A 55089-nucleotide genomic window follows, 5' to 3' on the forward strand; every position below is an offset into this window, starting at 1 on the left:
CTTCGCGACGGCGCGAACCGTCTCGGCAAGGTCGGCGCCACGCTTGGGACTTGGGGGAAACCCGCGACCCGCGCGCCCGGCAAGGAAGTAGTCGCCTCTTCAGTGACCCCGGCCTTTGGAGAGCCGGCAGAGACCAAAAAAGCCCTCTACGTCGTTGCTTCACGTCGCGTCCGCCGCCGGAGAGGCGACTTAGAGCCGGTTGGGATTTCCGGCCATCGGGTTGCCCGGCGGGGAGTTCCCGCCAACCCGACACACGACACAGGCACGCGTTCATTGGGCAGCGCCGGAGATAAGGGCGTTCGCCGTCGCATTCAAGAAAAACTTTTGGCTCGCGACGGCGAATATTTTTGAGGGATCTTGGTTTCGCCCGAAACCGCTTCCGCGGGGAGGGCGCGCCGGTTCAGTGCCGGTTGTTCAGCGCCTCGAAAGTGGCTGCCATCTCGCCGCGTTCCGCCGCGAAGCGCAGCGGCTTGCAGCGCTCCACCACGATCTCCGTCGCGCCGGGCTGCGCGAGCAGGCTCATGGTCTCCGCGAGGAAGGCGTCGAGCGGCATGGCGTTCGGATCGGAGGCCTGGGCCTCGCTCATGAGCGAGGTCTGCACGTAGGGCGGCGCGATCTCGATGACCTCGACCGGCGTGTCCCGCAACTGGCGGCGCAGCGCGACCGAGTAGGAGTGGATCGCCGCTTTCGTCGCCGAATAGGTCGGGGTCAGCGCGAGCGGCACGAAGGCGAGGCCCGACGACACGGTCAGCACCGTGGCGCGCGGGCGGGTCAGAAGATGCGGCAGCAGCGCCGCCGTCAGCCGGATCGGCCCCAGCAGATTGGTCGCGACCGTCTGCTCCGCCGTCTCCAGATGGCCGCCGGCGGGCACGTTCTCCGGGACCATGATCCCGGCGTTGTTCAGCACGGCGTCGAGGGCGGGATGTTCGGCGATCAGCCGCTCGGCGAAGGCCGGAATCGCGGCGGCGTCGGCCACGTCGAGGACCATCGACGCCATGCCGGGGTTGGCCGCCGTGACGGCGGCCAGCGCGGCCTGCCGGCGCCCGGTGATGATGACCTTGGCGCCCGCGGCGTGGAAGGCTTCCGCGAGACCCCGGCCGATGCCGGAGCCGCCGCCAGTGATCAGGATGGTGGCGTTGCCGATGTCCATGGTCGTCGCTCCTTGTTGTTCAACGACCAGGAAGATAAATTGACGCTCCCCAATGGGAAGTAGGCTCCGGAAAGTTCCATAGTTACCAAAAGGAGAGCGTGGGAATGAAGCGGTTCTCCGAAGACCCTGTGATCGAGGCCAAGCGGGGTCGCCCGCCGCCCCAAGCCGCCGATCCCGCGATCGAGGCGCTGGTGAACGACGTCATCGGGCAGGTCGCGGACAAGTGGACCATGCTGGTGCTTGAGGCGCTGGAGGAGGGCGGGGTGCTGCGCTTCACCGAGATCGCCCGGGCCGTCGGCGGCATCAGCCAGAAGATGCTGACCAAGACGGTGCGCCAGATGGAGCGCGACGGCCTGCTGACCCGGACCGTGCATCCCGTCGTGCCGCCGCACGTGGACTACGCCCTCACCGAGCTCGGCCGCAGTCTCGGCGCGGCGTTCTGCGGGGTTTGGATCTGGGCGGAAGCGCATTACGCTCAGGTCGAGAGCGCCCGTCGCGCCTTCCGCGAGCGCGAGGCGGCGGGGAGCGGCTAGCGCGCCATCTTGCAGACGCCGCGCGATCGTCCTACGGCTCGATCGAGCTCCCCGCCTCAATCTGTTTGCAGCGTACGATGACCGATCGCCTTGCCTTCACGCGCCGCGGCGCGCTCGTTCTCGGCGGCGCGGCGGCCGCCTTCGCGACCACCGTCGCGGTCGCTCAGCAGCCGACGCCGCAGCCCGCCTTCGCCTACGAGGACGTCGTCCGCCGGGCGCGGGATCTGGCGCGCCAGCCCTACGATCCGTCCGCGCGCGAGCTGCCCGAAGGCTTGCGCAACCTCACCTTCGACCAATACCGCGACATCCGTTTCCGGCCCGACCGCGCCCTGCTCGCCTCTGGCGGCGGCCCGTTCCGCATGCAGTTCTTCCACCCCGGCTTCCTCTACCGCCGTCCCGTGGTGGTGAACGTGGTGCGCGACGGCATCGCGACGCCGGCGCCCTATTCCGGCTCCCTGTTCGACTACGGCGGCAACAAGTTCGACCGCCCGCTGCCGGTCGACCTCGGCTTCGCGGGCTTCCGCCTGCACTACCCGCTGAACGACCCCCGGGTGTTCGACGAGCTGATTTCCTTCATCGGCGCGAGCTACTTCCGGGTGCTCGGCCGCAATCAGGTCTACGGCATCTCGGCGCGCGGGATCGCGGTCGACAGCGGCGGCCCGAACGCCGAGGAGTTCCCGGACTTCCGCGAGTTCTGGATCGAGATGCCGGGCGCCAACGCCGACCACGCGACGATCTACGCCCTGCTCGACGGCCCGTCGCTCGCCGGCGCCTACCGCTTCGTCGTCTACCCCGACGTCGACACCGTGGTGGACGTCACGGCGACGCTGATCGCCCGCAAGCCGATCGCCAAGCTCGGGATCGCGCCGCTGACCTCGATGTTCTTCTACGGCGAGAACCAGCGCCGCCACTTCAACGACTTCCGTCCCGAGCTGCACGATTCGGACGGCCTGCTGCTGCAGACAGGCGGCGGCGAATGGGTGTGGCGCCCGCTGCGGAACCCGAAGACGCCGCAGATCTCGTCCTTCCTCGACACCAATCCGCGCGGCTTCGGGCTGATGCAGCGCGACCGGTTGTTCGAGCACTATCAGGACCTCGACCTCGCCTATCAGCTTCGCCCGAGCTACTGGGTGGAGCCGCGCGAGGGCTGGGGCGCCGGCCGTGTCGAGCTGCTGGAACTGCCGACCGACGACGAGACCAACGACAACATCGTCGCCTTCTGGGTCTCGAACGAGCCGGTCGAGGCGGGCCAGGAGCGGGTCTACGGATACAGGCTGAAGTCGCTGTCCTCGGACGGGCGGATGCATCCGGGCGGGCGCGCCGTGAACACCTATCCGACGCGCGCCGCGGCTCTCGGCTCGGCCGAGCCGGTCCCGCCGGGGGCCCAGCGCTTCATCATCGACTTCGCCGGCGGCGATCTTCCCTACTACCTGAACGACCCGTCGCGGGTGCAGGTGGCGCCCTCGTCCTCCTCGGGCCGCATCGGCGGCGCCTTCGTGACGCCGAACCCGCGCATCGGCGGCTTCCGCGTCGGCATCGACGTGCAGGCGGACACCGGCCGCGCGATGGAGCTGCGCGCCTTCCTGAAGGCGGGCGAGCGCGCCCTGACCGAGACCTGGACCTTCACCTACGCGCCGGAAAACGCCTGACGCCGCAGGCGTTCAGTCCTTCAGCCGCTCCATGACGCCCGCGAGCGGGGCGTCTGGGGGCCGGTCGTTCCCGTCGGGCTGAGCGTGAAAACGAAAACGCCCGGCCGAGGCCGGGCGTTCGTGAGGTGATGGCGGTCGACGATCAGTCGTCGAGTTCGCCGATGTGGTGCTGGGCGTAGAGCTGCTCGCCGAGCTTCGCCACGAGATCGAGCTGGGTCTCGAGGAAGTCGATGTGGCCTTCCTCGTCCGTCATCAGCTCCTCGAACAGGTTCTTGCTCGGCAGGTCGCCGATCTCCTGGCAGTAGAGCGCCGCCTCGCGGTAGAGCGCGCGGGCCTCGGTTTCGGCCGCGAGGTCGCACTCCAGCACTTCCTTGACGGTCTGCCCGATCCTGAGCGGGTCGAGCACCTGCATGTTCGGGAAGCCCTCGAGGAAGATGATGCGCGTGACGAACTTGTCCGCGTGCTGCATCTCCTCGATCGACTCGGCGCGCCACTTTTTCGCCAGCGCCTGGTAGCCCCAATCGTCGAGCAGCCGGTAGTGCACCCAGTACTGGTTGATCGCCGTCATCTCCGACCGCAGGCCGCGGTTGAGATAATCGATGACCTTCGCGTCGCCCTTCATGGCGTCCCTCCTGCGGCGTCAGCCGGAAGCGTTAAATCCTAGAACGCTTCTAAACTAGGGGGCGCGACATCGCAAGCGCGAACGCTCCGCGCTCAAAGGCCGAACAGGCAGGGAAAATACGCCGTCAGCGGTGGCGGCGGTCGATGGTGGCGACTTCCACGACGTCGCCTGCGAAGCCCAGCACCTCGCCGGCGCCGTGGGTGATCGACGGGCAGGCCGCGGGGCATGCGCCGCAGGCCGCGGCTTCCTCGCGCGGCTTGAGGCCGCGGATGTCGTCGAGCATCGCTTTGATGGTGCGCGCGCAGCGGCCGCATTGCGGGCTGCAGCCGAGGCAGCGGTAGACTTGGCCCGGCGTGCGAGGGCTGGCGGATTCGTCCCGGATCGTCGTTTTGATCTGCGAGTCGCTCAGCACATTGCAGGAGCAGACGATCATGCGGCGTCCGTCGATCGTGGCCGATGGGTGACGAAGCTTACCGGAAGATTACAGTTTGGAATTCATCTAAACTGTTGATCTACCTCGCTTTTCACTTAAGGGTCGCAGGCCCGCGCGTCAACGGCTGAATCGTTTCTGCGGCCGGTGGGGTCAGCTCGCGGCGCGCGTGAGCGAAGAAAACGTCACCTCGACCAGCGTGCCTTCGCCGACCGCGCTCTGCAGCGAGAACACGGCGTTGTTCGCCTCGGCCAGCGCCTTGGTCAGCGGTAGGCCGAGGCCGGCCCCCTCCCGCCCCGAGACGGGGAGCTGCCGGAACGGCTCCAGCGCGAGCGCTTGCTCCTTGCGCGACATGCCGACGCCGGTGTCGCGCACCCGGATCACCGGCTCGCCGAGATCGTTCAGCGCGGTCGCCACGATGACCTGGCCGCCGGCGGGCGTGAACTTCACCGCGTTCGACGCGAGGTTCAGCACGATCTGGCGGATCGAGCGCTGGTCGGCGCGCACCCGCGGCAGGCTGCGGGCGAGCGAGGTGCGGATGATGATGTGCTCGCGGTTCGCCTGCGGCTGCAGCAGCGCCACCGCCTGGGTCGCGGCCTCGTTCAGGTCCACGTCGGCGAAGTCGAGCTCCAGCTTGCCGGCCTCGATCTTGGACAGGTCGAGCAGGTCGTTCACCAGGCTGATGAGGTGCCCGCCGGACAGATGAATGTCGCGGAGGTACTCCTTGTAGCGCTCGTTGCCGACGGCGCCGAAGCGCTCCTCCATCATCACCTCGGCGAAGCCGATGATGGCGTTGAGCGGCGTGCGGATCTCGTGGCTGACCTTGGCGAGGAAGTCCGATTTCTGGGCGTTGGCGCGCTCCGCCTGCCGCTTGGCGGCGATGAGTTCCTCCTCGGCCTTCTTCCAGTGGGTGATGTCGCGCAGCACGGCGCAGAAGCGGCCGTCCTCCGGGCGGCCCACGCGCCCGAGGGTGAGGTAGAGCGGGATCGCGCCGCCCTGCCGCACCAGCCCCAGAACCTCGCGGCCGTCATTGAGCAGGCTCGCCACCGGGTTCGCGCGCAGCCCGTCGAGATACTCGAAGGCGACGCGGCGGCTCTCGGGCGCGAGCGCAAGCGAGAACAGGCTGCCGACCAGTTCGCGCGCCTCGTAACCGAGCAGCGCCTCGGCGCTGCGGTTGATCGACAGCACGCGGCCGGCGGAGTCGAGCGTCAGCACGCCGTCGGTCGCGGTGTCGAGGATCGCCGAGAGCTCATTCTCGCGCTGCCTGGCCGTCGCGAGCGCCGCGGCCCCGCCTTCGCCGCGGCGGAGCAGCACGACGGTGGCCGGCGCGTCGCCCCACATGGTGGCGGACAGCTTGGCGCCGACGTCGATCTCGGCCCCGTCCTTCGCGACGAGGCGGATGGAGCCCGGTGCGGCCTCGTCATGTGACAGGGGCTCGGCGAACAGCGCGCCTGCGCCACGCGCGGCGAGCTCCGCCACGTCGGCGTGGCCGGTCATGTCCAGCGCGGCGCGGTTGGCGTAGAGCGCGTCGTCGCCGCGCAGCACCAGCGCGCCGAGCGGCATCCGGTCGAGCAGGCGCAGCAGGTCGGCGGCGGCGGGCGTCGTCTGTGCGTCGCCGCCCGGTCCGAGCGGAAGCTCGGCGTCCGCGGCGATGTCCTCCCAGATGTCGCGGGGGGACGGAGCGGTCGCCGGCTCGCGCAGCCGGCGCGCGATCTCGTCGAAGGCGCTGGCCTCGTGGCTCGAGAGTCCGGCGCGCGGCGGCATGACCTGCGTGTCGCGCAGCGGAACGACGTTGTCGCTGAAGCCTTCCGCATCCTCGGCCGGTTCTTCGACCGGGGAGGGCTCCGCCGCGGACAAGTCCGCCAGCGGCAGTTCGGCCGGGGGCTCCTCGGTCGCGGCGTCCGCGGCGACCGGGAGTTCGGCGGAGGCAGGAGCCGGGGAGGGCTCCTCGGCGGCCGAGGACGGCACGGCTTCGGGCGGCGGAGCTTCCGCCGCCGGCGACGTCTCTTCGGCGGAAGCCGGTTCGGTGACAGGCTCGACCGAGATCCCGAGGCCGCGGAAGCCCGCGAAGGTGCGGCCGCGGTCGAACACCGGCAACGCCGAGAGCGTCAGCGCAAGGCGTCCGCCCGCCGCCATCGGCCAGGACACGGGCAGGTCCCGCCACGGCCGGCGCGCGGCGATCGCTTCGGCGACGGCGCCTTCGGGATCGAGCGCGAGGTCGTCGGCGAGCGCGCGCCAGCTCCACCCGATCGCCGCCGCCGCGCTGTCGCCGACGGCTTCGCCGAGGTCGGGCGACAGGAACGACAGGCGGTCGTCCGCGTCGAGCTCGAACACGAAGCGGAGGTCGCGCGCGGGCGTCGCCGCCGCGGCGGGCTCGATCGCGGGAGGGACGGCTTCCGGGGCAGGAGAGGGCGGATCGACGCGCGGGTCTGGAGGCGGATCGTCGAACGGCGCGGACAGCGCTTCCGGCGCCGCTTCGGCGTCGCTCGCGATGGCGGCCGGTTCGGCCACGGCTTCGACGACGTCATCCGGCGCGCTTTCGGCGAGCGGCTCCTGTCCTTTCACAACCGGCGCGGGCGCCGGCACCGACCAGGGCGAACGCGCCAGCGGGGCGAGCGCGGCGAGGAGCGTGAAGGCCCGGTCCCCGATCGCAAGCGGCTCGGCGCGCAGCGCGATCGGGGCGAAACGGCCGGCGCCGCCGAGGCGCAGCCTGAGCAGGCCCTCGGCGCCGACAGCCGCGCGCGCGCTCGCGGGGTCGAGCCGTTCGCCGAGGCGGAGCGCGCCGGCGGCGGCGTTCGCCCACACGATCTCGCCCTCGCCGCCCACCAGCAGCGCCGGAGCAGGCGCGTCGGCGAGTGCCGCGAGCCGGGGCTCGTCTGAAATCGTCGACGGGGCGGGGGTAGAGTCCATGCGCTCCTCGAGCGCCGGGGGAGCGGCGCCTACGTTAACAAAGGCTTAAATTACAGAGCCGGGGAAATCGCGTCCATGCGCCTCGGGGCCTCGTCCAACGGAACCGCGCGGCAGGGTTAACCGGCGTTAGGGATTGGGGTCCCGAGTGGCGCCAATGGACGTTTGCGTGGCCTGAATCCCGCTGCTACGAGAGCGTGTGGCCGGTCTTCCGCGGCGAGACGTCGCAGTTCGTCCGGCCCTCGGCACCGTGCAAAGGGAGCGATCGTCATGGCGAGCGGCGGATACGAAATTCCGAACGAAATGCGCGACTTGGCCGAGCAGAGCGTGGAGCAGGCGCGCAAGGCGTTCGACGGCTTCATGGAAGCTGCGCACAAGGCCGCCGCAACCGCCGAGCAGCACGCCGCCGACGCCGAGCGCAACGTCCGCGCCACCGCCGATTCCGCGGTCTCCTACGCCGAGGCCAATGTGGCGGCGAGCTTCGCCTTCGCCCAGAAGCTGGTGCGGGCCAAGAGCATCGAGGAGATGATGGCCATCCAGGCGGAGTTCGCCCGCGGCCAGGTCGAGGCGCTGTCCCGGCAGGTCGAGACTCTCACGAAAACTCGGAAGGCCTGAGCGCCCCCACCGGAACGTCAGCGCGCCGTCATGCCCGAGCCTGGACTTCGGGCGTGACGGCGATCCCGGACCGCGCGCTCGCGCCGTCCGCGCCCCGCCGTCCAAATCGCCGGGCGCCTACGGCGGCTCAATTCCGCGCCATTTCGGCCTTGAAGCCGAGCCTCCATGCCTTTATGTTGCGCTGCACAAGAGTTTTCGCGGCGCTGCGGTCGTTGGTCATCGCGTGGCGCTGCGGGCGTAAGGGTCCGTGCGCCATACGGCGGAGCGTCGGTCCTCACCCGGTTGTCGCGTTCCGCCGGAAACAAGCACAAGGAAGGCTGACATGGCTACGAGCCCCAAGGCGGTCGCCGCCAAGACCGAAGAGACGATCCAGCAGACTGCCGCCGCGGTCGAGACCGCAGCGAACGAAATCGCCGCTCCCGTACGGGAGCTGGCCGAGAAGGGCGTCGCGCAGGCGAAGCAGACCTACAGCCGCTTCAAGAGCGCGGCCGAGGAGACCACCGACGCCCTCGAGGACGCCTATGCGACCCTCAGCAAGGGCTACAAGGAGCTTGGCCGCAAGTCGGTCGAGGCCACCCGCAGCAACGTCAACGCCCATTTCGACTTCCTGAGCGCGCTCCTCGGCGCCAAGTCGGTGAGCCAGGCGGTCGAGCTCCACACCTCCTATGCGCGCAAGCAGTTCGACGTTTATGGCGCGCAGGTGAAGGAGCTTTCGGCGCTCGCGCAGAAGACCGCGACCGACGGCGCCAAGCCGTTCCAGGAGATCGCCTCCAAGGGCGTGAAGTTCGCGCAGGCGAGCTGACGACCGCGTCGCCTCGGGCCTTCGGGCCCCCAAGCCACCTCTCGACGAACGCCCGGGCCTCGATCGCGGTCCGGGCGTTCGCGTGAACGGGCCCTGACGGCGGAGGCGACGGCCGGAGCAAAACCGCACTCTCCCTGCTTGCCTGAGCGATCGGTTTCGCCTAGGTTCCGCCCCGCAAAACGACCCGTGCCGCCATAGCTCAGTTGGTTAGAGCGCTTGATTGTGGATCAAGAGGTCCCTGGTTCGAGCCCAGGTGGTGGTACCAACCTTCCCTTGCGGAAATCGCACTAGCCGACGAAGCCGGTTGGAGGTTCACGCTCCGACGTTGGCTTGTAGTCGCGCGACCTCCGACGTTTTGGCCAGCGTCCCGCGCAGTAGTGGGAGCTGAGGCGCCGTCTCGTCGATGATCATCGGCCCCATGCGCCGGTCGGCGGGCATGCGCGCGATCTCCTTGGACGCCAGAGGGAAGGGCGCGAGCTAAGGCCGCCTCTTCTCCCGTTCGGCTTGGACGCCGCCATGACGCCGGCGGCGTCGACGCGCCCGCTCCCGTGTTGTCGCCTGCGGCTTCTTGCTTTAGCTAAATCGGGCGGCGGGGAGGCCATTTGGTGGCGGCAGGTCGGAAAGCGGGCGACATGATACGGGGGCTTCTGCTCGCGTATCTGCTCGTGATCCAGGCGGCGCTCGGCGGGGTTGCGATCGGTTCGCTGCCTGTGGCCGCGGCCGAAGCCGCTCTCGTCGACTGCATCTCCGCGCATTCTTCGAACCACGCTCCGGCGAAAGGCCATGGCGCCCTGCCGGGCTGTTGCGTCGCCGCCTGCCAGCTCCATGGCGGGAGTTCGGCGCCGCCGCCGTCGTTCGCGACCGCGCCCGTCTCGGGCGACGTCCAGCTCGTTCGGACGCCCGCCGAGGCTCGCGCCGCGGCGCCCGTCATCCTCGAACGATCCCCCCGCAGCACGCGAGGCCCGCCGGCGCTGGCCTGACGCGCGCGGTTTCGGCCGCCCGTCTCCTGCCAAGCCGTCAGTCCAGCCGCGCGACAAAACCGTCCGCGGCCTCGTGTTCGCGTGGAGCTTCCCGTGCCTCGTTTTCCGTCCCCGTCGGCGCCTCTCGGCGCCCGGCGGCCCGCCTTCATGTCGTCGACCGCCTGGCGCGCGGTCTTGCTCGTAACCCTCGGCGCGGCCTCGGTCTCCATCGCCTCCGCCGATGACGGCGGCACGATCGCCCTCGACGAAATCAGCGTTGAGGGCCAAGGCGCCGCCGCCGTCGAGGGCGCGCCGATCAAGATCCTCAACCGCACGACGGAGGCGGCGAGCCGGCTGGGGCTGACTGTGCGCGAGACGCCCGCGACCGTGAACGTGCTCACACAGGAGCGCCTGCAGGAGCAGGGCAGCCGCTCGCTGATCGAGGCCTACCAGTCCGCCCCCGGCGTCGTCGCCGGCAACCTGCCGGGCGAGCCCGGGGTCACCGCCATCCGCGGCTTCTCCCGCGGCGCGGTGGGCTACTCCGTCGACGGCGTCCGCGCGATCGACCCGCTGATCGCCTCGCGCAACTACGACGCCTACAGCTTCGACCGCATCGAGATTCTGAAGGGGCCGGCCTCGGTGGTGAGCGGCTCTGGGGCGCTGGCGGGCACGATCAACCTCGTCACCCGCAAGCCGGAACTGGGCGTGACCAAGGCCGACGCGCTGCTGAGCTACGGCTCGTTCGACACCTTCCGCGCCGGCGCCTCGTTCAATACGCCGATTTCCGAGAACGCGGCCGCGAGCGCGAGCGTGCTCTACGGCCGCTCCGGCGGCTACGTGAACGACACCGACAGCGAAAACGTGCAGGTCACCACCGGCCTCACGCTGAAGCCGACCGACCGCCTGACGATCACCGCCGCCTTCGACTACTTTCGCGACGACTTCTCGACCGCCTATTTCGGCACGCCGCTGGTGCCGCGGGACGACGCCAAGAATCCGAGCGGCGTGGTCTCCAGCGGAGACCAGGGTCTCGTGCTCGACAAGTCGATCTGGAAAAAGAACTACAACGTCGACGACGGCGTGATGAAGTCCGACGCGATCTGGGCTCGGACCAGCGCCGCGTTCCAGCTCACCGACCAGTGGACGCTGAAGAATGATTTCGCCTTCTACAACGCGAACCGGCTGTGGCGAAACTCGGAGGACTATCTTTACAATGCGGGCACGAAGCAGATTGACCGCGGCCTGACGCTGATCAGCCACGACCAGCAATCCTGGACCAACCGCACATCCGCGAACTTCGACGGAGAGATCGGCGGCCGACGCAACCGCTTCGTCGCGGGCCTCGAATACATGCGCACCGATTTCGGCTCCCGCCGCCGCTTCGGCTCGACGACTTCGGTTGACCCCTACGATCCGGACCGCGGCGACTTCCCCGACAGCACGGCCGGCTTCGGCACGCGTCAGAACTTCGACAGCACCGTCGACAACACGGCGGTGTTCCTGGAGAACGCGCTGAACGTCACGCCGGAATGGATCGTCGTCGGCGGCCTGCGGCACGACTGGATCAATCTCGACCGGACGGTCGACGACCTGAAGGCGGGGACCACCACGCGCTTCGGCAACGACTACTCGACGACCACCTGGCGGCTCGGCACGGTCTACGATCTGACACCGGAGGTGAGCTTGTTCGGCCAGTACACCACCGCAATCGCGCCGGTCTCCGGCCTCCTGCTGAGCAACTCGACCCGCGCTGGCCTTGATCTCACGACCGGCAAGTCGATCGAGGCGGGCGTGAAGACCTCGCTGTTTAACGGCCGGCTGGTCGCGACGGCGTCGGTCTACCAGATCGAGCAGCACGACATCATTCGGACCTACGCCGGCGGACGAACCGAGCAGGGCGGCGACCAGCGCTCCCGCGGCGTCGAATTCGACGTCTCCTTCGCCGTGACCGAGCAGTGGAGGGTCAACGCCAACGCCTCGATCCTGCAGGCCGAGTTCACCAAGCTTGAAGAGGGCGGCGCTGACCGCAAGGGCAACCGTCCGCTCAACGTGCCGGAGCAGACATTCAACCTCTGGACGACCTACCGACTGGCCTCGATCCCGGTCACCTTCGGCGCCGGGGTGCGGCATGTCGGCGATTTCTACACCGACAACGCCAACACGATCCGCGTGGACGGCCGCACGCTGCTGGACGCCTCGATCGCCTACGACGTGCCCGTCGGCGGCACGCTCACCCTGCGCGGCCGCAACCTGACCAACAGGTTCTACGCGGAGTGGTCAGGGTACAGCTCCACTCAGGTCTACGTCGGCGCCCCGCGCAGCTTCGACGTCACCTACAGCGTGAAGTTCTGAGCGAGGCGACGATGGGCTGGCTCTCGCACCCCGCGACCTACCGCGCCGTCTGGCGCTGGCATTTCTACGCCGGGCTTATCGTCGCGCCGTTCCTGCTGATCCTCAGCGTGACGGGCGCGATTTACCTCTTCAACGACGAGATCAACGACGTCCTTCACGCCGAAAAACGCATCGTCGCGCCTTACGAGGCCGCGCTGCCGCTGAGCCGCCTGATCGCCGCCGCGGAAGCGAGCGTCCACGGAGGGAAGGCGACGCGCATCGACACCTGGAGCGCGCCGGACCGCAGCGCCCAGGTGTTCGTGACCGCCGGCGACGGGACGGCTCTGCGTGTCTTCGTCGATCCCGGGACGGGAGCGGCGCTCGGGTCCTACGTCTACGAGCGCACGCTCGTCGGCTTCGCCGACCGCTTCCACGGCTCGCTGATGCTCGGCGCCTTCGGCGATGCGATCGTCGAGCTCGCCGCGTGCTGGGGCGTGGTGCTGCTCGTGACCGGGCTGTATCTGTGGTGGCCCCGCGGCGCGCGAGGATTCGCCGACGCCCTGACGCCGCGCCTGCGCGCGACCGGGCGGCCGTTCTGGAAAAGCCTCCACGCCGTGACCGGCGTCTGGACCGCCGGGCTGATCCTGTTCCTGATCCTGACAGGCCTGCCATGGGCGAATGTCTGGGGCTCGCTGCTGCGTGCGGGCGCGGACGTCGCCGGAATCGGCTATCCCGTCAGCCACCGCAATCACGGCGCGGCGCCGGCCTCCGCGCCGACGATGAAGCAGGCTGCGGGCGAGGCGCCGTGGGCTCTCGAGAACGCGCCGATGCCGGCCTCCGAAGATCATTCGGCGCATCACGGCATGCATGAGAGCGCTCCGGCCGATGCGGCGGCCAAGCCGATCGGCGTGGACCGCGTAGCCGGGATTCTCGCTACGGCCGGCATGGAGCATCCCTATCGGCTGTCGCTGCCCGCAGGCCCAAGCGGGGTCTATTCCGCCTACACTTATCCGGATCGCCCCCAGGGGCAGCGCACGGTTCAGCTCGACCAGTATTCCGGGCGCGTCGCAAACGATGTCGGCTTCGACGATTACGGGCCCGTCGCCAAGGCGGTGGAACTGGGCGTCCAGCTCCACATGGGCAACTACTTCGGCTGGGCGAACCAGATCGTCATGCTGTTCGCCTGCGTCGGGGCGGCGGCGCTTTCGATCACGGGCCCCGTGATGTGGTGGCGCCGCCGGCCGAAAGGCGCACTGGGCGCGCCGCGTCCGCTGGCGCCCGCCCGGGTGCGGACCGTCGCGCTGATCACCATGGCGATCGCGGCGTTGTTTCCGCTGGTGGGCGTCTCGCTCATCATTGCGTACGGCGCGGACCGCGTTCTTTCACGCCGGCTGTCGGAAGCGAGTTGAGGCGCGGCCGCCGGCCGAGCGTCAGATCTCGGTCGGGGGCGCCAGCATTCCTTAGAGAAGGCGCCCTTAAAATACGGCAGGGCGCGCGAAGGTCGCCGGCTGGCGGTGAGCCGCTACTCCTTAGGATCGTCTGGCGCGGTCGGGGCGGACGCGCGCCTGGCGGCCACCTGCTCGGCCGCGATCCCCGCCGCTTCACGGGAGGGATAGGTTTCGCCCGATGGTTCGTCGCCGAAGCGGTAGCTCCAGCGGCCCGGTTCGATCTCGAAAAGCTCGTATGCGTTCGTCGGCATGTCGGTCTCCCTCGTCTCGGGAGCCAACGACGCATCCGGCGGCCGGTTCCTCAGCTCAGGGCGCTGACGTCGTCCGCCGTCAGGTCATGCCTTCGAGGCGTCGCACAATCTCCGCCCGCGCCGCGGCCGCAGTCTCGCCGGTGAGTTTGAGGCTCGACAGCGCCTGCAGCGCCGCCCGGAGAGCCCGCGGCTGGTCGGCGGGTCCGAACTGGGCGAGGTAGGCGTCCAGGGCTTGAATGGACTGATCGTAGTCGGACGGGGACCCGACGCCTGAATCGACCGCGACCGACGCGGTGAAGTCGGCGATGCTGCCCATGCTTTCCTCCCTGCGGAAAGAAAGGGCCCCCGCCGCCGCGGGGGCCGAAGCTCACTGACGGACGAGCTCCTCCAGCTCGTCGAGGCTCATGTACCAACCGTTCTCGGTGGCGATGGTCACCTCGCATCTCTTTGATCGAGCTTCATGCTGGGCGAGGTTCAGAGCGTTCAGAGCGCCATCAACGACCGTCGCCGAGGGATCGTTGTCACCCTCGAAAATGACCGTGTACAGCACCGTTCTCCTCCTTGGCTCCTGTTGAAGGCGAGGAAGATTTCGGTAGCGGTCCCCTCACCGTCAAGGTCCCCGAAGCGCGCCTGTGCGAGGCGGCCTTTTCTCCGCGGCTCCCGGCCGCTTGCCCCCTTGCTCTACGGTTCAGTCGCCGTCCTTCTTCTCTTGGGGAACATCCCGCTTTGGCGGGGTTTTCTCCGTGTCGGCCTCTTCGCGCGCCTTCCTCTGGGTGGCGGCGGCGGCCTTCTCGCCGCCGCCGACTTCGACTCCTCCGCCGATGTCCGGCTTCGTGACGGTCGTCCCGTAGGGCGGCTTCTTCGTCTCGCTCATGCTTAGCCTCCTGTGCGTCGGAGCACCTCGTGCGCCGCGCGAGCGAGGCAACCCCTTCCTTCCGATCGTGACGGTCGGCGCCTGCGCGGCTCCGACCGGGCGTGGCGCCTTCCTGTCCTGTCGCGGGCGCAGCCTAGGATCGAGGGCGATAGGAGAGGCCGCGCCAGATCGTGCGCTCGTCGCGGTGCTTGCCGCACAGTACGGCGCCGATGAAGGCCGCCGCGCCTGCGACGAGCGCGGAGGCTGCGAGCAGGAACGCCGTCAGGACGGCCGCGACCCGCGCCTTCTCCGCGGCCTCAAGCGCCTCGTCCTTGGCCTGCTGCGCGCGAGCCTCGGCTTCGGAACGAAGCCGTTCCGCCTGGGCCTTCACGTCGTCGAGCTTCTTCTGCGCCTCGGCGCGCAACGCCTTGGCCTTTTCGACGCCTTCGTTGACGCGGGCGTCCACCTGCTCAGGGGGCAGGCCTGTCCGCGCCACCGCGACGTCGCGGATCGCGGCGCGATCGGCGTCCGAAATCTCGCCCGTCCGCACGACGTTCGCCAGAATCCCTGCGATCCGGCGTTCAGCGGCGGCTGGATCCTGCGGCTGGCCGTTTCCCGCCCCACCATCGGCGCGAAGAAGGCTCTCCGTAAGGTAATCGATCGGGTTGGCCCGCAGCCCTTGCGGCAGCATTTCCTCCAGGCTCGGGCCGGCCGCCTGCGCGGCGCCGCCCGCCGCCTGGCCGACGCCGCTGATCGCGCCGCCTGCGACCTGTCCGGCCCCTTGCGCCACGCCGCCGATGACGGACCCCGCGGCCTGAACGCCGGTCGCGGCGGCGCCCGCCGCGAGCCGCGCCGTTCCGCTCGCCGCGGACAGAGCGAACGCGCCGGCGACGATGATCCCGACTCCCCAGACGACCAGCCCGTGGAGGCCGTCACGCGTGCCGGCCTCTTCGGCCGTGACGCCGGGATCATTGGCGCGAAGCCGTCCCGCCACGTAGCCCCCGAGCATGTACACCGCCACGGTCGAGAGCGCGGTGAAGAGGCCCGTCAGGATGAGGCCGACAAAGCTGACGCTCTCGCCTTGTTCGGCCGATATCGAACTGAGGCCCAAGGCGCCGGCGAAGGTGGTGAGCACGATCGATAGCCCGGCCGCGATCACCGTGCCTGCGAATATTGCGGCCCAGTCGACGTGCGATCGGGCCGCTGCGGCGGCGACCTCCACGGATCGGGCCGTGTCGACGTTTGACATTGTCTTAAGCCTCGGAAACCTGGGATTTGCGAAAGCGGCGCGACCGGTTCAGATCATTGGTTTCATCTCATGATCTGCTTCATCGCCCGCCGCGAAGATCTGCTCGAAGCGCGGACATAAAAAAGGGAGCCGGGTCTCCCCGGCTCCTGCAGTCTCAATGGCGGCGGTCGTAGTCGGAGAACCACGTGTCGACTTCGGCTTTCGCCTTGGCTTTCTCGACGCCGTAGCGCTCCTGAATCTTGCCTTCGAGCTGCTCGCGCTTTCCATTGATGACGTCGAGGTCGTCATCGGTGAGCTTGCCCCACTTCTCCTTGATCGTACCTTTGACCTGCTTCCAGTTGCCTTCCACGCGATCCCAAGCCATGCGAACCTCCATAATGAATGTGCGAAGAAAACGCTCATTCGTCGGGAAAGTTGCACAACGAATAAACAGATCGGGCGCTTTCAAACGCTCCGTTCAGCCCCGGACCTGCTTCCCGCGGTGACGCGGACGAGCTGACGCTCAGGTCGATCCTTCCTTGGGAGCGCCGGGGCGGGTCGTCTGCGGCCGTCGCGGCGAGGAATGGTCGTCCGGCTTGCGCGTGGCGTCGCGGTCCCCGGTCGGGTTGGCGCTGTCCATGCCGTTGTTCCGGCTGTCGCCTTGCGAGGGGGCCATGGCGCCCTTCGCGTCGTCCTTGACCGTCTTCTTCGAGGGAGCTTCCGTCATGTGGCCTCCGGTCCAATGGGTCGTGCAGGTGAGGTCGCTCTAGGACATCGGCGGCGACCGCGAGATCCGGAATTCGATCTCGCGAACCAGCGCCTCGTTCGTGGAGCCGTCGAGCTGAATGCTCGCCAGGCCCTCCCTGGCGGACGTCAGCGCGTTCCTGCGCGCTCCGTCCTCAAAGCCGCCGACGAACGCGTCGAGCGTGGCCAACGCTGGCCCGAGATCATCGGAACTCGTCCCGGCGATAACCGCGGCCGCTGTGACAAACTGCTGAAGCGTGCTCATAGAGCTCTCCCGCAAGATTATGAGCGGGAGCGTTTCGCGTCTCTCAGCCGTCGACGCTCGAAAATGCCTGATGTCGACGATAGACGGCACGTAAGATGCGGACTGTGATAGTTCAACGGACGAAATCGTACAGTATCGAATGATCGGAAAGATCAGACGGACTTTTGCTCAAGGCTCAAACTATCCACGCTGGCCAGATAGTGGAAATTATCGCTGGAAATTCAGTAACAAGGCGCCAACGACAGAGACCACGCTGCTCTCGCCTGCAACCGCGGGGAAGCGCCGTGGAAGACGCCATGACCGCCTTCAATCGCCGCCGAGCGATCGCGCGATGTCTTGTCTACGATCTCGATCTCGAACGCGAGCGCACGCGCCAGGGTTTTGTCGTTCGCGACCTCCAGCGGAGCGGGAAGGACACAGCCGCGGCGCAGGACGCGCTCGCGACGATCGGCGAACGCCTGCAACTCGCGCGCGCGCCGCGGTCGCGGAGATCGAGAGCCGGGGCGCCGAGAATATCTGGGCCTCCCGAGGGGCCGCGGAAGGTCCCTCTCGGTCGCCGCTGCGTCGTGCAGGAGAGCTGGCCAACTCTCTCCGCCTAATCAATTAGTTGAAAATTTCTCGAGACGATGCAACCAGAGGTGCATTCAGGGTGTCATGCGTTCATCGGTTGATCGTCCAAGGGATTGGCCCATGCGCTTCTATGTCGTGCAGCTCAACGCCCAGCGGCCCACATCGTGGGCCGTGCTTCTGAAAAGCACAGGCGAAGTTGTGGAGCATGAAAATCGCCTGCTGCTCGGACTGACGAGAACGCTCGCAGAGGAATGGAGGGGAATTCTGGAGGATGGCCCTCCGACAACTTGCGAGATCAGACAGAGAAAATGGAGGCGGAGGTAAATGTTTTTCTTGGCGGGCGCATAGGGTCGCACCGACCAGCCGCGCGTCGCAGGTTCGCGGCTTGCCCTGTTCCGGTAACGTTTCGGCGCGTTTTACGATAGAGGCAAGGTAAAATGAAACCGAAACTTTACGGCCGGCCGGCAGCCTGATCCTGCGGCCTTGGAACAGGTTCAACCGCAAGGACAGCCGCCATGCGGCTTGAAAGGCGGCGAGGGATGAATGACGAGCTCCACGAGCCGAGCTCAGGGACGGCTTCCGAAGTCGAAGCCCTGACCGAGCGGATACGCAGGCTCACCGAGTCGGAACAGCGCCTCCGCCTTGCGCTCGAAGGTTCGGGGATGGTCGGGATCTGGACTCTCGACGTCCAGAGTCGCACGACCATCGCCGACGCCAACGTCGCGCGGACTTACGGCCTCTCGCCCGAGGCATGCGAGGCCGGCATCTCCGACAGCCATTTCATGGCCGCGATCCATCCCGAAGACCTGCAGCGCGTAAGCGACGCCTTGAACAAGGCGATCGAAACACGGGCTGTCTACCGCTGCCGATATCGCGTGGTGGCCGACGGCGCGCACCTTCGCTGGGTGATCACGTCGGCTCGGCCGGTGTGTGACGAGACTGGCGCGGTGTCGCGGCTCCTCGGCGTCGTGATCGACGTCACGGATCAAATGGAGACGGCGTCGGCGCTCGCCGAAAGCCGTTTCCAGTTCCAGACCTTGACCGAGACGCTGCCGCAGATCGTATGGAGCTGTGACGCGGAAGGTCGCCACGACTATTTTTCTGCGCGATGGAGCGAGTTTACAGGAGTTCAGCCACAGGACATCACTGAAGATACCTGGAAAACGCTCGTGTACAGCGACCACTGGCCGATGGTCTCCGAGGCTTGGGACTATGCGAGGCGCACCGGCGTTCCCTATGACATCGATTACCGTTTCCGCCACCGCTCCGGCGAGTACCGTTGGTTGCGCGTCATGGCGCTCCCAATGCGCGATGAGCACGGGCGGATCACGCGCTGGTTTGGCACAAGCACCGACGTGCACGAAACGTACCTTCTGGGGGAAGAGCGGGAACGTCTGGCGCGGGAACTGGAGCGCGTCGCCACCGAGGATTATCTGACCCGCGCGCTCACCCGGCGCGCGTTCTTCGAAAGGTCAGCCGCCTTGCAGGGCGGAGAGCCCGGGCCCGCCAAGCCGGCAAGCCTGCTGATGCTGGATATCGATCATTTCAAGGCGATCAACGACACCTATGGCCATCCGGTGGGCGACAAGGTCCTGGCGACTGTCGCTGATCTGATAAAAGAAGCCGTGCGAAGCCAGGACATTGTGGGCAGGCTGGGCGGCGAGGAGTTCGCGGTCTTCCTGCCCCAGTGTTCGAAGCGGGAGGCTCTCGCCGTGGCCGAGCGCATCCGATCGCTGATCGAAACGAACGTGATCCACATCGACAGCCATGTTCAGGTGCAGGCGACGGTCAGCATCGGCTCGGCGACGTCTCCGCATAAGAGAAATTCCGTCGAAGATCTGCTGAAATCCGCCGATTCGGCCCTGTATCAGGCGAAGGCCGAGGGGCGCAACAGGACGGTCCTGGCGCGAAGATACTTGTGAGGACGGCGCATCTGTTTTGCGCGCTCCTTGACTCATCATGGCGGGATTCGGCCGCCGGCCCGTCCCGCCGCACGCGCAACACCGCTTCTCAGGGCGGATCGGGGATCAGGAGGTCCCTGGACGCGGGCCAGGGCGCTTGCGCCCGTCACGCGTTCTCGATGCTGTTCAGATACGCCTCGTCCTGGCGGAACATGTCGGCGACCCGCTTGGTCACGGCGCGCACGCGCGCGGTGTATTCCAGATCTTCATGCACGCTCAGATAGACGTCGCGGCTGACCACCACCTCGTCAACGAGCAGCGGCACCAGATCGGTCCGGGTCTTCGCGCAGAACAGCGGCAGGAGGCCGATCCCGGCCCCGGCCGCCACCGCATATTGCTGCCCGTGCAGCGAGGTCGAACGGAAGGCGACGGTGCTCGGCTCCAGCACGTCGGCCAGCCAGTGCACCGGGCCGATCGCCACCAGATCCTCGACGAAATCCACGAAGGCGTGGTCGTTCAGCTCGGCGCGCGTCTTCGGCGCGCCATGGCGCTCGATGTAGCTGCGCGCGGCGTAGAGCGCGAGGCGGAACGTTCCGACCTTGCGCACGGTCAAACGCTGGCCGGCGAGCGGCACGAACGAGACGGAGACGTCGGCCTCCCGCTTGGTGAGATTGATCAGGTGGCGCTCGGTGACGAGCTCCACCAGCAGCCCCGGCTCGTCGATGGCGAGCTGCGCGAAACGTTCCGCCAGATAGAACGCGCCGATGCCCTCCATGGTCGCGACGCGCACGCGGCCGGTCGGCGCGCTCGGCGCGGCGCTCACCGTCTCGTTGATCGCGAGCGTGTCCTGCTCGATCCGCTCGGCGATCGCGAACAGCTGGTGGCCCTTCTCGGTTAGCAGGAAGCCGTTCGGCTTGCGGTCGAACAGCTTGACCGAAAGGCTCTTTTCGAGCTCGAAGATGCGCCGGCTAACGGTGGTGTGGTCGACCTTGAGCCGGCGAGCGGCGGGCATCAGGCGACCGCGGCGGGCGAGTTCGAGGAAGTAGACGAGGTCGTTCCAGTTGAACACGCGCGGCGTCCGTGGCGGCTCCGGGCCGGAGCGTCATCGCCGCCGATGATAGCGGCGCGGGACAGGCTTGTCGCGCGCCGGGGCGGGGATCGCCGCACACGCCTTTGCAGCGTTTCCGCGTTTCCTGCGCGCCCGCGCCCCCGCAGCATCGGCGCGATGCTTGGCGGCGAACCGGGAGTTTTCGCGCAGATGACCTCATATCCGAAGTTCAAGGCGGCCGCGGCCCACCTCGCTCCGGTGTTTCACGACACGGCGAAGTCCGTCGACAAGGCCTGCTCGGTCATCGCCGAGGCCGCGCGAGACGGCGTGGCCCTGATCGCCTTCCCCGAAAGCTACGTGCCGGGCTTCCCGCTCTGGGCCGGGGTCGTCGCGCCGACCGACAGCAACGGCTTCTTCTGCGAGCTCGCCGCCCAGGCGATCCGCCTCGACGGCCCGGAGATGGCCCGCCTGCGCGCCGCCGCGCGGGACAATGGCGTCTACGTCTCGATCGGCTTCACCGAGGGGACCTCGGCGAGCGTCGGGTGCATGTGGAACTCGAACGTGCTGATCGGCCCCGACGGCGCCATCCTGAACCACCACCGCAAGCTGATGCCGACCTTCTACGAGAAGCTTGTCTGGGCCCATGGCGACGGTTCGGGCCTGCGCGTCTCCGAGACGGAACTCGGCCGAATCGGCATGCTGATCTGCGGCGAGAACACCAATCCGCTGGCCCGGTTCTCGCTGATGGCGCAGGGCGAGCAGGTCCACATCTCGACCTATCCGCCGGTGTTCCCCACCAAGCCGCTCGGCTCCAACGCCAATTACGATCTGGAACAGGCCATCCGCATCCGCGCCGGGGCCCATTCCTTCGAGGCGAAGGCCTTCAACATCGTGTCCTCGGGCTTCTACGACGCAAGCGCGCGCAAGGCGTTCGAACCGCTGGGGCAGAAGGCGCTTGCGGCGCTCGAGGAGGCGGCGCCCTCGGTCTCGCTAATCCTCGACCCGAACGGCGTCGTCATCAGCGAGACGCTGTCGCAGGAGGAGGGGCTCGTGACCGCGGAGATCGACACCGCGGTCGCGGTCGAGCCGAAGCGCCTCCACGACCTCGTGGGCTACTACAACCGCTTCGACGTGTTCGGATTCACGCTCGACCGCACCGCAAACCGGCCGATCTCCTTCCAGGGGCCGGAGCAGGTCGTCGAGGCGCCGCCGCTCGACGCCTGAAAGCCCAAGCTCCTCCACGTCCGCGTCCGAAAGGCCGCCGCGTTCCGCGGCGGCCTTTTTGCTTCGGGCCGCCTTCGCATGCGCAAAAATGCACAGCCGATTGACGTTTTGGACTGTTGTGCCGGGAGAGCTTTTCCGGTCCCCTGACGAAACAAGAGGCAGAAAATTTTCTGCCCATTTGATGAGCATCGGCTGATCAAGCCTGAGGCTCCGTCGGAGAGGTGCAGTCATCGTGTACGATCTGATCGGCGTTCTGCTGCTGAACGGGCTCGCATGGGGCTTGATCATCGCTCTGATCGCGCTCGGGCTGTCGATCATCTTCGGTCTTCTGGACTTCATCAACGTCGCCCATGGCGATCTGTTCATGATCGGGGCGGTGCTGGCGTGGACCACGGTCGACGTCACCGGGAACTTCTGGATCGCCTTCGTGCTGGTGCCGCTGATCGGCTTCGCCGCCGGCTGCCTGATCGAGCGCGGGATCATGCGCCCGGTCGAGAATTCGCCGGCGCTGTCGATCGTGGCGTCCTTCGGCCTCTCGCTCATCCTTCAGGAAGGCGTGCGCGCCACCTTCGGCACCACGCCCAAGCGGCTGATGGACCCGCTCGGAGTGACGATCGAGATCTTCGGCTTCCAGTACGAGGCCTATCGCCTGCTGGCGGCGCTGATCGCCGCGCTCGCCATCGCCGGCTTCTTCCTGTTCCTCAAGCGCACCAAGCTCGGCACCTGGATGCGGGCGGTGCGGCAGGACCGCGAGATGGCGATCGCCATGGGCGTGCCGGCGGACCGCATCTTCATGTTCACCTTCGGCATCGGCGCGGCCCTCGCCATGCTGGGCGGCGTGGTCGCGGCGCCGATCACCTCGGTCGAGTTCCGGCTCGGCCTCGACGTGCTGCCGCTCTGCTTCATCGCGGTGATCATCGGCGGCCTCGGCAACCTGCCGGGCACGGCCGCCGCCGCCGTGCTGCTCGCGGTCATGGAGGGGCTGATCACCTCGGTCGCCGAGCCCACCACCGCCCGCATCGTGTCGCTGGTCGCCATGAGCGTCGTGCTGCTGGTGCGGCCGAACGGCATCTTCGCCCCGGCGCGTCGTTGAGCGGCGGGCGGGAAGCGGCGATGGCGCAGGCTCCGTTCACCTCCACGGCCTGGGCCTTCGGCGGCCTCGCCGCGGCCTTCCTCGGGGTCGTCGCCTACGGCGTGTGGCTCGAGGACTTCCAGCGCACCTTCCTGGCGGAGATCCTGGTCTGGGGCGTGTTCGCGCTGTCGGTCTCGCTGGTGTTCGGCGTCGGCGGCATGCTCTCCTTCGCGCAGGCGCTCTATTTCGGCGCAGGCTGCTGGGGCTACAATCTCGCCGTCTTCGGCTACGGGCTGACGGGCTGGGCGCCGGTCGCGGCCGGCGTCGCCGCCGCGCTCGCCTTCGCCGCGCCGACCGGCTTCGTCGCGACCCGGGTGCGGCAGCACCACACGCTGATCGTGACCGTCATCCTGTCGGTGCTGGTCTCGACCGTGCTCGCCTCCGGCCACTGGCGCTGGATCGCCGGCCCTTACGTCACCCGCTCGCTGCCGGAGGCGCCGGCGCTGCCGCTCGGCGCGGCGACGATCGACTACGCCGACGAGATGTCGGCCTTTCTCGCCACCACGGCCCTGGTGTTCGCGGCCTGCCTGCTGGCGCTGCTGCTGATCCGCTCGCCCTTCGGCCTCGCCATGAAGGCGGTGCGCGAGAACGAGGCCAAGGCCGCGCTGCTCGGCTACGACGTGCGGCTGCTGCGCTGGCTGATGTTCGTGGCGTCGGCGGGCTTCGCCGGGTTCGCCGGCGTGCTCTACCTGATGCTGTCCCGCTACAGCAATCTCGAGTTCTTCGACTGGACCTATTCCGCCCGCGCCATGGTCATGGCCGCTCTCGGCGGGCTCGGGACGCTGGTCGGGCCGTTCGTGGGCGCCGCCGTCTACTATCTCGCGGCGGAACATCTTTCCCGTTTCTTCGAGCAGTTCATGATCCTGGTCGGGGTTCTGCTGCTCGTGCTCGTCCGCTTCATGCCCGAAGGGCTGTGGGGCGGCGCCGTCCGCATGATACGCAACAGGGCCCTACGATGAGTTCGGACCGTCTCTCCGCCCGCAGGATCGCGCTGCTCGCGCTCGTCCTGCTCGCGACCGCCGCCGTGCCGTTCTGGCTGCCGCTGATGGTCGAGGACTACTGGGTCGACATCGCCGCCGAGATCCTGATCTGGAGCCTGTTCGCCGCCAGCGTGAACCTGCTCTACGGCTATGGCGGCCTGCTGTCGTTCGGCCAGGCGCTCTATTTCGGCGTCGGGGCCTATGGCGTCGCCTTCGGCCTGCAGCATTTCGGGCTCGGCTTCTGGGGCTCGATGAGCCTCGGGGTGGTCGCTGCGACGGCGATGGCGGCGGTGGCGGGCGTGTTCGCGGTCCGCCTCACCTGGCACTACTTCAGCATCATCACGATCGTCTTCGGTCTGATCCTCTATCTGCTGACGATCGGCGCCAAGGACCTGACCGGCGGCGACGACGGCCTGTCGCTCAGCCTGCCGCCGTTCTTCGCCATGGGCGGCCTCGAGCTCGATCTGTTCGACTCGACGGTCCAGTACCTGTTCATCCTGTTCTTCGTGGGCCTGTGCTACCTCGCGATGTGGGTCGTGCTCCGCAGCCCCTTCGGCTACGGCCTGAAGGCGGTGCGCGAGAACGCCGGCCGGGCGGGGCTGATCGGGCTCGACGCCTTCTGGCTGCGCTACGCCGCCTTCGTCATGGCCGGCTTCCTCGCCGGGATGGGCGGCGCGCTGTTCGCCCTGTTCTCCCGCTACGCCTCCGCTCAGTACATGTACTGGACCGTGTCCGGCGAGGGCGTGATCTGGACCATCGTCGGCGGCGCCGGGACCCTGTTCGGGCCCCTGCTCGGGACCGCCGCGCTGATCGTGCTGCGCGAAGAGATTTCGTCGATCTGGGAACACTATCTGATGGCGCTCGGCGTGATCGTCATCCTGATGGTCACCTTCGCCCCCCGCGGCTTCGCCGGGCTGATGGAGAGCGCCGCGCGGCGGCTCCGCCGGCCCTCTTCCGCCCCTGCGCAGAGCGAGTGAGGCCGATGCCCCCTGTGATGGAAATCTCCGGCCTGACCAAGTCCTTCGGGGGCCTCGTCGCGGTCAACGGCGTCGACCTCGTGCTGCCCGGCGGCGAACTGCACGCGATCATCGGCCCGAACGGCGCGGGCAAGACCACCTTCTTCAACCTGATCTCGGGCTTCCTCCGGGCGGACAAGGGCTCGGTCCGGTTCCTCGGCCACGACATCGCGGGCCTGCCGACCCACCGGATCAGCCGGCTCGGCATGGCGCGCACGCTGCAGGTCAAGAGCGTCTTCAACGGGCTTTCGGTCTACGAGAACGTCTGGATCGCGGCGCAGAGCCGGTCCCGCTTCCTCAATCCTTTCCGCCCCGCCCACAGCTACGCCGCCACCGCGCGGAAGGTCGACGAGGTCATGGAGCGCGCGGGCGTCGCCCGGCACCGCGACGCGCTCGCCGGCAACCTGTCCTATGGCGATCAGGCCCTGCTGGAGATCGCGATCGCGCTCGCGACCGAGCCGCGCCTGCTGCTGCTGGACGAGCCGGTCGCCGGCATGAGCCCGGAGGAGACCGACCGCACGGTCGCGACCGTGCGGGAGCTGTCGAAGACCGTCGACGTGGTGCTGATCGAGCACGACATGGAAGTCGTCTTCGACATCGCCGACACGATCACCGTGATGAACCAGGGCGCGGTTCTGCGCCAGGGCACGCCGGCCGAGATCGCGGCCGACCCGCGCGTGCAGGACGTCTATCTGGGCGTGCCGGAGGACGAAGATGCTGAAGGTTGAGGGCCTCCACGCCCATTACGGCAAGAGCCACGTGTTGCGGGGGGTGAACCTCCATGTGAAGCCCGGCGAGGCCGTCGGGCTTCTCGGCCGCAACGGCGTCGGCAAGACCACGACGATGCGCGCGATCATGCGGCTGATGCCCTCGGCGACGGGCTCCGTCACCTTCGACGGCAAGCCGCTCGACGGCGTGGAGCCGTTCAAGGTCGCGCCGCTCGGTCTCGGCATCGTCCCGCAGGGGCGGCGGCTGTTTCCGAAGCTGACGGTCTACGAGAACCTCTGCCTCGGCCTCGCCAAGGATCCGAGCGTCACCGAGCTCGGCGACATCTTCGAGCGCTTCCCGCGCCTGAAGGAGCGCCTGACGCAGCTCGCTGGAACGCTGTCGGGAGGCGAGCAGCAGCAGCTCGCCATCGCCCGCTGCCTGGTGATGAACCCGAAGATGATCCTCTTCGACGAGCCGACGGAAGGCATCATGCCGAAGCTCGTCGCCCAAATCCGCCGTCAGATCAAAGACATCAACAAGAGCGGCATCTCCATCCTTCTCGTGGAGCAGAACATCAAGAGCGCGATCGAGATTTGCGATCGCATCTACATCATGGAGAAGGGCGAGATCTGCTTCGAGGGGCCGGCGGAGGCCCTGAAGAACGATCAGGACATCGTGCATCGCTATCTCGGCGTGGCCCTGCGCTGAGAGCGGTTTCCGGAGACGAAGGACACAAGCCATGACCACGTCGCGTCGCAGTTTTCTCCAGCTCGCGCTCGCCGGCGGCGCGTCGGTTCCGACGCTCCACCTGATGAGCGGGATCGCGTCCGCCGCCTCGAGCTCGGACCCGATCGTCATCGGCCATCAGGCTGACCTCACGGGCGGCATCTCCTCCTGGGGCTACTGGCTCGACAAGTCGGCCAAGGCCGCGGTGGACCACATCAACGCCAATGGCGGGATCGCCGGGCGCGAGATCAAGTATGTGGTCGAGGACTCCGAGAGCAATCCGCCCAGCGGCGCCCGCAAGTTCCGCTCGCTGGTGCAGCGCTCCAAGGCCGATTTCGTGATCGGCGCGGTGCAGTCGGGCGTGAACCTCGCCACCTGCCCGATCGCGAAGGAGCTGAAGACGCTCTACATCCCGAACGGCATGGCCGAGGAGATGACCGGCTCGGCCGGCAACCGCTACGTCTTCCGCACCGGCTCCGACACCTATTCGCAGGCCGCGGCGGGCGCGAAATGGGCCGCCGAGCAGCTCGGAAAGACCTGGACTTTCGTCTTCGCCGACTACGGCTGGGGCTGGAGCCACTTCAACGAGCACAAGAAGGTGCTGGAGAGCATTGGCGCGACCGTGAACCCGCCGATCGCGGTGCCGCTCGACGCCAAGGACATGCTGCCGTACCTCGCCAAGATCCCGGACAACACCGAGGTTCTGTACTCGCTGTTCTTCGGCTCGCAGTCGGTGGCGTTCTACACCCAGGCCAACTCGATGGGCGTGAACAAGCGCACGAAGCTCTACTCTGTCGTCTGCGGCCATGAGGCGATCTCGCCGGCCGACCTCGGCGGCGCCTCGGAAGGCGCGCATCTGCTCGAGTACCTGCCGCGCCAGCTCAAGCACCAGGACACCGAATACAATCGCAAGATTCGTGAGCTGATGAAGGTCGACCCGGTGAACGGCCAGGAGGAGGGCTCGAGCCGCATCATCGCCGGCAGCCACTACTGGGCGACCTGGGAGGCCGTGTTCTTCATCAAGGAGGCGGTCGAGAAAAGCGGCTGGAAGACCAAGAAGGACACGCCAGAGGTCATCCTCGCGCTCGAAGGCATGAGCGTCGAGGAATCGCTCGCCCACCCCCAAGGCGCGAAGACCATCCGCGCCCAGGACCACAAGGCGATCATCGACTTCAAGATGAGCAAGGTCCAGGACGGCAAGATCGAGATGCTGCACGCCATCCCCGCCAAGGACATCGTGCAGTTCTTCCCGCCGCGGGTCGACTTCACCCAGGAGAAGGTCTGATCCGGAGGGCCGCCGCCGGTCAGGCGGCGGCGCTCCCTCATCGCGGAGGAAGCTGATCATGCGGCATGTCGCTGCTGGAGTCGTCGTCGCCTTCGCGGCGCTTGCGCTGCCCTACCTCGTCTACGCAGCGCTGGCGTTCAAGACCTTCGGGATGTTCGCGCCGTCGGGATATCTGCCGACCGAGGCGCTCTCGGTCGCGGCCGCCGGCGGCGACCTCGGCGCGCTCTGGCGGGCGCCGGCGCTCAGCCTCAACGTCACCAGCGGGGAGCTGATCGCGGCCATGTACGAGGTCACGGTCGGGGCCGTCATGCTGGCGATGGCCCTCGGCGCGGCCTTCGCGTTCAACCGCAGTCGGCGGACGGCCTGCGCCCGGCCGACCGCCGCGGGCGTCGGCGGCGGCGGCGTGCTGGCCTCGATCATCGGCGCCCACACCGCGCTGCTCGGCTGCTGCGGCGGCGCGGGGGCGGGGGGCATCCTGTCGCTCGCGGGCGCGGGCGCCTTCGCGGGCGGACTGGCGGCGCTCGGTCAGCCGCTGCAGCTGCTGTTCGCCGTGGCGCTCGTGGCCGACGCGCTGCGTGGTCCGCGCGGGCGCGCCGCCCCGCCGTCGCAGGCGCAAGACCCGATCGCGGCGGCGCGGTCGGCGACGACAGGGACGGTCGGGCTGGGCGCCTGAGGCCCCGCCCGGCGCGTCATGGTTCGGACTCCGGAGACGAAGCGAAGGCCGGGCCGCTTCGTCCGCGTCGCCGCTATAGCTGGTTCACGGTTTGGCGCCGGGTCGTCAGCAATGGACCGAGACATTGTGGTAGAGGTCGACCGGCGTCGCCGTTCCGCCGGACAACGACCATGTCGAGACATAGACGCTCGATCCCGAAGGATACGCCGATGCATAGTAGTAGCCGCCATCAATATTGACGTGAACTGAACAGAGCTGAAGATTGCGGTCGACGTCGATCTTGTAGCTTCCTGTTGCGATTTTGGAGGTGGCGAGAATACGGGTGGTTCCGGCGTAGGCGGTGCCATCGTAATTCATGTACACCTGAATTTGCGGCGCATAGTAGCCGGTGACGTCGCCGACAACCTTGGTGGCTGCGCTCGCATAGATTGACAACTGGCCGGTGGCGCCGAGCGCCACGGTCGCGGCGCCGGTGATGCTGGCTCCGGATCGGTAGTTGAGGACCGCCGTGGCCGGCCGCGGCGTGTCGGAGGCGAACGCCCGGAGGAAGCCGGTGCCCGTCGGTCCGTTTGCGGTGAGGTTGATCGCCACAGCCTTGGCCGAAGCGGGGATGCCGCATCCGACGGCGGGGCCTCCTTGCGTGCTGAAATCGCTCGCCCCCGCGATCTGGTAAGACTTGGTCTGAGTCGCCGTCATAGTGGCGGCGTTCGAGAACGCGCGGCATGGTGTGATCGGCGTGTAGACCAGCTCAGTCGGATTGGGCTGAGGGGCCGATATCGCCGCGATCTCCGAGGACCGAGGCTTAGACGTCTCCGTTCCTAAGGCGCCTTTGTTGACCGGCCGGTCGCGTTCGGCGGACAGGGCGATCGAATTCGCCGAGAGTAGGAATGCTGCAGTCGCGCACAAAAATGAAAGCATAATACGCATGGTCGCCTCCCTCTATTTTTGACAAGGGAGCGTGCGCCTTAATAAAGGAAAGAAAATCCGCATTACCACCTATTCAGTCAGCAGATGTCAGGACGGCGCTCAAGCCGATCGAGAGGCCTGCTCGCTTGTGGCGCGCCGTCACCGCGGACGCGCGGAGCGGACGGCGCGGGGCGTCTCGCAGGGCAGCGGCGGCCGGATCTCCATCCAGAGCATCTGCATCTGGGCGTCCTTGTGGCTCATGCGCATGAGCAGGCGGTCGTCGAACTCGACGATCGCGCCGGAGCGGCGGCTGATCACGGCCCAGGACGTCTCCCGTCCCGCCACGAGCTGCACCAGCTGGAAGCGTTCGCTCCGGTCCGGCTGGATCGTGGGAGCGGGCGACCGATTCGTTTGCGTGTAGTCGGCTCTCTTGTCCTGCACTGTCGTCTCCTGCCTCTGTCGTCGATGCGGGAAGTCGGAAGGAACTGCTGCTAGTAGGTCGCGGCCCAGTGCTTGCCGGCGCGCTTGTAGCGCGCCGACCGGGCGGCGTAGACGACGCGCCGGAACGCCGGGAGATCCCAGATGCGGACGTCGGCCGCGAAGTCGCCGTCGGCGCGCCGGGCGATGTGGCTCGCCACGTGTCGGGTCAGCAGGCCAGGTCCGGTCGCGAGCCAGAGCGACTCGCCGGCGCCCTGCAGCGTCGCCGCGGTCGCCTCCTCGAGCGCCTGCGTCACGACCGGGTGGCCCGGCGACGCGGCGACGAAGTTGTTGCCGACCGTGCCGAGGAACTCCTGGTAGCTGACAAGGCCGTCGGCGCCTTCGATCAACGTCGACAACGGGGCGGCGCAATAGTCGTCGGCGTCGAGATAGACGCCGCCCTCCGAGCTGAGCAGCGCGAGGCGCAGGATGTCGGCGCGCATGGCGGCGTGCCGTGCGACCGAATAGGCCTTCAACGGCTCAGGGTTCGAAAGCGTCCCGAGAAAGGCGCGCGCGGACTGGTCGTCCCAGCTTTTGTACTCGAGGTCGCGATTGACCGAGGCGGCGCGGTCCATCAGGTAGCGGATTTCCGGCGGGGGGTCCCGGTCCCAGTACTGGTGCAGCGTCCGCGGGATGCGGCTTGTCCCGGAGGAGCAGCGGCGCGCCCGCGCGAGCCTTCCGGTGCGCGAGAGCGCGAGCAGGAGGCCGACGGCGGGCCCGAGGCCGGAGGCGTCGGCGGCCGCGCGCCCGGCGGCGGCGCGGAGCAGCGCTTCGTCGCCTTCCCGCAGGGCGGCGGCGAGCGCGCGGGTGTCCTCCGGATTGAGCCGCAGTTCGTTGACGATCTGCCCGAACAGATGGCGGAAGCGGTGTCCGTCGAGCCGCGGCGCGCCGCCGGCCGGGTTCGACGGGACGAGCAGCAGGGTCTCCCACGCCAGCGCGTCGTCGAACATGTTGGCGGCGGCGAGCGCGAGCCAGGCCGCGCTCTTGGCGTCGTTGGGCGCCGTCTCCAGCGCCGCGCGCGCGAGCCGCATCGCGAGGGGATAATCCTGCCGCAGGAAGGCCAGGGTCATCTCGAACCGCAGCCGGACCGCGTCGCTCTGGCGGCCGCCGGGCGGCCACACTTCGAGAACCTGCTCGGCCTCGGCCCAACGGCCGCAGTCCAGCAGGCATTCGACCAGAAGCTGCTCGTCCGCGACGGAGCGTGAGGGGATGGCGCGGAGAACGTCGATCGCCGTCTCGATCTTCCCGGCGTTGCGCAGGCTGCGAAGCCAGCGGAGCCGCCGTGACGGATCGTCGGGAAACCGCTCGGCGTCGCGGCGGAAGGCCTCGCTCGCGCCGTCGAGGTCGCCCGAAAGCGTCGCCTGCCGGGCGCGCATGCCGGCAAGCTTGCTGGTGTAGGGGTGGGCCGCCTCAAGCCGGTCGATCGCCCGCGCGGCCGCGACGGCGTCGTCGCCGGAAAGCAGCGCTTCGCACTGCTCGATCAGCAGCTCCTCGGCGTCTGGCCGACGCTCCAGCGCGGCGGCCAGAACCTCCGCCGCCTCGGCGTCGCGGCCCTGCCTGCCAAGGGCGCGCGCCCAGCGGATCTGGGCGCCGGGGTCGAGCGGGTTCTCGGCCGCGCTTGCGGCGTAGAGGCGCTCCGCCTCGGCGGGATCGTTCATGGCGCTGGCGAGGTCGGCGCGCAGCGTGACGAGCCGTCGGTCGCCCGGCCGTCGGGCTTCGAGCGCGGCGAGCTCTTCGCGGGCCTTGCCCCAGAAGCCGGCGACCCGGAACTGGATGGCGCGTTCGACCGCGAGCTCGAACGTGTCCGTCTGGGGATCGACCGTAAGGCAGGCGAGCGCCTCACGGCGGCGACCCAGCCTGCCAAGCGCCCTCGACCAGCGGATGCGACGCGCGGAATCGCCGGGATGCTCGCGCGCGTCGCGAGCGTAGATCGCTTCGGCGGCGGCGTAATCCAACGCCGCCTCCGCGAGCCCGGCCCGCAACGCCGGCAGGCGGCTGTGCCCGGGCTGAAGGCGCATGACGGCGTCGACGTCGGCCTGCGCGTCGTCGATCCGACCGACGCTTTTCAGAAGCGCGGCCCGCTCGATCAGCAGCCCGACCGCGTCCGGGTTGAGTTCGAGCCCGTCGGACAGCACGGCGATGGCCTGATCCGGCCGCGACAGCCGGCCCAGCACCCGAATCCAGCGCATGCGCCGGGTGGGGTCCGCGGGATGCGCCTCGACGTCACGCGCATAGACCGCCTCGGCCTCGACGAACTGCCCCGTCGCCTCCGCGAGTTCGCCGGTCAGGATCGGAATGCGGAAATGGCCCGGAGAAACCCGGCTCAAGGTTTCGATGTCGCCGCGGGCCGCTTCGAAGCGGCCGTCCTGCCGCAGCAGCGCCGCGCGCTCGACCAGCAGCCCTACGGCTTCGGGCGAGAAGCTCAGGCCGGCGTCGAGCGCGTCGATCGCCTCGCGCTGCCGGCCGAGCTTGATCAGCGCCTTCGCCCAGCGCAGCGTCCGCGTCGGATCGCCGGGATAGGCGGCGGAGTCCGCGGCGAAGATCGCTTCCGCCTCGCGCAGATCGCCGGCGGCGTCCGCGAGCTCTCCCTTGAGAATGGGGAGGCGGGAATGGCCGGGCGCCAGGCGCTCGGCGTCGCGCAGGGTCGCGGCGGCGGCTGCGAAGTCCTTCGTCCGGGTCTGGCAGATGGCGAGTTCGAGCAGCAGGTCGGGCGACCTCGCCACCTTCAGGCCGTCGCGCAGCACATCGAGCGCGTCGTCGTGACGGGATTGCTTGATCAGCAGCCGCGCCAGCTGCGCCCGGGCCGCGACATTAGCCGGCTTTTTGGCGCATTCGTTGAAGAGCCACGTCTCGTCACGCTGGGCCAATGCGCTCAACTGGGGGCTCCCCGATGTCGAACAGGAATCGGTCGAATGCGGAAGACGAGAGGGAGGGTTTGTCTGGCCTAACGGCGGCCAGTCGCTCGCGCGGGCGGAGGGGCTGGGAGCCTCCCCGCCCGCGCAGGCTGTCTCAGGCGGCTGCGGCCGGCCGCAGGGCGCGTGCGGCCTCCGCGATGCGGGCGCGGACTGAGAGCGGCGTCTGCCGGGCGCTCATCGCGCGCGGCATGCTGGACTCCGGGATCGGATCCGGCTGCGAGCCGTACAGCGCCAGGAACTCGTCGTAGTTGTCGAAGCGCTTGCGCGTGACGTTGTCGACGAAGGTCTCGGCGGCGGAGCCTTCCGCGAGCACGATCTCGTGGTTCTCGGTCTCGATGTGGTGCACCGTGAAGAAGCGCCCGAGCTCGGCGTCCGTCATGCGCAGGATCGTGTCGCCGTTCACGAGCGCGCCGGCGGCGACGAGCGCGCCGTCGAGCACCAGGGCGTGGTCGGCCGTCACGCGGAGGTCGCGCCGCGGCAGGCCGTCGCCCAGCGCCCCGGCGAGGATGCGCACCGGACGCCGGCCCTCCGGCATGCCGAACACGGACGACAGCGTCTGGCGGCCCATCCACTTCACGGGGACGGCGCGGCCGTCAGACGTCGTCACAAGCTGGCCGATCACCAGCTTCTCAACGGCGACCGGGCCGTCCGGAGTCTGGATCAGCGTGCCGGAGAGGAAGCAGACCGGCGCCGCGTCGTCGATGTTCCACTGCGATTCCGGAACGGTGGTGTCGTCGTCGAGCAGGGTGAGCGTCAGCAAGCTCGGATCGGTCCCGGCGGGAACGAACGTCGTGTAGACGAGGCTGCCCAAAGGCCCGGTCGTTCCTACGAAACCTACCGGGCTGCCGTCGCCGTCATAGACCACGCCGGCGTAGGTGTAGGTGACGTTCGCTCCGAACAGTCCGGTCGGCGCGGTGAAGGTGTCGGGGGTGACGTCGCCGAGGATTCCGGGGTTGTCCGGCGGCGTGCCGACATCCGTGACCTCGAAATCGGAGGCCGTGTTCAGGCCCAGCGTGAGCAGGCCGCCGACGTTCACAGTAGTATATGCGTCGTATTCCGCCATTTCGGTCGCTCCAAAAAGCCGTAGGTCGTTGATGTCGGTGAATTCAAGCCTTCAGAAAACGCAAAACCGTCCCTTCGCCGCTTCGATTATGAAGTTGCGCAAAATTTTAATGGCAATTTGCGTGCATCCACACAGAACATGCGAAGGCGAATGCTTCGTCACTTTAATAACGCATATGTGGCGAGCAATTGAGATAGCGATAGCAAAATGTTGCACTGCAACAGAAAGGAGGTATGCGTCGATAAATACAGAGTTTATTCAACATCACGAATTCGTGATCAGACTAATGGTAGCGATATCGCTTTGCGCTGATAGCGATATCAAAGCAATAGTTTGTTCAAACTGTAGTAATAGAGTGGTGCCGCATTTGTTTTGCGGGCTTTGAGATTCGCGGGCGGAGGGTTTCGCAGGGCGAGGGAGGAAGGGCGCCGACGCTGCCGGAAAAGCCTGCGCGCGACGGTCCGCCGGCGCCTCGACGCGCGGAGGCGCGCCTCCGGGCGCGACGGATAGCCGGCGGCATATGGTCCCGTGACGGAAAGGGGCGAAGGTCTGGGTGAGGCGGCCGCGCCGGTTCGGCGCGACCGCCTCGGCTTGCGCCGCGCAGGCCTCTTGCCTGATCCGGATGACGGGGGTGCGACGGGCGGAACGCCCGGTTCGGGCGGGCGTTCCAAAAGGGTCGAGCTGCGGGCGACGCTTGGGGGGACGCTGACGCCGTCGCCCGCAGCTCTTTCCCCCGGCGGCCTTCAGGCGGTTCGGAGCCTGAAGGTCGACGGAGTGGGCGCGCGGCGGATCGGGTCGCCGCGCGTAATCGAAGTCACGCCGGCGCGGGGTCGCTCGAAAGCGCCGCGACGAAAGCCTGCACGATGGCGCAGCCGCGCGTCGTCAGGTCCATTTCCTCCGGCAGCTCCAGCCACCGCCGCATCAGACCGAACACGAGCGCGCGGAACGCGCCCTGCGCGAGTTCGGGCGTAAAGGCGCGGTTGAGCTGTCCGCGGTCGCGGGCGGTCTGGAACAGCTCGGCGATCCGGGCGTCCAGGCTGCACTTCGCCTCGTGCTGGCGGCGGATGACGTCCACCATGTCGTCGGTGTACTCGCAGCGCAGCAGCAGGATCGCCATCACCCGCGTCTGCCGTTCGTCGGCGGCGATGGTGCGGAACAGCTCGCACACGGTGTCGCCGATGCTCGGCAGAGGATCGCGGTCGGGCTGCAGGGCGAAGCGGGCGCACAACTCCTCCTCCGGCAGCGACGCGCGCTCCTGCACCGCCATGAACAGGTCGACCTTGTTCTCGAAATGCCAGTAGACGGCGCCGCGCGTGACCCCGGCCGCGCGGGCGATGTCGTCGAGCGAGGAGCGGGCGACGCCGTTCTCGAAGAACGACATCTCGGCCGCGTCCAGGATCAGGTCCCGGGTCTTCTCCGCCTCCGCCTTCGTCTTCCGCATGGATGATCCCGCGCCGCCTGCGGCAATTAACGTGCATACGTGTATGTATGTAAAATCACGGGAACGTGATCCTGGCGGAGCAGCGGCCGGAGCAGACGCGTCTCGGGGGTCGCAGGCTTGTCCGGTGGTCGGACGACGTCCGTTGACAGGGAAACGCGGCGCATGGTTCGGCGAACCAACCGTCCCTCTCCGACGCCGGGGGGGGGATGGTCGGGATGAGACGGTCGGGGATAGGTTCGCCGGCTCCGCCGGTCGCCGCCCTGACGAGGGATAAGGCGCTATTCCGCCGCGTCGGCCATGCCCTCGAAGCCGTGGCCTTCGAGGGCCGCGGGCAGGGGGCCGCCGGTCGCCCAGTCCACCAGCTCGACGGTGTGGACGGCGGGAAGCGCCGTCCCTGAGCGGATCTGCGTCAGGCAGCCGATGTTGCCGGCCGCGACGACCTCGCCGCCGACGCGCTCGATGTTCGCGACCTTGCGGTCGCGCAGCCGCGTCGCGATCTCGGGCTGGAGGATGTTGTAGGTTCCGGCCGAGCCGCAGCAGAGGTGTCCCTCCGCCGGCTCCTTGACCTGGAAGCCGACCGCCTTGAGGGCGGCCTTCGGCTCCTCCCGGATCTGCTGGCCGTGCTGGATCGAGCAGGCGGCGTGGTAGGCGACGGTCTGGCCGGTCGGGCGCGCGGGCTTCAGCGGCAGCGTCGCCAGCACCTCGGAGACGTCCTTGGCGAGCGCGGAGACGCGCGCGGCTTTGGCCGCATAGGCCGGGTCGTCGCGCAGCATGAAGCCGTAGTCCTTGATCGTCGTGCCGCAGCCCGACGTCGTCACCACGATGGCGTCGAGTCCGCCGTCCTCGATCACGCGCGTCCAGGCGTCGACGTTGCGGCGGGCTCCCGCGAGGCTTTCCTCCTCGCGGCCCATGTGGTGGACGAGCGAGCCGCAGCAGCCTTCGCCGGCGGCGTGGACCACCTCGACGCCGAAGCGGGTCAGCAGCCGGATGGTCGCGTCGTTGATCGAAGGCTCCAGCACCTTCTGGGCGCAGCCCTGCAGCAGCGCGACGCGGGCCTTGCGCTCGCCCGCCGCCTTGAACGTGCGGGCGCCGTCGTTGGCGGAGGCTGCGGGCAGGGCGGCCGGAGCGAGCGCCAGCATGGCGGCGATCCGCGGCCCGCCCGGCAGCTTCGCAAGCAGGCCGGCGAACGGGCGCGCCAGCCGCGCGGCGGTCAGCGCCAGCCGGAACCGGCCGGGATGCGGCAGCACGAAGGCGAGCGTCGCGCGCATCAGCCGGTCGAGCGGCGGCCGGCGGTAGGTCTTCTCGATGTGCGCGCGGGCGTGGTCGACCAAGTGCATGTAATGCACGCCGGAGGGACAGGTCGTCATGCAGGACAGACACGACAGGCAGCGGTCCACATGGCGCACGACCTCGGTCGTCGCGGGCCTGTCCTGCTCCAGCATGTCCTTGATCAGGTAGATGCGGCCGCGTGGGGAATCGAGTTCGTCGCCCAGCAGCACATAGGTCGGGCAGGTCGCGGTGCAGAAGCCGCAATGCACGCAGGTGCGCAGGATCTTCTCGGAAGATGCGAGCTGCGGATCGGCCTCGAGGCGCTCGGGGGCGAATGTGGTCTGCATGTCGGGTCTCAGGCGCCGCGCATCGCCTGCCAGTCCCGGATGACGTCGAGCGGGTGCAGGATCATGATGACGTTCAGGGTGAGGTTGTCGCGGATGACGTAGAGCGCGACGAGCTCCATCACGATCGCCGCGGCGACGATCGTCCAGGTGGGCGACAGGCGCGCCACGGTGAAGCCGAGAATCATGAAGCCGATGTCGGCGACGGAGTTCAACACGCTGTCGCCGGCGAAGGCGTCGGAGACGGTCGCCGCGCGGTAGCGGTCGATGATGATCGGCGAATTCTCCAGCAGCTCCCAGGCGCCTTCGACCGCGATGGCGCCGATCAGCGCGGTCGCGATCGCGAGCGGGCGGCCCCGCAGGCGGCCGATCAGGACCGCCGCGCCATAGAAGATGAAGCCGTGGATGATGTGGCTGAGCGAGTACCAGTCGGCGATGTGCTGCGACGTGCCGCTGTCGTTCGCCGCCCCGTGCCACAGCTTGATCTCGCCGCAGGGGCAGATCAGCGGCCGGCCCATGGCGTAGAGGATCGCGGCGAAGCCGGCGACGAGCGCGAGGCTGAGCGCGGCGCGCCCGGCGCTGATCGCGGGACGCGTGAGCACGATGCCGTTGTCAGCGGACATGCATGCGCCCCGGATTGAGCACGCCGGCCGGATCGAACGCCTGGACGATCTCCGCCGTCAGGCGGGCGAGCGCCGGCGCCTCCGGTTCGAAGACGTCGACCGCGGCGCGGACCGCGTCCGGCGCGCGCACGAGAGTGGCGTGGCCGCGCGCGTCGCGCACGATCGGCCGCAGCATCGCCGCGCCGGCGTCGCCCTCGGCGGAGGTCGCGACCCAGATCAGCCCGCCGCTCCAGTCGTAGAGATGCGCCTCGACGAGGGCGCCGAGCCGCGCGACCAGCCCCGGCGCGCGGGTCGGCGCGGTCGAGATGCGCCACAGCGCGCGGTCGGGAGAGCCGAGGAAGGGCTGCGCGTCGCGCACGTCGCGCCACAGCGCCCGCGAGGCGTCGGCGTCGAGCCGGTCGGCCGCGCCGAAGCCCATGAGGCGGGCGGCGAGCTCGCCGGCGCGGTAGCGCACCTGGCTCTCGAAGTTCTCGAGCCGGAGGCAGGTGCGCGCCGGCTGGCCGCCCTGTCCCGGGATGTGGGCGGCGCCGGTGACCTCGAACGGCGTGCCCATGCCGGCGCAGAGCGCCGCGACGCCATGGACGTCGTCGAGCCCCTCGATCACGAGCGTGGTCTCGGTCTCGGCCGCCGGCAGCGTCTTGAAGGTCGCCTCCGTGATCACGCCGAGCGCGCCGTGCGATCCGCAGGCGAGCTTCACCAGATCATAGCCGGTGACGTTCTTCATCACGCGCCCGCCGGAGCGGATCGTCTCCGCGCGCCCCGTCGTCAGCCGCACGCCGATCAGGGCGTCGCGCACGGCGCCAGCGTAGATGCGCCGCGGCCCCGAGGCGTTGGTCGCGACCAGCCCGCCGATGGTCGGCTCCGCTTCGCCGCCATAGAGCGGGCGGTGGTCGAACGGCTCGAAGGCGAAGCGCTGTCCGACGCGGGCGAGCTCCGCCTCGACCTCGGCGACCGGCGTGCCGGCCCTGGCCGAGACCACCAGCTCCGACGGCTCCAGCAGGGTGACGCCGGTCAGCCGCTCGGTCGAGAGGGTCCTGCCGGCTTGCGCCGGCCGGCCGAGCCCGGCGCGGCTGCCGGCGCCGCGGATGAGGATCGGCGTCCGCGCGTCCGCGGCCTCCCGGATCGTCGCCTCGATCCCGGCCTCGTCGAAGGGAGAGATCGTGTCGGTCACGCCGCGACCTTCGGCAGACGGTCGTCGAGCGGGAACACCTTGGCGGGGTTCAGCAGCCAGTTCGGGTCGAAGGCGGATTTCACCCGCATCTGTTGCTCGAGTTCGATGCGGGTGAACTGGGCGGTCATCAGGTCGCGCTTCTCGATGCCGACGCCGTGCTCGCCGGTCAGGCAGCCGCCGACCTCGACGCAGGCGAGCAGGATGTCCTCGCCGGCTTTCTCCGCCTTCGCGAGCGAGACCGGATCGTTCATGTCGTAGAGCACCAGCGGATGCAGGTTGCCGTCGCCGGCGTGGAAGATGTTGGCGACCTTGAGGCCGGCGTTGTCGCAGATTTCGGTGATGCGCGTCAGCACCTGCGGCAGCGTGCCTGTGGGGATGGTGCCGTCCATGCAGATGTAGTCGGACACCCGGCCCATGGCGCCGAAGGCGGATTTGCGGCCCTTCCAGATGGCGGCGGCCTCGGCCGGCGTCCGCGCCTGGCGGGCGTAGGTCGCGCCATGGTCGCCGGCGATCGCGCCGATGCGGGCGAGTTGCTCGTCGATCTCGTCCGCGGAGCCCTCGACCTCGACGATCAGCATGGCGCCGACGTCGCGCGGATAGCCGGCCTTGGCGAAATCCTCGCAGATGTCGATCGCGAGCTTGTCCATGTACTCGATCGCCACCGGCACGATGCCGGCGCCGAGCACCGCCGCGACGCAGGCGCCGGCGGCCTCGGGGGAGGCGAAGCCGAACAGGATCGGCCGCGCGCCTTCCGCCATGGGCAGGATGCGCAGCGTCGCCTCGGTGACGACGCCGAACTGGCCTTCCGAGCCGCAGATCAGGCCGAGCATGTCGAGGCCCGGAGCGTCGAGCGCGTCGCCGCCGATCTCGATCACCTCGCCCTTGAGCGTGACGAAGGTGACGCCCAGCAGGTTGTTGGTGGTGACGCCGTACTTGAGGCAGTGCGCGCCGCCGGAGTTCATGGCGATGTTGCCGGCGATGGTGCAGGCGAGCTGCGAGGACGGGTCCGGCGCGTAGAAGAAGCCCTCATGCGCGATCGCGGCCGAGACCCCGAGGTTGGTCACGCCGGTCTGCACGCGCACGGTTCGGTTCGCGAGGTCGACGTCGAGCACCTTCGACATCTTGGCGACGCCGAGCACCACGGCGTCCTCCTGCGGCAGGGCGCCGCCGGCGAGCGAGGTGCCGGCCCCGCGGGGAATCACCGGCACGCCCTCAGCTTCGAGGAAGGCGAGCACGGCCGCGGTCTGCTCGGTCGTCGAGGGCAGCACGACGGCGAGCGGCATGCGGCGATAGGCTGTCAGCGCGTCGGTCTCGAACGCGCGCCGCTCCTCCTCGGACGTGATGACGCCCTCGCCCGGGACCAGCGCCTTGAGGCCCGCGATGATCTGGTCGCGCCGCGCCAGAATCGCGGGGTCGGGGGCGGGCAGCGCGATGCCGGTCATGACGGGACGTTCTCCTCGAACCGCGCCGCCGTTGAACGCCGGCGGTTTGCGGGAACCTAACATATCAGCCGCTCTAGGCGACGCCTCGAGGGCTGCGCGCGCGAACGTGCGGCCATGCCTTGCATGGCCGGCGGCGCGGGGCCATGGTCGCCATACAGTTCAAAGCCCTGACATTTGTCCGCGCTTCTGGAGTCGTTATCAAGTGCCGCATCCGGTCGAGCCGAGGCCCCGCGTCGGGCTTTTCGCCACCTGTCTGGTGGATCTGATCCGCCCCTCGGTCGGGTTCGCAGCCGCAAAGCTCATCGAGGACGCAGGCTGCGAGGTCGTGGTTCCGGAGCAGACCTGCTGCGGCCAGCCCGCCTTCAACTCCGGCGACCGGGCGACCTCCCGCGCGCTCGCGCTGCAGATCATGGACGCGTTCCAGGGCGTCGATTACGTGGTCGCGCCGTCGGGCTCCTGCGCCGGCATGTTGAAGCGCCACGTGCCCGAGCTGTTCGAGGGCGAGCCGGAACTCGCCCGCCGGGCCGCGGCCTTCTCGGACCGGGTGTTCGAGCTCGTCTCCTTCCTGGTCGACGTGCGCGGGGTGCGCTCGGTCGCGGCGCGATTCGACGGCGCGGTGACCTACCACGACAGCTGCTCCGGCCTGCGCGAGCTCGGGATCAAGAGCCAGCCGCGCCGCCTGCTCGACAGCGTCGAGGGGCTGACGGTCTCCGAGATGAAGGACCCGGACGTCTGCTGCGGCTTCGGCGGGACCTTCGCGGTCAAGTACGGCGAGATCTCCGACGCCATCGTGGCGAAGAAGGCCGAGAACATCGCGGCGTCCGGCGCGCCGACGCTGCTCGCCGGCGATCTCGGCTGCCTCATGAACATGGCCGGCAAGCTGCAGCGGCTGGGCCGCCCGGTGAAGGTGCGCCACGTCGCCGAAGTGCTGGCCGGCATGGGCGCGGAGCCCGCCATCGGCGAACCGGAGCCGCGCTCGTGACCGTCCATGTCCCCACGTCGCCGGCGTTCAAGGAGAACGCCCACCGCGCGCTTCACGACGAGGCGCTGCAGCGCGCGCTCGGCAATGTGGAGGTCGGCTTCATCGGCAAGCGCAAGAAGGCCTCCGACAAGCTGCCCGAGTTCGAGGCGCTGAGGGATTCCGCGCGCGACATCAAGAACCACACGCTCGCCCATCTCGATCTCTACATCGAGGCCTATGAGGAGAAGGTGCGGGCCTCCGGCGGCCATGTGCACTTCGCCCCGACGTCCGCCGACGCGCGCAAGATCGTCGCCGACATCTGCCAGCGCGTCGGCGCCAGAACCGTCGCCAAGGGCAAGACGATGATCTCCGAGGAGATCGATCTCAACGCCCATCTCGAGGCGATCGGCGTGCAGCCGATCGAGACCGATCTCGGCGAGTACATCATCCAGCTCCGCAACGAGCGGCCGAGCCACATCGTGGCGCCGGTCATCCATCTCAACCGCGACCAGATCGAGGCGAACTTCCGCGCCGCGCACGAAGGACTGCCGGAGGACCGCGACCTCTCGGCGCCCGAAAGCCTGCTGGCCGAGGCGCGCGCCATGCTGCGCGCGAAGTTCCTCGCCGCCGACGTCGGCATCACCGGCGCGAACTTCCTCGTGGCGGAGACCGGCAGCTCGATCATCGTCACCAACGAGGGCAACGGCGATCTCAGCCAGACGCTGCCCAAGGTCCACATCGTGCTGGCCTCGATCGAAAAGCTGGTGCCGACGCTCGACGACGCCGCCCAGATGCTGCGCGTGCTGGCGCGCTCGGCCACGGGGCAGGAGATCACGGTCTATACGACCTTCTCCACCGGCCCGCGCCGGCCGGACGACGTCGACGGGCCGGCCGAATACCATGTCGTTCTGCTCGACAACGGCCGTTCGGCCATGCTCGCCGGCGAGTTCCGCGACATGCTGCGCTGCATCCGCTGCGCGGCCTGCATGAACCACTGCCCGGTCTATCACGCGGTCGGCGGCCACGCTTACGGCTGGGTCTATCCCGGACCGATGGGCTCCGTGCTGTCGCCGTCGCTGATCGGCGTGGAGAAGGCGGGGCATCTGCCCAACGCCTCCACCTTCTGCGGCCGCTGCGAGAGCGTGTGCCCGGTGCGGATTCCGCTGCCGAAGCTGATGCGGCACTGGCGCGAGCGCGAGTTCGAACGGAACCTGTCGCCGGCGCCCGTGCGTTACGGCCTCAAGGCCTGGGGCTTTTTCGCCCGTCGGCCAGGGCTCTACCGGCTCGCGACCCGCGTCGGGATGGCGGGCCTCGCGCTGATAGGGCGGAAGAAGGGACGGTTCCGCTCTCTGCCGCTCGCCGGCGGATGGACCGCCACTCGTGATCTCGCAGCCCCGCAGGGCGGCACGTTCCAGGCGCGCTGGAAGGCGGAAAGGACGAAACGATGACCGTGAGCGCGCGAGACCAGGTGCTCGGCACGATCCGGCGTTCGCTCGGCGTCGCGGGCACGGAACGGCCGCGGCTGAAGGTCGTGGAGGATCGCCTCGGCGGCCATCCCCGCGGCGTGATCCCCGAGCGCGCCGCCGGGAAGACGGCGCTCGACCGGCTGAAGCTGTTCGTCGCCATGGCCGAGGCCTCGGCCGCGACGCTCGTGACCGTCGCGTCGCCCGACGACGTCCCGGCGGCGGTCGCCGGCTTCCTGCGCGCGCATAATCTCGCGCCCGCCGTGCGTCGTGGCTCGGACCCGCGCCTCGCGGGCCTGCCCTGGGCGGCCACCACGCTGGAGGTGAGCGAAGGCCGCTCCTTCGGCGACGACGCTGCGGGAGTGAGCGCGGCCCATGCCGGCGTCGCCGAGACCGGAACGCTCGTCATGCTCGCCGGGCCGGAGAACCCGACTACGCTCAACTTCCTGCCCGACAACCACATCGTCGTGGTCGAGGCGAAGGACGTCGCCGCGACCTACGAGGACATGTGGGAGACGGTGCGCGCCCGCTACGGCGCAGGCGTGATGCCGCGGGTGGTGAACTGGATCACCGGACCGTCCCGCTCGGCCGACATCGAGCAGATCCTGCTGATGGGGGCCCACGGCCCGCGCCGGCTCCACATCGTGCTGATCGACCCGTCGCATGCGGCGGAACGCGCGCCGGAGGCGTCCGAGCCGGCCGGTTCCACGCCCGCCGAGCCGCGCGTCGGCTCGACGCTCGCGGTCGATCCCGGCGGCGACAAGGAGAAGGCTCCGGCCCCGCCGCCGGAGCCGGCCGAACCCACTAAGGGCCCCGATCCGCACGAGGACGAAGAGCTGGACGAGGCGCTCGACGAGAGTTTCCCGGCCAGCGATCCGCCCTCGCAGACGCAGCCTTAAAGCCTTCTCCAGGGACCGCGCCGCCATAGCCGGTCCCCGGGGCTGGCGTGCGGGCCGCGTGACGTTAAGGTGCCGCGGCCGGATGCCGGGCGCCGTGGGCGCTTCTGCGCAAGCGACGGAGCGCCGACGCCCATGTCCACCCGCAATCTCGACGCCGTGTTCGCCCCGCGCTCGGTCGCGCTCGCGGGCGGCAGCCCGCGTGAGGGCAGCGTCGGCCGCGCGGTGCTCCGGAACCTGCGCGAAGGCGGCTATTCCGGACCGATCCGGCTGGTGAACCCGGACCATGCCGAGATCGACGGCGTCAAGGCGGCGGCGAGCTTCGCCGATCTGCCGGAGCCGGCCGATCTCGTGGTGGTGACGGCGCCGCCGGCGGCGGTTCCGGGCATCCTCGACGCCGCGGGCGCGGCCGGCAGCCGGGCTGCGGCGGTCGTGACCAAGGGGCTCGGACGCGGTCCGGGCTCGCTGCGCGACGCCGCCGAGCTCGCCGCGCGGAGCCGGGAAATGCGTCTGATCGGCCCAGGCTGCCTCGGCGTGCTCAGCCCTCATGTCGGGCTGAACGCCAGTTTCGCGCCGCAGGCCAAGGCCGGCGATCTCGCGCTTCTGTCCCAGTCGGGCGGGGTGGCGTCGTCGGTGATCGAATGGGCCAATGTGCGCGGCATCGGCTTTTCCGGCGTCGTCTGCTTCGGCGACATGGCGGACGTCGACGTGGACGATCTGCTCGACCATTTCGCGACCGACCGCCGGACCCGCGCGATCGTGCTCTATCTCCAGCAGATCCGCGACGCGCCGCGGTTCCTGTCGGCGGCGCGCGCCGCCGCCCGCGCGAAGCCCGTCATGGTGATAAAGGGCGGACGCCACGCCGCGGCGGCCAAGGCGGCCGCGACCCACAGCGGCGCGCTCGCCACCTCCGACGCGGCCTACGACGCCGCCTTCCGCCGCGCCGGCCTGCTGCGCGTCGCCGACCTCGCCGACATGTTCGCCGCGCTGGAGACGCTCGCCCATGTGGCGCCGCTGTCGGGCAAGCGCATTGCGATCGTCACCAATGGCGGCGGCCTCGGCGTGCTTGGCGTCGACCGGCTGGTCGATCTCGGCGGCCGTTCGGCGGAGCTGTCGGAGGCGACGGTCGCCGCGCTCGACGAGGCGCTCGCCTGCGACTGGTCGCGCGCCAATCCGATCGATCTCGCAGGCGACGCCACGCCGGAGCGCTACGAGGCGGCGCTCGACGCCGCGCTCGCCGACCGCGGCGTCGACGCCGCGCTCGCGATCCATGCGCCGACCATGCTGTCCCAAGCGGGCCCCTGCGCCCGCGCGGTCGCCGCCAGCGCCGTCCGCGCCCGCGGCAGGGTCTATCCGCCGAAGCCGGTGTTCGCAGCCTTCCTCGGCTCTGAACCCGCGCCCCGCCGCGTGCTCGAGGCGGCGCATGTGCCGTTCTTCCGCACGCCGGAAAGCGCGCTCGCCGGGCTGATGCACCTCGTGCGCCACGTGGAGGCGCAGGAGGCGCTGCTGGAGACGCCGCCGTCGCTGCCGGACGACTTCTCGCCCGATCCTGCGCGGGCGCTCGCCGCGATGCGCGACGCGCTCGACCGGGGGCGCGAGTGGCTGTCGCCGACCGACGCCTCCGAGGTGCTGCGCGCCTACGCGATCCCGGCGCTGCCCCATGCGGTGGTCGACACGCCGGAGGCCGCCGGCGAGGTCGCGCGCGGCTTCCTCGAGCGCGGCGGCGCGGCGGTGCTGAAGATCGTCTCGCCCGATCTGTCCCACAAGTCCGCGGTCGGGGGCGTGCGGCTCGGGCTCGACACCGAAACCGCCGTGGTGGAGGCGGCGGTCGCCATGCTGGGCCGCGTGGCGGAGCGCGCGCCCCGCGCACGGATCGAGGGTCTTCTGGTGCAGCCGCATCTGCGGCCGAACGAGGGGATCGAGCTGTTCGCGGGCCTCTACGACGACCCGACCTTCGGTCCGGTCGTCGCCTTCGGCGCGGGCGGCGGAGCGGTTGAGATCATCCGCGACGTCGCGCTCGCCCTGCCGCCGCTCGACCTGCGTCTGGCCCGCGACCTGATCGACCGGACGCGCATCGGCGCGGTGCTGGCCGGGCCGGAGGGCGCGGCCCCCGCGGTCGATCTCGACGCGGTCGCGCTCACGCTCGTCAAGCTCGCGCAGCTCGCGGCCGACACGCCGGAGATCGGCGAGCTCGACATCAATCCGCTCATGGCGACCGCCCAGGGCGTCGTGGCGCTCGACGCGCGGGTGCGGGTGCGGCTCGCGCCGCGCAACGCGAAGGCGGGGCCGGCCAATCCGCGCCTCGCCATCCGGCCCTATCCGAAAGAGTTCGAGAGCCTGCTGACGCTCAGCGACGGCTCGCAGGCGCATCTGCGGCCGGTGCGTCCGGAAGACGAGCCCTCCGTCGCCGCCTTCTTCCGCGCGGTCGCCCCGGACGATCTCCGGCAGCGGTTCTTCACGCCGGTGAAGGAGGTGCCGCGCGCCTTCATCGCCCGCATGACCCAGATCGACTACGCCCGCAACATGGTGCTGCTGGCGACGGACGACCGTAAGCGCATCCTCGGCCTTGTGCAGCTCCACGCCGACGCCGACGGCGTCGAGGGCGAATACGCCATCCTGCTGCGGTCCGATCTGAAGGGCCGGGGGCTCGGCTGGCGGCTGATGGCCGCGATGATCGAGCGCGCCAAGCAGGAGGGTCTGCGCACCATCTCGGGCCAGGTGCTGGCCGAGAATTCGGCCATGCTCGCCATCTGCCGCGACCTCGGCTTCACCGTCCGCATCGATCCTGACGACGCCGGCGTCCGGATCGTGACGCTCAGGCTCGAGAGCGTATCGGTGAGCGGAGGTCGGGTGGTCGTCGCGGCTGGCTGACGCGCGCTCGGGCCGCACCAGCGGGCGTTGCGCGCCCGTTGGAGACTGGACGCCGGCCGTGCTAGCGTCCGCGGCGTGGCGTTGGTCCCGTAGCTCAGCAGGACAGAGCAGCGGTTTCCTAAACCGAAGGTCGGAAGTTCGAGTCTTCCCGGGATCGCCAGTCCACGCACGCGGTCGCGAATGGGCCGCTCGACTGTTCCCGCGGCGTTTGGAGCGCGGCGAAATCCCCCAGCGCGCACATCGGCCGGACCTCGATTCCGCTGGGGTCGTCCAATCGGATAGGACGCCGCCGCGCCCGATCGGCGGCATAGTCCATCTATCTGAGCCGCCAGATCCGGTCGCCGGCGAGCTGCTCACTGATCGCCGGATCACGCGGATGGTCGTCTTAAGGCACCGCTTTCCGATGTGGGGCGATCAGCATACACTCCGCCTGGAAGCGCTAAAAGAAGGGCTCGGTAATGACCAAAGAGGCGGCGGCGACGGGGTTCCGGGACACGTTGCGGGGACTCGTCAACAGGGTCGCCAACGAGCCCGAGCACGACGACGACGCGCATGGCGAGGAGCGTGAGGCGACCGCCTCTGATCTCAGCGCGAAACGCGCCGAGCTGAGCAAGCATGTGGTGGGGGAGCCGGCGGAGCGGTTCGCCTACCGGACGACGATCGACCGCGGCGCCACGCTCTGGAAGCTCGTAGCCAAGGACGACGCCACCAAGAACCAGCGGCAGAAGCGGAACTTCTTCGATCTGGGCGGCCGCGACGGCCAGCTCAAGATTCTGCTCGGCAGCGTGCAGGGCGAGTACGACCGTGTGCGGCACGCCAAGGCGAAGGAGCAGTTCGCGAGCCGCTTCAACTATTTCGGCTGCGACATCAAGCCGACCGGGCCGAACGTGGTCGCGGGCGATCTCTGCGCCGAAGACTATGTCGACAACAACCGGCAGTTCGAGAGCTTCTTCGACGTCGTCTATTCAAACAACACGTTCGAGCATCTCTACCGGCCGTGGATCACGGTCAAGCACATCGCCCGCATGCTGAAGCCGGACGGGCTCGTCGTCCTCGTCGCGCCGTTCGCCCAGCGCTACCACAAGTCTCCGGACGACTTCTTCCGGTACTCCCACACCAGCTTCGCTAAGATGTTCTCGACCGAGACGGACATGAAGTTCGAGACCGTCATCACCGGCTACGACACTTTCCAGCGCCGCATGAACGTGTTCGGCCGGCGGTTCGACGCGCTGGTCGAGGACGACTTCGGCGGCTGGCGCGAGACCTGGTACGCCTGCACGGTTCTGAAGCGTACGGGGTGAGCCGGACGCGGCGTCGCGCTGCTCCGGCCAACGGCCTTTCCGGGGCTCCGTGCGGCGCGCGTGACGATTGGGCCATCGGGCGACGGGCGTCGCTCCCTGAGGGACCTAAGGCGGGCGGCTCGTTCGCCCGTCCCGGCAGATTGTTCCGAAGCGCCGTCCGCCGGCCCGTGGCGCGAACGCGAAGACGCCCTCCGAAGTCCGGAAGGCCCTTTTTCAGCCCGCTCGAACGAAAGCGGCTGCCCGCAAACGCCTCTTACGCGGCTTCGACGTTCGCGAGGTTCTGGTCGAGATAGCCGGAGATGGTCTCGACCAGCGCGCCCTTGTCCTTCCAGACGCGGGTTACGTCGTGGCCCGCGCCCTTGACGATGTCGATGTGGACGCCGCGGGCGCCGGCGAGGTTGCCCGCCTGAACGAGGTCCGCGACGCAGTCGCGGCCCACGACGATCTGAGACTTCACGGCGCCGCCGCGGAGAACGTTGCGCAGGTCGGCGTGCTGGGGCCGGAAGGCCGACAGTTCGGGACGCCAGCGGTCGTCGTCCAGCCGGGTCCTCGCCTCGACCGAGATGATCGTCTGAGGCACGATCGACAGCACGTACTGGGCCTTGAGGCGTTCGCCGAAATAGAGCGCCGCGTAGCCGCCCATCGAATTGCCGAGCGTGACGAGCGGCAGGCCGTTCTTCCCGAACCGCTCATGGATGACCCGGCCGATCTTGGCCGAGGTGTCGTCCATCGAGTCCGAGAAGCCCTTGAGGCCGAAATTGTACCAGCGCCGCGTCTCGTCCTTGATGAACAGCACATTGTAGGACAGTTCGCGCAGGGTGTGGACGAACTCGAACGCCGGAATGCTGTAGCCGCCCTGGCTGCGAAGCCCGCCGAAAACCACGACGTTCGCCTTGGGCGAAGGAGAGGGCAGAATCTGCGCTGAATCGTTCAGCGTCACGATATCGGGCGTATCCAGCATTCTGTTCCTTCAATCAGGGCCGTCGGCGGTCCGCGAGGGACCGGGCCGGCTCCCGTCCGGCGGCGCGCAAGCCTTTCCCCGGCCAATCGCGCGTCCTGCGTCGCGCGTCAAGCTTTTGAACCATGCGAGACAGGGTTACGGACGATCGACGGTCCCTGGATCATTGACGCCGCCGAGAATAAGTCAGCGCCGTGCGCGGCATCAAGCGATTCCGCCGGTTGGACGGCGGGTGCGGCGCCATGGAGACATGCCCGGCGGCGTCACGCCATCGGGCGCACCTCTTCGACCTCGGGCACGAAATGACGCAGCAGGTTCTCGATGCCCTGCTTCAGCGTCGCGGTGGAGGAGGGGCAGCCGGCGCAGGAGCCCTTCATGTCCAGATAGACCACGCCCTCGCGGAAACCGCGGAAGGTGATGTCGCCGCCGTCCATGGCGACCGCCGGGCGGACGCGCGTGTCGATCAGCTCCTTGATGGTCTCCACCGTCTCGGAATCCGCCTCGTCGAAGAACTCGCCGTCGCCGGGCGCGTCAGTCGCGGCGCCGTCGGCCAGAAGCGGCGCGCCGGCGAGATAGTGCTCCATGATCGCGCCGAGGATCGCGGGCTTGAGGTGCTGCCACTCGCCGCCGGTCTTTGTCACCGTGATGAAGTCGGAGCCGTAGAACACGCCGGCGACGCCGTCGATCGCGAACAGCTTTTCGGCGAGCGGCGAGCGGGAGGCCTCGCCCGCGTGCCGGATCTCGAGCGCGCCGCCGGGGAGCACGTCCCGGCCGGGCAGGAACTTGAGCGTCGCGGGGTTCGGCGTCGCTTCGGTCTGGATGAACATCTGGGTCAGCCTCCGGGTTCAAGGCGCGGAGCCATGGGGGCGGGGGCGGCCTGAAGCCGGCCCCGCGTCTTGTGAACCCCTGAGATGGTGGTTTTCGCCGGCGCGGTCAATCGCGCTGGCGACCGCCTCAGCGGGCGGGTTCTTCGACCATGGCCCTGAGCCGTCCGCCCGTCTCGCCGCCGTCCAGCCGGAACGGGGCCAGCGGCGCGCCATAGCGAACCGTGGCCGGCACGCTGTCGCTGACCGCGCGCACCTCCGCCGGCGGCGCCATCTCCTCCGGCGTCGCGCCGAGGCGCGAGCGGGCGGCGAGCGCGCCGAGCGCGTCGGTCGAGGTGATCACCGTGAACGGAACGGCGAGCAGGAAACTCGCGAGCACCGGCGAGGCCCACAGCAGCACCTGCGGCGCCGCGTAGGCGAGCGTCACGGTGAGCGCCACGCCGAACAGCGTCGCCGGCCAGAGCTTCGACGCCGCCTCGAGCCAGCCGACGCGGTGGCCGTCGCGATCCTGCGCCTCCCATCCGACCGAGGCGCCGAAGCCCAACAGGAAGATGAGGAAGACGGTCACCGAGAAGCTCACGACCGGCGCCAGCAGGAAGCCGAAGAACAGCTCCGCCGCGGTGCCGGCCACGAACGGGCCCGTCCCGCCGTAGCGCGCGGATTCGCGGTCGCTCATGACCACGTCGAGATAGCCCATCAACTTCGGCGTGAAGGTCAGGAACAGCATGGTCAGGAACAGGCCGATGCTGAGGCCGACCGGGAACGAGCCGGGCGGGTCGAGATCGCCGATCACCGAGGGCGGCCCGAACGCCTGGGCCGCGCCCGCGATCATGAAGCCGATCCAGGCGGGCGCGCTCACATACATCAGGATGGCGAGCAGGAGCTGCACCCGGCTGATCAGCCGGAGGCCCGGCATGCCGAGCAGCTTCACATACTGCATGTTGCCCTGGCACCAGCGGAGGTTGCGGCGCAGGAAATCGGGCAGAGAGGTCGGGTTGTCCTCCCAGGAGCCGGACTCCTCCGGCAGCACGCAGACTTCGTAGCCCGCGCGGCGGATGAGCACGGCCTCGACCTGATCGTGGCTGAGGATGACGCCGCCGAGCGGCGGCGCGCCGGGCAGCTCGGGCAGCTCCGCGTGGTCGCGGAACGGCGCTACGCGGATCGCGGCGTTGTGGCCCCAGTACGGCCCGCAGTCGGCGCTCCACCACGCCGCGCCCATGGTGTAGGAGCGCATGCTGGCGCGCATGCCGAACTGGAACATGCGGGCGAAGGCGGTCCGCGCCGGCAGGCCGACCACGAGGCTCTGCAGGATGCCGAGCTTCGGGTTCGCCTGCATCACGCGCACGAGCCTCAGAATGGTCGGGCCCGACATCACGCTGTCGGCGTCGAGCGTGATCATCACCTCGTAGTCGTCGCCGCGCTCCAGCAGGAACTCGCGGATGTTGCCGGCCTTGAAGCCGGTGTTGACGGGGCGGCGGCGGTAGAACACCCGCTCCTGTCGCACGAGCCCGGCGCGCCAGCCCTCGATCGCCTCGCGTTCGTCGGCTGCGAAGTCCTCGCGGGTGGTGTCGCTCAGCACATGGACGTCGAAGGCGTCGCCGAAGCCGGTGGCGTCAAGGCTTCGCAGGATGGCGTCGAGCCGGCGCACGACCCGCTGCGAGTCCTCGTGCCGGATGCACATGACGATCGCGGCGCGGGACGTGATCGGCTCGTCGTCGCTGACCCTAGCAGCGCAGGGAATGACCACGTCGAGCGGATCGCGGGCGAAACGGAGCAGCGCCAGGCCGATGACGCCGTTCCAGAACCCGATGACGATCCAGGGCAGCGACGCTACGAAGCAGACGAACATCGCCATTTCCGGGATCGACCAGCCGTCGACGTTCATCACCGTCCAGAACGCGGCGGTCAGCGCGGCCGAGGTGCCGAGCACGAGCGTCGCCATGGTCAGGCGGCGGAAGAACAGGCCAAGGGTCGATTGCGTTCCGGTCGGCGTCACGCCGCTGAACGTTCTCCGGAAAAGCGAGGCGCGGGCGGGTGCGACCGGAGAGCTGTCGATCGTGGAACTCATGTCACGCTTTCGTTGGGCCGGGGCGGCCAGGCTGCCGAGACGCGCCGCCGCCCTATACCATGCGGCGTGGCGCCCATTCCGTGCCCCAATGGACTAACCAACGAGCAATTAGGCCGATGCACCGCCCCGGCAACTCCCCCGACGCAGGCCGGCGCGCGCTGTGGCGCCCCGGCGATGGGACGGTCGAGATCCGCACGCAGCCGTTCGCGCTCGCGCCCGGCGAGGTCGAGGTCCGCACCGCCTTCTCCGCCGTCAGCCGCGGCACCGAACGCTTGGTGCTCGAAGGCCGCGTGCCGCCGGAGGAGCGCGAGCGCATGCGCGCCCCGCGTCAGGAGGGGGAGTTTCCGGGGCCGGTGAAGTACGGCTACTGCGCGGTCGGCGAGATCGTCGGCGGCCCGCCGGAGCTCGCCGGGCGTATGGCGTTCTGCCTGCATCCGCACGAGGACCGCTTCGGCGCAGCCCCCGCCGCGCTGGCGCCGCTGCCGGAGGGCCTGCCGCCGAAACGCGCGACGCTCGCCGCCAACATGGAGACCGCGCTCAACGCGCTGTGGGATTCCGGAGCCGGCCCCTGCGACCGCGTCGTGGTGGTGGGCGGCGGCGTGGTCGGCCTGCTGGCGGCCTCGCTCGCCGCGCGGCTGCCGGGCGCCGAGGTCACCGTCCTCGACGTAGCCGACCGCAGGTCGATCGCCGAGGCGCTCGGGGCGGGTTTCGCGTTTCCCGCCGACGCTCCGCGCGACGCCGACGTCGTGATCCACGCCAGCGCCACCGCCGCCGGGCTCGCGACGGCGCTCGCCGCGGCTGGCGACGAGGCGGTGGTGGTCGAGGCGAGCTGGTATGGCGCAGGCGACGTCGCCGTGCCGCTCGGCGGCGCGTTCCATTCCCGCCGGCTGAAGCTGGTGTCGTCGCAGGTCGGCATGGTGGCGCCGTCGCGGCGGCCGCGGTGGCCGCATGCGCGGCGGTTGGACGCGGCCTTGCATCTGTTACGCCAGGCGCGCGCGTATGACCTGCTGCTCGATCGCGAGATCGCCTTCGACGACGCCCCGGCCAAGCTGCCGGGGCTTCTGTCTTCGGGAGCGGACGCGCTCGGGATCGTGATCGTCTATCCCTGACCGGAGCCGCGCCTGCATGTACGCCGTCGAAGTCCGCGACCACATCATGATCGCCCACAGTCTCAAGGGCGAAACCTTCGGCCCGGCCCAGGCGCTGCACGGCGCCACCTTCGTCGTCGACGTCGCGTTCTTCCGGAGCGACCTCGACGAGGACGACGTCGTCGTGGACATCGGCCGCGCGACCGACGCGCTCAAGGCCGCGCTGAAGCCGCTGAACTACGCCAATCTGGACGAGGTCCTGCCCGGCGCGCGCACGACGACGGAGTTCCTGTGCCGTCACATCTTCGACGCCATGGCGGCCGCGCGGCGCGACGGCGCGCTCGGCGTCGGGGCGATCGGGATCGAGCGCATCCGCGTGACGTTGCACGAGAGCCACGTGGCCCGCGCCTGGTTCGAGGCCGCGGTGTGACGGACGTCGTCATCGCCGTCCCGGGCGACCTGTCGTCGCGCACCGGAGGCTATCTCTACGACGCCCGCGTGCTGGCGGAGCTCGCGGCGCGCCGGCGCACCGCGACGGCGCTGTCGCTGCCGGCGCGGCTGCCCCATCCCACGGGCGACGATGTGGCGGAGGCGCTGCGGCGGCTCGCCGCCGTGCCCCGCGGCGCCGCGCTGTTCGTCGACGGGCTCGCCTATGGCGTGCTGCCGCCGGACGGGCTCCGCGCGCTCGGCCGTCCGCTCGGCGCGCTGGTGCATCATCCGCTGGCGCTCGAGACCGGGCTGTCGCCGGAACTCGCCGCCAGGCTCGAAGCCTCGGAACGCGCCGCGCTCGACGTCGCGGAAGTCGTCGTCGCGACCAGTCTGACGACCGCCGGCATCCTGCGGGAACGGTTCGGCGTGCCGGCGGACAAGCTGCATGTGGCGGAGCCCGGCGTCGAGCCCGCGCCACGGGCCACGGGCGGCGCGGACGGCGTCTGCGTCATTCTGACGGTCGCGACCGTCACGCCGCGCAAGAACCACGCGATGCTCGCCGCGGCGCTTGGGCGCCTGAAGGATCTCTCCTGGCGCTGGCGCATCGCGGGCAGCCTGTCCCGCGATCCGGCGCTCGTCGACGCGCTCGTCCGGCAGATCGAGGCGGTGGGGATCGCCGAGCGGACCGACCTTCTGGGCGAGATCGGCCCGGCCGCGCTCGCCGCGGAATACGATCGCGCGGACCTGTTCGCGCTGCCGTCGCGTTTCGAGGGCTATGGCATGGCCTATGTGGAGGCGCTGGCGCGCGGGCTTCCGGTGATCTCCGGCGTTGGCGGGGCGTCCGCCGCCACCGTGCCGCGGTCGGCCGGCGCGGTCGTCGACGCGGACGACTCCGAAGCGATCGAGGCCGCGCTCCGGCGCCTGATCGGCGATCCCGCCGCGCGCCGCGCCGCCTCCGACGCGGCCTGGGACCACGCCCGCACGCTGGCGCGCTGGACCGCGACCGCGGACGTGTTCGAGGCTGCGGCGGCTCGGCTCGCATGAGCGGCTTCGACGCGGGCTGGCTCGACCTGCGCGAGCCGGCCGACCACGCCGCCCGGTCGCAGGGCGTGCTCGACGCGGTCGCGGCGGCCTTCGAGGGGCGGGTCGGGCTCGCGGTGGCGGACCTCGGCGCGGGATCGGGATCGACGCTTCGCGCGCTCGCGCCGCGGCTCGGGCCGGCGCAGAGCTGGACGCTGTTCGATCACGATCCGGAACTGCTGCGGCACGCCCGCGTTCGCCTCGCGGCCTGGGCCGACCTCGCGGAGAATCGCGACGACTCGCTCGTGCTGTTGCGGGACGGCCGGCGGATCGAGGTCCGCTTCGCGCTCGCCGACCTCGCCGCCGAACCGTTGCCGGAGGATGGCGCTTTCGACCTCGTCGCCTGTTCGGCGCTGCTCGATCTGGTCGGGGAGGTCTGGATGACACGCCTCCTCAAGCGCCTCGTGGCGGCGGAGACGCCGTTCTACGCGGCGCTGACCTATGACGGCGCCAAGTCGTTCGCGCCGCCCCATCCCGACGACGCCGCGGCCCTCGGCGCGTTCAACCGCCACCAGCGGACCGACAAGGGCTTCGGCCCGGCGCTCGGCGGGGAGGCGGCGGGGCGTTTCCGGGCGCTCGCCGCCGCGGCCGGCTTCCGCGAGACGGCCGGCGACAGCCCGTGGCGCCTCGGCGAGGACGACGCGCCCCTGATCCACGCGCTCGCCGACGGCGTCGCGCAGGCGGCGGAGGCGATGTCGGGCGCCTCCTTCGCGGCGTGGCGCGCCTTCCGCGCGGGGGCGGCCGGCGCGGCCGCCGTCGGCCACGTCGACCTGTTCGTCACCCCTCCCGGATGGCCGGGGCCGTCGTCATCCGCGCCAGCACGGCGTCCTTCCTGACGAAGCGATGGAACAGCGCCGCCGCGACGTGCAGCGCGATCAGGCCGGCGCCGGTGAAGCCCAGCGCGGCGTGCCATCCGAGCACCGCCTTGGACAGTTCCTTGTCCTCGCCCACAATGCGCGGCATCTCGAACAGCCCGAAGACCGGGACCGGCGCGCCGAAGGCGTTCGACCCGATCCATCCGAGCAGCGGCATCGCCAGCAGGATGAGGTAGAGCGCCCAGTGCGTCGCGTGCGACAGGCCGATCTGCCAGCGCTCCAGCGTCGGCTCGGGCGGAGGCGGCGGGACCGCGAGCCGCCAGGCGAGCCGCGCGACCATGAGCGCCAGGATCAGGACTCCGGTCGACTTGTGCAGGTCGTAGAACCAGTCCTTCGTCGGGCCGTCCGCCATGAGGTCGAGCGAAACGCCGCCGGCGATCTGCAAGACGACGACCGGCGCGACGATCCAGTGCAGAATTTTAGCCGTCGACGTGTAGCCGCCTTCGGCCGGCGTCGTCGCGCTCATGGCGGTCTCCCTGTGCGATGTCGGAGGCGTGCGGCGTCGAGGCGCGCATGTCGCAGTCGAACAGAACGTCGGTCCCGAGCGGGTGGGCGGTCGCTGCCGGCCGGCGCG

General features: G+C 69.4%; 53 protein-coding genes and 2 tRNA genes (1 of these 55 running past the window's edge). 27 read left to right on the forward strand and 28 right to left on the reverse strand.

The annotated features are described in order from the left end of the window. Positions 1 to 400: 400 nt before the first annotated feature. Positions 401 to 1150, reverse strand: coding sequence for an SDR family oxidoreductase (locus ACFSCV_RS08635; RefSeq protein ID WP_378798943.1), 750 nt, complete (start codon positions 1148 to 1150; stop codon positions 401 to 403). Between the two features lie 104 nt (positions 1151 to 1254). Between ACFSCV_RS08635 and ACFSCV_RS08640 the strand changes: the two genes are divergently transcribed. After that, a complete protein-coding gene (locus ACFSCV_RS08640) occupies positions 1255 to 1683 on the forward strand; it encodes a winged helix-turn-helix transcriptional regulator (RefSeq protein ID WP_378798945.1) in 429 nt (142 codons plus the stop codon). Between the two features lie 77 nt (positions 1684 to 1760). After that, positions 1761 to 3332: an OpgD/OpgG family glucan biosynthesis protein gene (locus ACFSCV_RS08645; protein ID WP_378798947.1), complete on the forward strand. Its 1572-nt coding sequence runs from the start codon at positions 1761 to 1763 to the stop codon at positions 3330 to 3332. Positions 3333 to 3474: 142 nt separating this feature from the next. Here the strand turns inward: ACFSCV_RS08645 and bfr are convergent, their stop codons facing one another. The 3 genes from bfr to ACFSCV_RS08660 all read right to left on the reverse strand — a co-directional run bounded on the left by bfr (position 3475) and on the right by ACFSCV_RS08660 (position 7294). Beyond that, positions 3475 to 3954, reverse strand: a complete 480-nt coding sequence (gene bfr / locus ACFSCV_RS08650; protein ID WP_378798949.1) for a bacterioferritin — start codon at positions 3952 to 3954, stop codon at positions 3475 to 3477. Between the two features lie 124 nt (positions 3955 to 4078). Next, positions 4079 to 4387, reverse strand: a complete 309-nt coding sequence (locus ACFSCV_RS08655) for a (2Fe-2S)-binding protein (RefSeq protein WP_378798951.1) — start codon at positions 4385 to 4387, stop codon at positions 4079 to 4081. A gap of 150 nt (positions 4388 to 4537) precedes the next feature. Next, positions 4538 to 7294, reverse strand: coding sequence for a PAS domain-containing sensor histidine kinase (locus ACFSCV_RS08660; RefSeq protein ID WP_378798953.1), 2757 nt, complete (start codon positions 7292 to 7294; stop codon positions 4538 to 4540). A gap of 267 nt (positions 7295 to 7561) precedes the next feature. On the opposite strand from ACFSCV_RS08660, the gene ACFSCV_RS08665 reads away from it, so the two are divergent. From ACFSCV_RS08665 to ACFSCV_RS08690, 6 genes are all read left to right on the forward strand, one after another. After that, the gene (locus tag ACFSCV_RS08665; protein ID WP_378798954.1) at positions 7562 to 7906 is read left to right on the forward strand and encodes a phasin family protein; all 345 of its coding nucleotides are present in this window, start codon (positions 7562 to 7564) and stop codon (positions 7904 to 7906) included. A gap of 322 nt (positions 7907 to 8228) precedes the next feature. Next, a complete protein-coding gene (locus tag ACFSCV_RS08670) occupies positions 8229 to 8708 on the forward strand; it encodes a phasin (protein WP_378798956.1) in 480 nt (159 codons plus the stop codon). Between the two features lie 188 nt (positions 8709 to 8896). Beyond that, positions 8897 to 8973 (forward strand) — tRNA-His (locus ACFSCV_RS08675). A gap of 367 nt (positions 8974 to 9340) precedes the next feature. Next, positions 9341 to 9688: a hypothetical protein gene (locus ACFSCV_RS08680; protein WP_378798958.1), complete on the forward strand. Its 348-nt coding sequence runs from the start codon at positions 9341 to 9343 to the stop codon at positions 9686 to 9688. A gap of 147 nt (positions 9689 to 9835) precedes the next feature. Continuing rightward, positions 9836 to 12019 carry a TonB-dependent receptor gene (locus ACFSCV_RS08685; RefSeq protein ID WP_378798960.1) on the forward strand — a complete coding sequence of 728 codons (2184 nt, stop codon included), beginning with the start codon at positions 9836 to 9838 and terminating at the stop codon, positions 12017 to 12019. An 11-nt stretch (positions 12020 to 12030) separates the two neighbouring features. Further along, entirely contained in the window at positions 12031 to 13407 is a 1377-nt protein-coding gene (locus ACFSCV_RS08690) for a PepSY-associated TM helix domain-containing protein (protein ID WP_378798962.1), read from the forward strand. A gap of 113 nt (positions 13408 to 13520) precedes the next feature. Here the strand turns inward: ACFSCV_RS08690 and ACFSCV_RS08695 are convergent, their stop codons facing one another. From ACFSCV_RS08695 to ACFSCV_RS08735, 9 genes are all read right to left on the reverse strand, one after another. After that, positions 13521 to 13697 carry a hypothetical protein gene (locus ACFSCV_RS08695; RefSeq protein WP_378798964.1) on the reverse strand — a complete coding sequence of 59 codons (177 nt, stop codon included), beginning with the start codon at positions 13695 to 13697 and terminating at the stop codon, positions 13521 to 13523. A gap of 79 nt (positions 13698 to 13776) precedes the next feature. Continuing rightward, positions 13777 to 14013, reverse strand: a complete 237-nt coding sequence (locus tag ACFSCV_RS08700) for a hypothetical protein (RefSeq protein WP_378798966.1) — start codon at positions 14011 to 14013, stop codon at positions 13777 to 13779. A gap of 51 nt (positions 14014 to 14064) precedes the next feature. Beyond that, complete coding sequence (locus ACFSCV_RS08705) at positions 14065 to 14247, reverse strand: hypothetical protein (RefSeq protein WP_378798968.1); 183 nt, start codon at positions 14245 to 14247, stop codon at positions 14065 to 14067. A 138-nt stretch (positions 14248 to 14385) separates the two neighbouring features. Next, positions 14386 to 14571, reverse strand: coding sequence for a hypothetical protein (locus ACFSCV_RS08710; RefSeq protein ID WP_378798970.1), 186 nt, complete (start codon positions 14569 to 14571; stop codon positions 14386 to 14388). Between the two features lie 133 nt (positions 14572 to 14704). Beyond that, positions 14705 to 15799 carry a hypothetical protein gene (locus tag ACFSCV_RS08715; RefSeq protein ID WP_378798972.1) on the reverse strand — a complete coding sequence of 365 codons (1095 nt, stop codon included), beginning with the start codon at positions 15797 to 15799 and terminating at the stop codon, positions 14705 to 14707. Between the two features lie 154 nt (positions 15800 to 15953). After that, a complete protein-coding gene (locus ACFSCV_RS08720; protein ID WP_378798974.1) occupies positions 15954 to 16163 on the reverse strand; it encodes a CsbD family protein in 210 nt (69 codons plus the stop codon). Between the two features lie 138 nt (positions 16164 to 16301). Next, positions 16302 to 16505 carry a hypothetical protein gene (locus tag ACFSCV_RS08725; RefSeq protein ID WP_378798976.1) on the reverse strand — a complete coding sequence of 68 codons (204 nt, stop codon included), beginning with the start codon at positions 16503 to 16505 and terminating at the stop codon, positions 16302 to 16304. 39 nt (positions 16506 to 16544) lie between these two features. Next, positions 16545 to 16787, reverse strand: a complete 243-nt coding sequence (locus ACFSCV_RS08730) for a hypothetical protein (protein ID WP_378798978.1) — start codon at positions 16785 to 16787, stop codon at positions 16545 to 16547. Between the two features lie 221 nt (positions 16788 to 17008). Continuing rightward, positions 17009 to 17251 carry a hypothetical protein gene (locus tag ACFSCV_RS08735; protein WP_378798980.1) on the reverse strand — a complete coding sequence of 81 codons (243 nt, stop codon included), beginning with the start codon at positions 17249 to 17251 and terminating at the stop codon, positions 17009 to 17011. 645 nt (positions 17252 to 17896) lie between these two features. Between ACFSCV_RS08735 and ACFSCV_RS08740 the strand changes: the two genes are divergently transcribed. Next, a complete protein-coding gene (locus ACFSCV_RS08740; protein ID WP_378798982.1) occupies positions 17897 to 19279 on the forward strand; it encodes a sensor domain-containing diguanylate cyclase in 1383 nt (460 codons plus the stop codon). A gap of 145 nt (positions 19280 to 19424) precedes the next feature. Here the strand turns inward: ACFSCV_RS08740 and ACFSCV_RS08745 are convergent, their stop codons facing one another. Continuing rightward, complete coding sequence (locus ACFSCV_RS08745) at positions 19425 to 20327, reverse strand: LysR family transcriptional regulator (RefSeq protein WP_378798984.1); 903 nt, start codon at positions 20325 to 20327, stop codon at positions 19425 to 19427. A gap of 189 nt (positions 20328 to 20516) precedes the next feature. On the opposite strand from ACFSCV_RS08745, the gene ACFSCV_RS08750 reads away from it, so the two are divergent. From ACFSCV_RS08750 to ACFSCV_RS08785, 8 genes are all read left to right on the forward strand, one after another. After that, positions 20517 to 21530: a carbon-nitrogen hydrolase family protein gene (locus tag ACFSCV_RS08750; RefSeq protein ID WP_378798986.1), complete on the forward strand. Its 1014-nt coding sequence runs from the start codon at positions 20517 to 20519 to the stop codon at positions 21528 to 21530. 232 nt (positions 21531 to 21762) lie between these two features. Next, positions 21763 to 22623 (forward strand): branched-chain amino acid ABC transporter permease, encoded by an 861-nt coding sequence (locus ACFSCV_RS08755; protein ID WP_378798988.1) that lies wholly within the window; start codon positions 21763 to 21765, stop codon positions 22621 to 22623. A 20-nt stretch (positions 22624 to 22643) separates the two neighbouring features. Next, positions 22644 to 23621: a branched-chain amino acid ABC transporter permease gene (locus ACFSCV_RS08760; protein ID WP_378798990.1), complete on the forward strand. Its 978-nt coding sequence runs from the start codon at positions 22644 to 22646 to the stop codon at positions 23619 to 23621. After that, a complete protein-coding gene (locus tag ACFSCV_RS08765) occupies positions 23618 to 24619 on the forward strand; it encodes a branched-chain amino acid ABC transporter permease (protein WP_378798992.1) in 1002 nt (333 codons plus the stop codon). Before ACFSCV_RS08760 ends, ACFSCV_RS08765 begins: the two co-directional genes overlap by 4 nt. 5 nt (positions 24620 to 24624) lie before the next feature. Next, the gene (locus ACFSCV_RS08770) at positions 24625 to 25386 is read left to right on the forward strand and encodes an ABC transporter ATP-binding protein (protein WP_378798994.1); all 762 of its coding nucleotides are present in this window, start codon (positions 24625 to 24627) and stop codon (positions 25384 to 25386) included. Then, complete coding sequence (locus ACFSCV_RS08775; protein ID WP_378798996.1) at positions 25373 to 26074, forward strand: ABC transporter ATP-binding protein; 702 nt, start codon at positions 25373 to 25375, stop codon at positions 26072 to 26074. Before ACFSCV_RS08770 ends, ACFSCV_RS08775 begins: the two co-directional genes overlap by 14 nt. Positions 26075 to 26105: 31 nt before the next feature. Then, on the forward strand, positions 26106 to 27377 hold the full coding sequence (locus ACFSCV_RS08780; RefSeq protein ID WP_378798998.1) for an ABC transporter substrate-binding protein: 1272 nt from the start codon (positions 26106 to 26108) through the stop codon (positions 27375 to 27377). A 58-nt stretch (positions 27378 to 27435) separates the two neighbouring features. Continuing rightward, positions 27436 to 28050: a hypothetical protein gene (locus ACFSCV_RS08785; RefSeq protein ID WP_378799000.1), complete on the forward strand. Its 615-nt coding sequence runs from the start codon at positions 27436 to 27438 to the stop codon at positions 28048 to 28050. Positions 28051 to 28155: 105 nt separating this feature from the next. Here the strand turns inward: ACFSCV_RS08785 and ACFSCV_RS08790 are convergent, their stop codons facing one another. From ACFSCV_RS08790 to ACFSCV_RS08830, 9 genes are all read right to left on the reverse strand, one after another. Further along, positions 28156 to 28977, reverse strand: a complete 822-nt coding sequence (locus tag ACFSCV_RS08790) for a hypothetical protein (RefSeq protein ID WP_378799002.1) — start codon at positions 28975 to 28977, stop codon at positions 28156 to 28158. 138 nt (positions 28978 to 29115) lie between these two features. Then, positions 29116 to 29397: a hypothetical protein gene (locus ACFSCV_RS08795; RefSeq protein ID WP_378799004.1), complete on the reverse strand. Its 282-nt coding sequence runs from the start codon at positions 29395 to 29397 to the stop codon at positions 29116 to 29118. A 50-nt stretch (positions 29398 to 29447) separates the two neighbouring features. Then, on the reverse strand, positions 29448 to 32309 hold the full coding sequence (locus ACFSCV_RS08800) for a tetratricopeptide repeat protein (protein WP_378799006.1): 2862 nt from the start codon (positions 32307 to 32309) through the stop codon (positions 29448 to 29450). Positions 32310 to 32442: 133 nt separating this feature from the next. Further along, on the reverse strand, positions 32443 to 33411 hold the full coding sequence (locus ACFSCV_RS08805; RefSeq protein WP_378799007.1) for a Hint domain-containing protein: 969 nt from the start codon (positions 33409 to 33411) through the stop codon (positions 32443 to 32445). An 814-nt stretch (positions 33412 to 34225) separates the two neighbouring features. Continuing rightward, a complete protein-coding gene (locus ACFSCV_RS08810; protein ID WP_378799009.1) occupies positions 34226 to 34852 on the reverse strand; it encodes a TetR family transcriptional regulator in 627 nt (208 codons plus the stop codon). A gap of 278 nt (positions 34853 to 35130) precedes the next feature. Continuing rightward, complete coding sequence (gene glcF, locus ACFSCV_RS08815) at positions 35131 to 36468, reverse strand: glycolate oxidase subunit GlcF (protein WP_378799010.1); 1338 nt, start codon at positions 36466 to 36468, stop codon at positions 35131 to 35133. Positions 36469 to 36476: 8 nt separating this feature from the next. Then, positions 36477 to 37088 (reverse strand): DUF2585 family protein, encoded by a 612-nt coding sequence (locus ACFSCV_RS08820; protein WP_378799011.1) that lies wholly within the window; start codon positions 37086 to 37088, stop codon positions 36477 to 36479. After that, positions 37078 to 38259 (reverse strand): FAD-binding protein, encoded by a 1182-nt coding sequence (locus ACFSCV_RS08825; RefSeq protein WP_378799013.1) that lies wholly within the window; start codon positions 38257 to 38259, stop codon positions 37078 to 37080. Before ACFSCV_RS08825 ends, ACFSCV_RS08820 begins: the two co-directional genes overlap by 11 nt. Continuing rightward, positions 38256 to 39701, reverse strand: coding sequence for an FAD-linked oxidase C-terminal domain-containing protein (locus ACFSCV_RS08830; RefSeq protein WP_378799015.1), 1446 nt, complete (start codon positions 39699 to 39701; stop codon positions 38256 to 38258). Before ACFSCV_RS08830 ends, ACFSCV_RS08825 begins: the two co-directional genes overlap by 4 nt. 202 nt (positions 39702 to 39903) lie before the next feature. Here ACFSCV_RS08830 and ACFSCV_RS08835 point away from each other — a divergent pair, with 202 nt between their 5' ends. From ACFSCV_RS08835 to ACFSCV_RS08860, 6 genes are all read left to right on the forward strand, one after another. Further along, positions 39904 to 40683, forward strand: a complete 780-nt coding sequence (locus ACFSCV_RS08835) for a (Fe-S)-binding protein (protein WP_378799017.1) — start codon at positions 39904 to 39906, stop codon at positions 40681 to 40683. Next, complete coding sequence (locus ACFSCV_RS08840; protein WP_378799019.1) at positions 40680 to 42110, forward strand: LutB/LldF family L-lactate oxidation iron-sulfur protein; 1431 nt, start codon at positions 40680 to 40682, stop codon at positions 42108 to 42110. The genes ACFSCV_RS08835 and ACFSCV_RS08840 overlap by 4 nt, the downstream gene beginning before the upstream one ends. Beyond that, positions 42107 to 43024 (forward strand): LutC/YkgG family protein, encoded by a 918-nt coding sequence (locus ACFSCV_RS08845; RefSeq protein WP_378799021.1) that lies wholly within the window; start codon positions 42107 to 42109, stop codon positions 43022 to 43024. The genes ACFSCV_RS08840 and ACFSCV_RS08845 overlap by 4 nt, the downstream gene beginning before the upstream one ends. Before the next feature lie 132 nt (positions 43025 to 43156). Next, entirely contained in the window at positions 43157 to 45892 is a 2736-nt protein-coding gene (locus ACFSCV_RS08850; protein WP_378799023.1) for a bifunctional acetate--CoA ligase family protein/GNAT family N-acetyltransferase, read from the forward strand. An 83-nt stretch (positions 45893 to 45975) separates the two neighbouring features. Next, positions 45976 to 46052: transfer RNA gene (locus tag ACFSCV_RS08855), tRNA-Arg, on the forward strand. Positions 46053 to 46350: 298 nt separating this feature from the next. Continuing rightward, positions 46351 to 47193: a class I SAM-dependent methyltransferase gene (locus tag ACFSCV_RS08860; protein ID WP_378799025.1), complete on the forward strand. Its 843-nt coding sequence runs from the start codon at positions 46351 to 46353 to the stop codon at positions 47191 to 47193. A gap of 253 nt (positions 47194 to 47446) precedes the next feature. Here the strand turns inward: ACFSCV_RS08860 and ACFSCV_RS08865 are convergent, their stop codons facing one another. From ACFSCV_RS08865 to mdoH, 3 genes are all read right to left on the reverse strand, one after another. Continuing rightward, positions 47447 to 48133: an alpha/beta fold hydrolase domain-containing protein gene (locus tag ACFSCV_RS08865; protein WP_378799027.1), complete on the reverse strand. Its 687-nt coding sequence runs from the start codon at positions 48131 to 48133 to the stop codon at positions 47447 to 47449. Between the two features lie 281 nt (positions 48134 to 48414). Next, positions 48415 to 48978, reverse strand: coding sequence for a NifU family protein (locus ACFSCV_RS08870; protein WP_378799029.1), 564 nt, complete (start codon positions 48976 to 48978; stop codon positions 48415 to 48417). Between the two features lie 127 nt (positions 48979 to 49105). Continuing rightward, positions 49106 to 51043 carry a glucans biosynthesis glucosyltransferase MdoH gene (gene mdoH / locus ACFSCV_RS08875; protein WP_378799031.1) on the reverse strand — a complete coding sequence of 646 codons (1938 nt, stop codon included), beginning with the start codon at positions 51041 to 51043 and terminating at the stop codon, positions 49106 to 49108. 116 nt (positions 51044 to 51159) lie between these two features. Here mdoH and ACFSCV_RS08880 point away from each other — a divergent pair, with 116 nt between their 5' ends. From ACFSCV_RS08880 to ACFSCV_RS08895, 4 genes are read left to right on the forward strand one after another with little or no spacing between them, the layout of a single operon-like run. Further along, entirely contained in the window at positions 51160 to 52152 is a 993-nt protein-coding gene (locus tag ACFSCV_RS08880; RefSeq protein WP_378799033.1) for a zinc-dependent alcohol dehydrogenase, read from the forward strand. 16 nt (positions 52153 to 52168) lie between these two features. Continuing rightward, positions 52169 to 52561 (forward strand): 6-pyruvoyl trahydropterin synthase family protein, encoded by a 393-nt coding sequence (locus tag ACFSCV_RS08885; protein ID WP_378799035.1) that lies wholly within the window; start codon positions 52169 to 52171, stop codon positions 52559 to 52561. Next, entirely contained in the window at positions 52558 to 53604 is a 1047-nt protein-coding gene (locus ACFSCV_RS08890; protein WP_378799037.1) for a glycosyltransferase family 4 protein, read from the forward strand. The genes ACFSCV_RS08885 and ACFSCV_RS08890 overlap by 4 nt, the downstream gene beginning before the upstream one ends. Further along, on the forward strand, positions 53601 to 54476 hold the full coding sequence (locus ACFSCV_RS08895; RefSeq protein ID WP_378799039.1) for a class I SAM-dependent methyltransferase: 876 nt from the start codon (positions 53601 to 53603) through the stop codon (positions 54474 to 54476). The genes ACFSCV_RS08890 and ACFSCV_RS08895 overlap by 4 nt, the downstream gene beginning before the upstream one ends. Here the strand turns inward: ACFSCV_RS08895 and ACFSCV_RS08900 are convergent. After that, positions 54418 to 54981, reverse strand: a complete 564-nt coding sequence (locus ACFSCV_RS08900) for a cytochrome b (RefSeq protein WP_378799041.1) — start codon at positions 54979 to 54981, stop codon at positions 54418 to 54420. The two genes, ACFSCV_RS08895 and ACFSCV_RS08900, sit on opposite strands and share 59 nt — an antisense overlap. Then, positions 54935 to 55089: the 3' portion of a RibD family protein gene (locus tag ACFSCV_RS08905; protein ID WP_378799043.1), read on the reverse strand. 706 nt of this gene lie beyond the right edge of the window; only the last 155 of its 861 coding nucleotides appear in the window; the start codon falls outside the window, past its right edge; its stop codon occupies positions 54935 to 54937. Before ACFSCV_RS08905 ends, ACFSCV_RS08900 begins: the two co-directional genes overlap by 47 nt.

The organism is Methylopila henanensis (assembly GCF_042681025.1).
GTDB lineage: Bacteria > Pseudomonadota > Alphaproteobacteria > Rhizobiales > Methylopilaceae > Methylopila > Methylopila henanensis.

Excerpts from the sequence above, each read along its gene's own strand:
- ACFSCV_RS08635 (WP_378798943.1), bottom strand. The coding sequence starts at position 1,150 with ATGGACATCGGCAACGCCACCATCCTGATCACTGGCGGCGGCTCCGGC.
- ACFSCV_RS08695 (WP_378798964.1), bottom strand. The coding sequence starts at position 13,697 with ATGCCGACGAACGCATACGAGCTTTTCGAGATCGAACCGGGCCGCTGG.
- ACFSCV_RS08765 (WP_378798992.1), top strand. The coding sequence starts at position 23,618 with ATGAGTTCGGACCGTCTCTCCGCCCGCAGGATCGCGCTGCTCGCGCTC.
- bfr (WP_378798949.1), bottom strand. The coding sequence starts at position 3,954 with ATGAAGGGCGACGCGAAGGTCATCGATTATCTCAACCGCGGCCTGCGG.
- ACFSCV_RS08790 (WP_378799002.1), bottom strand. The coding sequence starts at position 28,977 with ATGCGTATTATGCTTTCATTTTTGTGCGCGACTGCAGCATTCCTACTC.
- ACFSCV_RS08810 (WP_378799009.1), bottom strand. The coding sequence starts at position 34,852 with ATGCGGAAGACGAAGGCGGAGGCGGAGAAGACCCGGGACCTGATCCTG.
- ACFSCV_RS08850 (WP_378799023.1), top strand. The coding sequence starts at position 43,157 with ATGTCCACCCGCAATCTCGACGCCGTGTTCGCCCCGCGCTCGGTCGCG.
- ACFSCV_RS08860 (WP_378799025.1), top strand. The coding sequence starts at position 46,351 with ATGACCAAAGAGGCGGCGGCGACGGGGTTCCGGGACACGTTGCGGGGA.
- ACFSCV_RS08740 (WP_378798982.1), top strand. The coding sequence starts at position 17,897 with ATGAATGACGAGCTCCACGAGCCGAGCTCAGGGACGGCTTCCGAAGTC.
- ACFSCV_RS08655 (WP_378798951.1), bottom strand. The coding sequence starts at position 4,387 with ATGATCGTCTGCTCCTGCAATGTGCTGAGCGACTCGCAGATCAAAACG.
- ACFSCV_RS08715 (WP_378798972.1), bottom strand. The coding sequence starts at position 15,799 with ATGTCAAACGTCGACACGGCCCGATCCGTGGAGGTCGCCGCCGCAGCG.
- glcF (WP_378799010.1), bottom strand. The coding sequence starts at position 36,468 with ATGCAGACCACATTCGCCCCCGAGCGCCTCGAGGCCGATCCGCAGCTC.
- ACFSCV_RS08830 (WP_378799015.1), bottom strand. The coding sequence starts at position 39,701 with ATGACCGGCATCGCGCTGCCCGCCCCCGACCCCGCGATTCTGGCGCGG.
- ACFSCV_RS08845 (WP_378799021.1), top strand. The coding sequence starts at position 42,107 with ATGACCGTGAGCGCGCGAGACCAGGTGCTCGGCACGATCCGGCGTTCG.
- ACFSCV_RS08720 (WP_378798974.1), bottom strand. The coding sequence starts at position 16,163 with ATGGCTTGGGATCGCGTGGAAGGCAACTGGAAGCAGGTCAAAGGTACG.
- ACFSCV_RS08820 (WP_378799011.1), bottom strand. The coding sequence starts at position 37,088 with ATGTCCGCTGACAACGGCATCGTGCTCACGCGTCCCGCGATCAGCGCC.
- ACFSCV_RS08780 (WP_378798998.1), top strand. The coding sequence starts at position 26,106 with ATGACCACGTCGCGTCGCAGTTTTCTCCAGCTCGCGCTCGCCGGCGGC.
- ACFSCV_RS08760 (WP_378798990.1), top strand. The coding sequence starts at position 22,644 with ATGGCGCAGGCTCCGTTCACCTCCACGGCCTGGGCCTTCGGCGGCCTC.
- ACFSCV_RS08685 (WP_378798960.1), top strand. The coding sequence starts at position 9,836 with ATGTCGTCGACCGCCTGGCGCGCGGTCTTGCTCGTAACCCTCGGCGCG.
- ACFSCV_RS08885 (WP_378799035.1), top strand. The coding sequence starts at position 52,169 with ATGTACGCCGTCGAAGTCCGCGACCACATCATGATCGCCCACAGTCTC.
- mdoH (WP_378799031.1), bottom strand. The coding sequence starts at position 51,043 with ATGAGTTCCACGATCGACAGCTCTCCGGTCGCACCCGCCCGCGCCTCG.
- ACFSCV_RS08785 (WP_378799000.1), top strand. The coding sequence starts at position 27,436 with ATGCGGCATGTCGCTGCTGGAGTCGTCGTCGCCTTCGCGGCGCTTGCG.
- ACFSCV_RS08680 (WP_378798958.1), top strand. The coding sequence starts at position 9,341 with ATGATACGGGGGCTTCTGCTCGCGTATCTGCTCGTGATCCAGGCGGCG.
- ACFSCV_RS08700 (WP_378798966.1), bottom strand. The coding sequence starts at position 14,013 with ATGGGCAGCATCGCCGACTTCACCGCGTCGGTCGCGGTCGATTCAGGC.
- ACFSCV_RS08710 (WP_378798970.1), bottom strand. The coding sequence starts at position 14,571 with ATGAGCGAGACGAAGAAGCCGCCCTACGGGACGACCGTCACGAAGCCG.
- ACFSCV_RS08750 (WP_378798986.1), top strand. The coding sequence starts at position 20,517 with ATGACCTCATATCCGAAGTTCAAGGCGGCCGCGGCCCACCTCGCTCCG.
- ACFSCV_RS08900 (WP_378799041.1), bottom strand. The coding sequence starts at position 54,981 with ATGAGCGCGACGACGCCGGCCGAAGGCGGCTACACGTCGACGGCTAAA.
- ACFSCV_RS08730 (WP_378798978.1), bottom strand. The coding sequence starts at position 16,787 with ATGAGCACGCTTCAGCAGTTTGTCACAGCGGCCGCGGTTATCGCCGGG.
- ACFSCV_RS08870 (WP_378799029.1), bottom strand. The coding sequence starts at position 48,978 with ATGTTCATCCAGACCGAAGCGACGCCGAACCCCGCGACGCTCAAGTTC.
- ACFSCV_RS08660 (WP_378798953.1), bottom strand. The coding sequence starts at position 7,294 with ATGGACTCTACCCCCGCCCCGTCGACGATTTCAGACGAGCCCCGGCTC.
- ACFSCV_RS08770 (WP_378798994.1), top strand. The coding sequence starts at position 24,625 with ATGCCCCCTGTGATGGAAATCTCCGGCCTGACCAAGTCCTTCGGGGGC.
- ACFSCV_RS08775 (WP_378798996.1), top strand. The coding sequence starts at position 25,373 with ATGCTGAAGGTTGAGGGCCTCCACGCCCATTACGGCAAGAGCCACGTG.
- ACFSCV_RS08725 (WP_378798976.1), bottom strand. The coding sequence starts at position 16,505 with ATGACGGAAGCTCCCTCGAAGAAGACGGTCAAGGACGACGCGAAGGGC.
- ACFSCV_RS08645 (WP_378798947.1), top strand. The coding sequence starts at position 1,761 with ATGACCGATCGCCTTGCCTTCACGCGCCGCGGCGCGCTCGTTCTCGGC.
- ACFSCV_RS08640 (WP_378798945.1), top strand. The coding sequence starts at position 1,255 with ATGAAGCGGTTCTCCGAAGACCCTGTGATCGAGGCCAAGCGGGGTCGC.
- ACFSCV_RS08665 (WP_378798954.1), top strand. The coding sequence starts at position 7,562 with ATGGCGAGCGGCGGATACGAAATTCCGAACGAAATGCGCGACTTGGCC.
- ACFSCV_RS08690 (WP_378798962.1), top strand. The coding sequence starts at position 12,031 with ATGGGCTGGCTCTCGCACCCCGCGACCTACCGCGCCGTCTGGCGCTGG.
- ACFSCV_RS08880 (WP_378799033.1), top strand. The coding sequence starts at position 51,160 with ATGCACCGCCCCGGCAACTCCCCCGACGCAGGCCGGCGCGCGCTGTGG.
- ACFSCV_RS08805 (WP_378799007.1), bottom strand. The coding sequence starts at position 33,411 with ATGGCGGAATACGACGCATATACTACTGTGAACGTCGGCGGCCTGCTC.
- ACFSCV_RS08670 (WP_378798956.1), top strand. The coding sequence starts at position 8,229 with ATGGCTACGAGCCCCAAGGCGGTCGCCGCCAAGACCGAAGAGACGATC.
- ACFSCV_RS08895 (WP_378799039.1), top strand. The coding sequence starts at position 53,601 with ATGAGCGGCTTCGACGCGGGCTGGCTCGACCTGCGCGAGCCGGCCGAC.